General features: G+C 71.1%; 49 protein-coding genes and 1 tRNA gene (1 of these 50 only partly in view). 42 read left to right on the forward strand and 8 right to left on the reverse strand.

Annotation, left to right across the window (positions count from 1 at the left end; all coding sequences use genetic code 11):
* Positions 1-1,359: 1,359 nt before the first annotated feature.
* Complete coding sequence (locus tag LMU33_RS41795; RefSeq protein WP_228626225.1) at positions 1,360-1,956, reverse strand: protein NO VEIN domain-containing protein; 597 nt, start codon at positions 1,954-1,956, stop codon at positions 1,360-1,362.
* Positions 1,957-2,288: 332 nt separating this feature from the next.
* Here LMU33_RS41795 and LMU33_RS38170 point away from each other — a divergent pair, with 332 nt between their 5' ends.
* From LMU33_RS38170 to LMU33_RS38190, 5 genes are all read left to right on the forward strand, one after another.
* Positions 2,289-4,157: a serine/threonine protein kinase gene (locus LMU33_RS38170; RefSeq protein WP_249814862.1), complete on the forward strand. Its 1,869-nt coding sequence runs from the start codon at positions 2,289-2,291 to the stop codon at positions 4,155-4,157.
* Between the two features lie 931 nt (positions 4,158-5,088).
* Complete coding sequence (locus tag LMU33_RS38175) at positions 5,089-5,892, forward strand: GbsR/MarR family transcriptional regulator (protein ID WP_228626231.1); 804 nt, start codon at positions 5,089-5,091, stop codon at positions 5,890-5,892.
* 13 nt (positions 5,893-5,905) lie between these two features.
* Entirely contained in the window at positions 5,906-6,145 is a 240-nt protein-coding gene (locus tag LMU33_RS38180; RefSeq protein WP_228626233.1) for a hypothetical protein, read from the forward strand.
* Positions 6,145-6,522, forward strand: a complete 378-nt coding sequence (locus LMU33_RS38185; protein WP_228626236.1) for a toxin Doc — start codon at positions 6,145-6,147, stop codon at positions 6,520-6,522. The genes LMU33_RS38180 and LMU33_RS38185 overlap by 1 nt, the downstream gene beginning before the upstream one ends.
* Before the next feature lie 30 nt (positions 6,523-6,552).
* The gene (locus LMU33_RS38190) at positions 6,553-7,485 is read left to right on the forward strand and encodes a GNAT family N-acetyltransferase (RefSeq protein WP_228626239.1); all 933 of its coding nucleotides are present in this window, start codon (positions 6,553-6,555) and stop codon (positions 7,483-7,485) included.
* Here the strand turns inward: LMU33_RS38190 and LMU33_RS38195 are convergent.
* Positions 7,466-8,035, reverse strand: coding sequence for a dihydrofolate reductase family protein (locus LMU33_RS38195; RefSeq protein ID WP_228626242.1), 570 nt, complete (start codon positions 8,033-8,035; stop codon positions 7,466-7,468). The genes LMU33_RS38190 and LMU33_RS38195 overlap by 20 nt on opposite strands.
* A 107-nt stretch (positions 8,036-8,142) precedes the next feature.
* On the opposite strand from LMU33_RS38195, the gene LMU33_RS38200 reads away from it, so the two are divergent.
* Positions 8,143-8,751 carry a TetR/AcrR family transcriptional regulator gene (locus LMU33_RS38200; protein WP_228626243.1) on the forward strand — a complete coding sequence of 203 codons (609 nt, stop codon included), beginning with the start codon at positions 8,143-8,145 and terminating at the stop codon, positions 8,749-8,751.
* Between the two features lie 49 nt (positions 8,752-8,800).
* On the opposite strand, the gene LMU33_RS38205 is transcribed toward LMU33_RS38200, so the two are convergent.
* A complete protein-coding gene (locus LMU33_RS38205) occupies positions 8,801-9,658 on the reverse strand; it encodes a hypothetical protein (protein ID WP_228626246.1) in 858 nt (285 codons plus the stop codon).
* A gap of 303 nt (positions 9,659-9,961) precedes the next feature.
* Between LMU33_RS38205 and LMU33_RS38210 the strand changes: the two genes are divergently transcribed.
* The 10 genes from LMU33_RS38210 (at position 9,962) to LMU33_RS38255 (ending at position 21,134) form a co-directional block, all read left to right on the forward strand.
* Complete coding sequence (locus LMU33_RS38210) at positions 9,962-11,341, forward strand: His/Gly/Thr/Pro-type tRNA ligase C-terminal domain-containing protein (protein ID WP_228626248.1); 1,380 nt, start codon at positions 9,962-9,964, stop codon at positions 11,339-11,341.
* A gap of 27 nt (positions 11,342-11,368) precedes the next feature.
* The gene (locus tag LMU33_RS38215; RefSeq protein ID WP_228626251.1) at positions 11,369-13,495 is read left to right on the forward strand and encodes an AMP-binding protein; all 2,127 of its coding nucleotides are present in this window, start codon (positions 11,369-11,371) and stop codon (positions 13,493-13,495) included.
* Positions 13,496-13,584: 89 nt separating this feature from the next.
* Complete coding sequence (locus LMU33_RS38220; RefSeq protein WP_228626253.1) at positions 13,585-14,172, forward strand: cupin domain-containing protein; 588 nt, start codon at positions 13,585-13,587, stop codon at positions 14,170-14,172.
* Entirely contained in the window at positions 14,169-15,527 is a 1,359-nt protein-coding gene (locus tag LMU33_RS38225; protein ID WP_228626256.1) for an aldehyde dehydrogenase family protein, read from the forward strand. Before LMU33_RS38220 ends, LMU33_RS38225 begins: the two co-directional genes overlap by 4 nt.
* Positions 15,528-15,567: 40 nt before the next feature.
* Positions 15,568-16,803, forward strand: coding sequence for an ATP-grasp domain-containing protein (locus tag LMU33_RS38230; RefSeq protein WP_228626258.1), 1,236 nt, complete (start codon positions 15,568-15,570; stop codon positions 16,801-16,803).
* Entirely contained in the window at positions 16,800-18,068 is a 1,269-nt protein-coding gene (locus tag LMU33_RS38235) for an MFS transporter (RefSeq protein WP_228626260.1), read from the forward strand. Before LMU33_RS38230 ends, LMU33_RS38235 begins: the two co-directional genes overlap by 4 nt.
* The gene (locus tag LMU33_RS38240; protein WP_228626263.1) at positions 18,065-18,655 is read left to right on the forward strand and encodes a PaaI family thioesterase; all 591 of its coding nucleotides are present in this window, start codon (positions 18,065-18,067) and stop codon (positions 18,653-18,655) included. The genes LMU33_RS38235 and LMU33_RS38240 overlap by 4 nt, the downstream gene beginning before the upstream one ends.
* On the forward strand, positions 18,652-19,986 hold the full coding sequence (locus tag LMU33_RS38245; protein WP_228626266.1) for an MFS transporter: 1,335 nt from the start codon (positions 18,652-18,654) through the stop codon (positions 19,984-19,986). Before LMU33_RS38240 ends, LMU33_RS38245 begins: the two co-directional genes overlap by 4 nt.
* Positions 19,987-20,188: 202 nt before the next feature.
* Positions 20,189-20,881: a DUF4097 family beta strand repeat-containing protein gene (locus LMU33_RS38250; protein WP_228626269.1), complete on the forward strand. Its 693-nt coding sequence runs from the start codon at positions 20,189-20,191 to the stop codon at positions 20,879-20,881.
* Positions 20,882-21,037: 156 nt separating this feature from the next.
* Positions 21,038-21,134 (forward strand) — tRNA-OTHER (locus LMU33_RS38255).
* Positions 21,135-21,293: 159 nt separating this feature from the next.
* On the opposite strand, the gene LMU33_RS38260 is transcribed toward LMU33_RS38255, so the two are convergent.
* Both LMU33_RS38260 and LMU33_RS38265 read right to left on the reverse strand, forming a co-directional pair.
* Entirely contained in the window at positions 21,294-21,605 is a 312-nt protein-coding gene (locus LMU33_RS38260; protein ID WP_228626357.1) for a replication initiation protein, RepL2, read from the reverse strand.
* Positions 21,605-22,057, reverse strand: coding sequence for a MarR family transcriptional regulator (locus tag LMU33_RS38265; protein ID WP_228626272.1), 453 nt, complete (start codon positions 22,055-22,057; stop codon positions 21,605-21,607). The genes LMU33_RS38260 and LMU33_RS38265 overlap by 1 nt, the downstream gene beginning before the upstream one ends.
* Positions 22,058-22,993: 936 nt before the next feature.
* Between LMU33_RS38265 and LMU33_RS38270 the strand changes: the two genes are divergently transcribed.
* Positions 22,994-24,259 carry a ParA family protein gene (locus LMU33_RS38270; protein ID WP_228626274.1) on the forward strand — a complete coding sequence of 422 codons (1,266 nt, stop codon included), beginning with the start codon at positions 22,994-22,996 and terminating at the stop codon, positions 24,257-24,259.
* Complete coding sequence (locus tag LMU33_RS38275) at positions 24,256-25,509, forward strand: ParB/RepB/Spo0J family partition protein (RefSeq protein WP_228626277.1); 1,254 nt, start codon at positions 24,256-24,258, stop codon at positions 25,507-25,509. Before LMU33_RS38270 ends, LMU33_RS38275 begins: the two co-directional genes overlap by 4 nt.
* A gap of 148 nt (positions 25,510-25,657) precedes the next feature.
* On the opposite strand, the gene tpg is transcribed toward LMU33_RS38275, so the two are convergent.
* Both tpg and tap read right to left on the reverse strand, forming a co-directional pair.
* A complete protein-coding gene (gene tpg / locus LMU33_RS38280; RefSeq protein WP_228626280.1) occupies positions 25,658-26,212 on the reverse strand; it encodes a telomere-protecting terminal protein Tpg in 555 nt (184 codons plus the stop codon).
* A 6-nt stretch (positions 26,213-26,218) separates the two neighbouring features.
* On the reverse strand, positions 26,219-28,453 hold the full coding sequence (tap, locus tag LMU33_RS38285; protein WP_228626282.1) for a telomere-associated protein Tap: 2,235 nt from the start codon (positions 28,451-28,453) through the stop codon (positions 26,219-26,221).
* 813 nt (positions 28,454-29,266) lie between these two features.
* Here tap and LMU33_RS38290 point away from each other — a divergent pair.
* The 6 genes from LMU33_RS38290 (at position 29,267) to LMU33_RS38315 (ending at position 36,075) form a co-directional block, all read left to right on the forward strand.
* Entirely contained in the window at positions 29,267-30,286 is a 1,020-nt protein-coding gene (locus tag LMU33_RS38290) for a bifunctional DNA primase/polymerase (protein WP_228626285.1), read from the forward strand.
* The gene (locus tag LMU33_RS38295) at positions 30,283-31,824 is read left to right on the forward strand and encodes a DNA primase family protein (RefSeq protein WP_228626287.1); all 1,542 of its coding nucleotides are present in this window, start codon (positions 30,283-30,285) and stop codon (positions 31,822-31,824) included. Before LMU33_RS38290 ends, LMU33_RS38295 begins: the two co-directional genes overlap by 4 nt.
* Before the next feature lie 214 nt (positions 31,825-32,038).
* Entirely contained in the window at positions 32,039-32,419 is a 381-nt protein-coding gene (locus LMU33_RS38300) for a DUF6009 family protein (protein WP_228626290.1), read from the forward strand.
* Between the two features lie 595 nt (positions 32,420-33,014).
* Complete coding sequence (locus LMU33_RS38305) at positions 33,015-34,127, forward strand: bifunctional DNA primase/polymerase (protein ID WP_228626292.1); 1,113 nt, start codon at positions 33,015-33,017, stop codon at positions 34,125-34,127.
* Positions 34,124-35,686: a DNA primase family protein gene (locus LMU33_RS38310; protein ID WP_443728986.1), complete on the forward strand. Its 1,563-nt coding sequence runs from the start codon at positions 34,124-34,126 to the stop codon at positions 35,684-35,686. Before LMU33_RS38305 ends, LMU33_RS38310 begins: the two co-directional genes overlap by 4 nt.
* Positions 35,683-36,075: a DUF6009 family protein gene (locus LMU33_RS38315; protein ID WP_228626295.1), complete on the forward strand. Its 393-nt coding sequence runs from the start codon at positions 35,683-35,685 to the stop codon at positions 36,073-36,075. The genes LMU33_RS38310 and LMU33_RS38315 overlap by 4 nt, the downstream gene beginning before the upstream one ends.
* 312 nt (positions 36,076-36,387) lie before the next feature.
* Here LMU33_RS38315 and LMU33_RS38320 read toward each other — a convergent pair whose 3' ends face one another.
* Complete coding sequence (locus LMU33_RS38320; protein ID WP_228626296.1) at positions 36,388-37,332, reverse strand: ScbA/BarX family gamma-butyrolactone biosynthesis protein; 945 nt, start codon at positions 37,330-37,332, stop codon at positions 36,388-36,390.
* A gap of 283 nt (positions 37,333-37,615) precedes the next feature.
* Between LMU33_RS38320 and LMU33_RS38325 the strand changes: the two genes are divergently transcribed.
* The 18 genes from LMU33_RS38325 to LMU33_RS38410 all read left to right on the forward strand — a co-directional run.
* Complete coding sequence (locus LMU33_RS38325) at positions 37,616-38,848, forward strand: cytochrome P450 family protein (RefSeq protein ID WP_228626299.1); 1,233 nt, start codon at positions 37,616-37,618, stop codon at positions 38,846-38,848.
* Between the two features lie 29 nt (positions 38,849-38,877).
* A complete protein-coding gene (locus tag LMU33_RS38330) occupies positions 38,878-39,627 on the forward strand; it encodes an HAD family phosphatase (protein WP_228626302.1) in 750 nt (249 codons plus the stop codon).
* Entirely contained in the window at positions 39,624-40,400 is a 777-nt protein-coding gene (locus LMU33_RS38335; protein ID WP_228626305.1) for an SDR family NAD(P)-dependent oxidoreductase, read from the forward strand. Before LMU33_RS38330 ends, LMU33_RS38335 begins: the two co-directional genes overlap by 4 nt.
* Positions 40,401-40,518: 118 nt before the next feature.
* Positions 40,519-41,178: a ScbR family autoregulator-binding transcription factor gene (locus LMU33_RS38340; RefSeq protein WP_228626308.1), complete on the forward strand. Its 660-nt coding sequence runs from the start codon at positions 40,519-40,521 to the stop codon at positions 41,176-41,178.
* Positions 41,179-41,491: 313 nt separating this feature from the next.
* Positions 41,492-42,154 carry a ScbR family autoregulator-binding transcription factor gene (locus LMU33_RS38345; RefSeq protein WP_228626311.1) on the forward strand — a complete coding sequence of 221 codons (663 nt, stop codon included), beginning with the start codon at positions 41,492-41,494 and terminating at the stop codon, positions 42,152-42,154.
* A 210-nt stretch (positions 42,155-42,364) separates the two neighbouring features.
* Entirely contained in the window at positions 42,365-43,198 is an 834-nt protein-coding gene (locus tag LMU33_RS38350; RefSeq protein WP_228626313.1) for an AfsR/SARP family transcriptional regulator, read from the forward strand.
* A 93-nt stretch (positions 43,199-43,291) separates the two neighbouring features.
* Positions 43,292-44,236, forward strand: coding sequence for an SRPBCC family protein (locus LMU33_RS38355; RefSeq protein WP_228626316.1), 945 nt, complete (start codon positions 43,292-43,294; stop codon positions 44,234-44,236).
* A 56-nt stretch (positions 44,237-44,292) separates the two neighbouring features.
* Positions 44,293-45,612, forward strand: coding sequence for a hypothetical protein (locus tag LMU33_RS38360; RefSeq protein ID WP_228626319.1), 1,320 nt, complete (start codon positions 44,293-44,295; stop codon positions 45,610-45,612).
* Entirely contained in the window at positions 45,609-46,499 is an 891-nt protein-coding gene (locus LMU33_RS41800; protein ID WP_228626322.1) for a 4'-phosphopantetheinyl transferase superfamily protein, read from the forward strand. The genes LMU33_RS38360 and LMU33_RS41800 overlap by 4 nt, the downstream gene beginning before the upstream one ends.
* A 124-nt stretch (positions 46,500-46,623) precedes the next feature.
* A complete protein-coding gene (locus LMU33_RS38370) occupies positions 46,624-48,669 on the forward strand; it encodes a condensation domain-containing protein (protein ID WP_228626325.1) in 2,046 nt (681 codons plus the stop codon).
* A gap of 83 nt (positions 48,670-48,752) precedes the next feature.
* Complete coding sequence (locus tag LMU33_RS38375; RefSeq protein WP_228626328.1) at positions 48,753-48,953, forward strand: acyl-CoA carboxylase subunit epsilon; 201 nt, start codon at positions 48,753-48,755, stop codon at positions 48,951-48,953.
* Positions 48,954-49,236: 283 nt separating this feature from the next.
* A complete protein-coding gene (locus LMU33_RS38380) occupies positions 49,237-50,112 on the forward strand; it encodes an AfsR/SARP family transcriptional regulator (RefSeq protein WP_228626331.1) in 876 nt (291 codons plus the stop codon).
* A 39-nt stretch (positions 50,113-50,151) separates the two neighbouring features.
* Positions 50,152-50,886, forward strand: coding sequence for a phosphopantetheine-binding protein (locus LMU33_RS38385; RefSeq protein ID WP_228626333.1), 735 nt, complete (start codon positions 50,152-50,154; stop codon positions 50,884-50,886).
* 115 nt (positions 50,887-51,001) lie between these two features.
* On the forward strand, positions 51,002-51,904 hold the full coding sequence (locus LMU33_RS38390) for a 4'-phosphopantetheinyl transferase family protein (protein WP_228626336.1): 903 nt from the start codon (positions 51,002-51,004) through the stop codon (positions 51,902-51,904).
* Between the two features lie 207 nt (positions 51,905-52,111).
* Positions 52,112-52,933 carry an AfsR/SARP family transcriptional regulator gene (locus LMU33_RS38395; RefSeq protein WP_228626339.1) on the forward strand — a complete coding sequence of 274 codons (822 nt, stop codon included), beginning with the start codon at positions 52,112-52,114 and terminating at the stop codon, positions 52,931-52,933.
* A gap of 186 nt (positions 52,934-53,119) precedes the next feature.
* A complete protein-coding gene (locus tag LMU33_RS38400) occupies positions 53,120-53,479 on the forward strand; it encodes a hypothetical protein (RefSeq protein ID WP_228626342.1) in 360 nt (119 codons plus the stop codon).
* A gap of 902 nt (positions 53,480-54,381) precedes the next feature.
* A complete protein-coding gene (locus LMU33_RS38405) occupies positions 54,382-56,472 on the forward strand; it encodes a condensation domain-containing protein (protein WP_228626345.1) in 2,091 nt (696 codons plus the stop codon).
* Between the two features lie 470 nt (positions 56,473-56,942).
* Positions 56,943-57,543 carry the beginning of a helix-turn-helix domain-containing protein gene (locus LMU33_RS38410; RefSeq protein ID WP_228626347.1) on the forward strand. Its footprint extends 626 nt past the window's final position, so the window shows 601 of its 1,227 coding nt (coding positions 1-601); the start codon lies at positions 56,943-56,945; its stop codon lies beyond the right edge, outside the window.

Raw genomic sequence — 57,543 nt, forward strand, 5'->3', positions numbered from 1 at the left:
CCTTGCTGCGCAAGGGGGTTCGCGCTCCCGCTCCGCGTGAGCGCGAGCGCGATGCTGCGCCTCTCGCTCAACCCTGGTGCTGCGCACCAGGGTTGACAGGCCGTCCGCTGCGCTCCCGGCCTCGGCGGGACTTCGTCCCGCTACCGGGCCTCCGCTTCGCTCCAGCCCGGTCGGCGGGTCCGCTGCGCTCCCCCGCCTGATGGTCCTTCCGGCTGCGCCTCCAGGACCAATTAGGCCCGCTGGCGCGGGCCAAGCTGAATACCGGGGAAAGAGTTGCTCGATCGTGTCGAAATTCGGCCTCATGGCTGCGGTGAACCCTCGTCGGGCTGTGCTGCTGAATCCTGCAACTGCTTCAAAGTTTGTTCTAGATTGATTCTGGAATAGAGTCCGCCTTACTGTCCTTGAAATGAATTGTGTAGTCCTGGACGGCAAAGTACTTCGCTGCTCTGCGATTGGCGCTCCGAATTTCGTTGATGAATTCCCCTGGAGTCGGGATTACGATAATTGAGAGAAAGACGGCCAGGACTGGATTCTGAGTGAACGCTGAGAGGGTTGCGAGAGCATAGAGGAAGGTGAAAATAAACGTGTTACGGTAGTTGTGGTAAAGGAAGGAAAAGTGAGCTGAGTTCATTTCGGATCCTATTCGTTGATGGTTGTGTGTTCATTTCGAAGGAGTCGCCTCCTTGATTCAAGATTTTGGGCAAAAAAATAAACCCTCGTGCCGTGAGGGTTCGTGGGCAGCATTCCATTGCCTAGCTACCGAACATTGCTCCCCCTCCCCCAGCATTGCCAGCGATTCCATTGCCGCCGGCGTTGTGCTGTTTGCTGGCCTCTGCCAGCTGGTCTATGTATTGCTTGCGACTTTGCGTAATCATTTTGCTACTCATTGTATCCTTTCTGGGGTACAGTAAAGCCGAAGGGAGCCTGCCCTTCGGCTTAGTAGTACATAGTGGTGCGTGAAAGCTGCTCTCGCGTACCTCTCGGTGCTTCGTGATGTTGCTCTTACAGATTATCGTCCGCGGACGCGATCGTCAATATCGACTGACCTGCGGCCGCGCGCCAGGCGCGCGGTGATCTTGGTTCTTCGGTGTCTGCTGATAAAGACTCTACAGGTATTTCTCTGTGATGCAAGAGGCGTGCGTTCGAGTGCTGCGTCCGGCGCTTCCCGACTCCCTCAGCGAGGTACGACGTTTATAGCAGCCTTCCCCTTCGCTGACAATCCCCGTCAATTCTCGTCGGCTCAGGGGAGAAGTTTCAGGGCCGGCGGCGAGGGCATTGCCTCTGCGCCTGGGCGTCGCTCAGCGCGAGTGCGAGGTGCTCGGTCATGTGCCAGGCCGTCGCAGGGCAGGTGACCAAGCATCAGCTGACGGTCCGACTTCTGACGGCTGTCTGGTCAGGCAGGCAAGTCGGGAAGGCGGTACTCGTACTTGCGGGGCCTGAGGTCGTCCTCGGCCGGCTCCCAGTCGGGATAGTGCCAGACCGTGCCCCGCTGGGGCCATAGGGATCGGTGGCGGTGTCCATGCTGATGTCGCTCACCACGTAAGGGTCGACGGTGTTCCCCTTGTCCCGGGCGTAGAGCACCTCGTTGATGGTGAGCTCGACGCTGGTGGCGGCGCCTGTCGTGCCCTTGACCTCCACGTGGCGTTCCTCCGTGCCGCGGGTGCAGCGCAGGTCGTAGGGCTTGCCGAGCTTTTCGACCGTCCAGCCCTGCAACTCGTAGTGGGCGGTGGCGAGCTGCTCGGCGTGCTCCTCGACGGCCTTGCGCTTCTTGGGATCGGAGATGTAACCGGCGCCGCGGCGGCGACGCTGGAGCTTCTTCCTGCCCTCGACCTGTTCGGCGGTGAACCCCGGGGACTTGTCCAGAGGGACGTCCTCGGGATCGTCGGGGTCGATGGGGGTGCCGACGAGCTCCAGGAGGTGCTGGGCGGGCAGTGGTTCAGCTCGGCGGAGACCCACGGCACCATGCCGTCGAGTGCGCAGCCTGTGTCGAACTGGCCGTGGGAATCTCAGCCTCGCAGGCGGCCCGCCTCTCCGATGCAGCCGAGGTCAGTCGCGGCGGCCGGCGCTTCGAGACGCTGCTGCAGACTGCCCAAATGAAACGGCCTGTAGCCAAGGGCAGGGCTGTCGCCTGAAATCGCGGCATGGGAAGGTTACAGACCCGACCAGCACGGTCTGTTCCATCTTGTTTCTGGGAGTCCTCGTTGCCCACGCGTGTCCACCCCGCTCGGCCTGGTGACCCGGCCCGGATAGGCTCTTATCGGATCATCGGCCGACTCGGCTCGGGCGGCATGGGCACTGTCCACGCGGCCCTGGACCCCGAAGGGCTCCGGGTCGCTGTCAAGCTCATTCATCCCGCGCAGGCCGACAATGAAGAGTTCCGTGCCCGCTTCAAGCGTGAAGTCGAGGTGTCCCGGCGAGTCTCCGGTCCCTGCCTGGTGCCACTGCTCGCGGCTGACACCGACGCTGCCGCCCCTTGGCTGGCCACCGAATACATCCCCGGTCCCACCCTCAGCCAGCACATCACCGCCAACGGCCCGCTCAGCGGAGCCCGGCTGTATGCCTTCGCGGCCGGAACAGCGGCCGCACTGGCAGCCGTTCACGCAGCCGGGGTAACCCACCGCGACGTCAAACCGGCGAACATCATCCTCGCCCCATCCGGACCCCGGGTCCTGGACTTCGGCATCGCCCACGCCCTGGACGGCACCTCGGTGACCCGCACCGGCGTGGTGACCGGCACCACCGGCTGGATCAGCCCCGAGACCTACCACACCGGCACCGCGGGCCCCGCCGGCGACGTCTTCGCCTGGGGAGCCCTGGTCGCCTACGCAGCAACCGGACGTCTCCCCTTCGGCACCGGAGCCCCCGACGCAGTCGCCTTCCGGGTGATATCCGGCAACCCCGACACCGCCGGCATGGCCGACGACCTTCTCACCCTGGTGACATCCGCACTGTCAAAATCACCCGACGACCGCCCCTCCGCCGCAACGCTTACCAAAGAATGCACGGCGCTGCTCTCCACCCAGACAACCCAGGCTCTGCACCCGAACGCGGAGATCCCCACTACCGTGAACGACCTGGTGACAGCCCAGTGGGACATGCCAGCCCTGGACGACACGGCGTGGCAGACTACCGCTGGACGGCGCAAGGGCCGCACGATCGCTGTGGTCATCGGAGCCGCCGCCCTGGGCGGGGCGCTTGTCGGTGGTCTTCTCTTCCAGGCAGGCAGCAACCCCGGGACGAAGAGTTCCACGGGCAGCCCTACATTCCTGCCCAGCCCGACCGCAGACGCGACGGACAGCGCACACGGCACCGCCAGGAACCACAGCCCGGCTGGTACGGCAAAGGACGATCCGGGCGAGGCGTCCCTCACAGCATGGAAGGAATCACGGCCAGCCAGGACCCCTGCCGAGAACGACGCCTTCGGGGCGATGGGAACAGGGGCCTGGCTGGATCCCGTCGCCTACCCCGACTTCGACCGCGCCATCACCTTCCACAGATCAAGAGGAGAGGTGTACATCGCGACAAGCGGCCAGGAGCTGTCCCCGGTGGCGGTACAAGAAGTCGCCGCGACGGCATGCCTCGGCCTGCGGGACCTCATCAAGTCCTACCCGGACTTCCCATACAACGAGTACATCGTCGTGGACACTGCCCGCCAGGAAGGGCCGCGCATCGTGTGGGAGGACGACTTCCGCACCAACACCGCCTGCAGCACATCGATCCAGAACCGCAGCACTCCCACCGCCGGACCGAACTCAGATTGGCACCCCACCAAGTCCGGCCTAGAGCAAGCGCAGATCCCCAGCACGGACAAGGATGAGATCCGCGTCGCCGGACAAACGGTCGACACCATCATCTCCGAGTGGCAGGGCAACTCCCGCATCATCAACGATCCCAACTGGCTCGACCCCGACAACATGTCCGTCGGCTTCGCCCGCGACGAGGCCGTGATGTACGTATGGGCCGACAAACCCGAATGGGATCAGGCAACACGGGACAGGTGGGCAGCCCTCGCATCCGACACAGCCTGCCAGGCAGTCCTCACCGAAGCCCGGGCCCACAAGGAATGGCGCTACGCGCAGTACGCAATCACCGTCGTCGACGATGCGGGAGCCAGCACGTTCCTGCGCTGGGGCTCAACCGGAAACTGCGCAACTTAACAGAGCCGGACGATACAACCGTGCAGGCAGCGCAGGCGGCTGTCGGGCTACCGGCATCCGGGGCCCGCGTCACATGCTCCCCCTGGGACCGACCGACCTCCACGGCCGTATCCCCAAGCACATGGTGGATCACATGAACGTGCTGCAGCTCAAAGCCATCCGCCGATACGCCTACATTGGCCGCTGCCCGGTTGGCCCTGCTGGGCGACGTGACACGACTGGCGCGCACGACGCTGGACTGGAGCGCACTGTAGCCGGGCCTCGACGGCGGTTCCCCGGCAGAGCGCCGGGGGCCCTTGCCGGGCTGAGGGCCCGGGAAGTGATGAGTACCCGCATCTTCAGTCGCTTCAGTCGCTGCCGGGCACCAGGACCGGAACGCAGTCGACCGACGAACGTGTTGCGGAAAAAGCCCGTCCGGTCGCAGAACCGTCGGCGGGGCCGTGGGCGGACCGGTCGTTGTGGAGCTCTTGTCCGGGTGGCGTGCGCCGGCGGGCTACGCGGCGGCGCTTCCGGGTCGGCGAGTTCGCTGTCGGGCAGGGGCGTGGTGCGGCTGTGACGTTCCCAGGGGGCCCCTTGCGTGGCTGTCGTACGAGCTCCCTTCCGGGATGTATTTGAACCCCCGACGGGCAGGGTTCTACGCCGTCACAAGCTGCGGGCGGTGATGGCGGTGGAGCAGACCGCGGTCGACGACTCGTCGTTTCCGTGTACAGAAACGCTACGTTGCTTTTCGAGTTTCAGGCAGCAATTTCTTTAGCTTAGAAACAGCAACCTCGCAGGTCGATGTGCAATCGCCGTTGCAATGCCCTCGCGTTTAACGCAACGACGAGGACGGTCGATCGTTGCAATTGATTGAACGCGAACGCTATGGTGGAGGCGAAAGGGATCAACGAGCAGCGCCATGGAGCACCCGTGGGGCAGGAAGGGGGCCGTGATGCCGGGAGGCAGGCTCACCCAGCAGGAGCGCCAGCAGATCGCGGTGGGACTGGCCGACGGCCTGGCCTACGCCGAGATCGCCCGCCGTCTCGACCGTCCGACCTCCACGATCACGCGTGAGGTGACGCGGAACGGCGGCCCCACCGGCTACCGCGCCGACCTGGCCCACCGGGCCACCCAGCAGCGCACCCATCGGCGCAAGCCCGCCCAGTCCGGGGGGCCGCAGGCGCTCCCGCAGCCCTACGGACGCGACGCCGAAGCCGTACGCGACTACCAGGAGACCCTCACCAGCGTCTTCATCACCTCGGGCGTGCCCAAGATGATGGCCCGGGTGCTGGGCTGCCTCTACACCACCGACACCGGCAGACTCACCGCCTCGGAACTCGCCGAGCGCCTCCAGGTCAGCCCGGCGTCCATCTCCAAGGCGATCACGTTCCTCGAGGGCCTGGACCTCGTCCGCCGGGAACGCGACGACCGCCGCCGCGAACGCTACGTCGTCGACGACGACCTCTGGTACCAGTCCATGATCCGCAGCGCCCGGGCCAACGACGAATTCATCCAGACCGCACGCCAGGGCGTCCGCGTCCTCGGCCTCGGCACCCCCGCCGCCACCCGCCTCGAAAACGCCGCCCGTTTCCTCGACTTCGTCAGTGAAGGGCTCATCCGCGCCGCGGAACAGGGCCGCGAAGTCCTGTACACCAGATCCCGGACGACACCGGACCCCACGACCGAGCCCGGGTCGGCCACCACCGAGCCCGGGTCGGACGACCGGCACGGGGCTGGCGGGTCAGGTACCAACTAGGTACCATCCGAGCATGCCATCACTGAACGTGTCCTTCTCCGACGAGGAAATGGAAGGCGTCCGCGCCGCCGCCGCCGCGGAGGGCAAGAGCCTGAAGCAGTACCTGCACGATCTCGGCGTGCGCGAGATGCATCGCAAGCGGTTCGTCGCCGGCGCCACCGCCTGGGCCGACAGGCTGCGCGGTGAGTTCGACGAAGCGTTCCCCGAGGAGGTGCCTCCCTCCCGGCGTGGCGACGGCGCTGCGGCTGCCTGATGGTTCTGCACATCGACGTCTCCTGGTTGCTCGACGTCCAGGAGGCGGCCCTCGGGCACGAGGACGTGACGGTGACCGACTACTCGGCGCTGGTGGCGTCCGTCGCGCGGCACAAGACCAAGATGCCGACACTGGAGACGGCCGATCCGGATGCCGCCTGGCGCGCGGCCGCGCTGTTGCACACGATCGTGCGCCTCGAACCGCTTCCGCACCGCAACAGCCTGTTCGCCGCCTTCGTGGCCGCTCAGTACATGGACCAGTGCGGTGAGGGCATCGACCCACCGTACGGCGCACTGTCCGATCTCGTCCGCAAGGTCCGAGACACTCGCCTGAGTGTCTACGCCGTCGCCGGGGCGCTGCGTTCCTGGAAGATCTGAGGGAACACCCCGCATCAGGGACCATGAAGCATGCGCCCGGATGACTGGCAACTCACCGAAGACATCGACGATTTCCTCGCCCGAGCCGGGGAGTTCCTGCGCTCACGCCCCGTGATGCACAACACCCCGCTGACGACGCTCGAGAAACTGCGAACACGCGGTGCGGACGCGTACGGCACCGGGGCCACCCTCTTCGGCCGGCTGGAGTCGGAGGGCGAGGTCCGCGCCATCTTCTACCGCACTCCGCGCGGCCGCCTGACCCTCACCACCCTCTCCCCCGAGCAGGCCGACACCCTCGCCGCCCAGCTGGCCGACCTGGGCCGTCCCTTCTCCGGCGTCACCGCGGACCACGGCACCGCCACCGCTTTCGCCGAGGCCTGGCAGCGGCACACGGGCGCGGCGCCGGTTCGCGACTGGCGGGGCCGTCTGCACCGGCTCGGCACCCTCACCCCTCCCGAGCCGCGCCCGGAGGGCCGGGGCCGGCTCGTGGGCGAGCGGGACCATGAGCACCTCATGCGCTGGTGCCGTGAGTTCGCCGCGGACGTCGGGGAGGTCGTCTCCATCGACGCCGGCTCCTGGGCCGGCACCCGCTTCGCCGAGAAGCGCTACACCTTCTGGGAGACCCCGGACGGCACGCCCGTCTCCATGGCGGGCGTGAACCCGATGGTCGCCGGCCAGGTCCGGGTGGACCCCGTCTACACCCCGGCCCACCTCCGGGGCCGCGGCTACGCGGGCGCCGTGACGGTCGAGGTGAGCAGGGCCGCGCTGGCCGCGGGCGCGACGGACGTCGTCCTGTTCACCGACCCGGCCAACCCCACCAGCAACGCCCTCTACCAGCGCATCGGATACGTCCCGGTCACCGACTTCACCGGGTACAGGCTCTCCTCCGCGCGCCGGAAGCCGGCCAGGAACACCGAGGGAGGGGACGGCGAGTGCTCTGACGTCATTTCCTCGTATAGGTGACGATGCTGAGGCCGGAGCCGAAGTCGCGGCGTGCGGCCGGCAGGAAGCCGGTCGGGGTGAACGGGCCGTCGAACAGCGGGATTCCGGTGCCGATGACGACCGGGTTGTGCTTGATGATCAGCTGGTCGATCTCGTCGCGGAGCGCGGCGGCCAGCTTGCCGCCGCCGGCCAGCCAGATGTCCATGCCCTCCTGCTTCTTCAGGTCGCGCACCAGTTCGGCCGGGGCGTCGGCGACGATCTCCACCTCCGGGTCGGTGGAGGCGAGGGTGCGGGAGACGACGTACTGCTTCAGGTGGGCGTAGGGGCTGGTGATGCCTGCCTTCAGGGCCGGCTCGTAGGTGCCGCGGCCCATGATCACGGTGTCGAAGTGCCGGTGCGGGGTGTCGGTCAGGCCGAACGGCCCGCGGAGGTGCACCGGCATGGTCTCGGGATACTCGGCGAGGATCGCCTCCCGGACTTCCCCTTCGAAGGGGAAGAAGTCGTAACTGCCGTCCGGGCCGGCGATGTAGCCGTCGAGGCTGGCGGCGACGTAGTAGGTGAGCTTGCGCATCCGGTCTCTCTTCTCTGCGACGACGCAGGTTGATGTACTGTAATTGAAGTGGTTTGAATGTAGTACTGCAGTCGCAGTGGTGTCAATGGGATTCCCAGGAGTTGTCGATGCGTCAGAACCCGGCCCGCCGCACCGCCTTGCTCGATGCCGCCATCGAGGTCCTCGCCCGTGAGGGCTCCCGGGGACTGACGCTGCGCGCCGTCGACAAGGAGGCGTCCGTGCCCACCGGGACGGCGTCCAACTACTTCGCCAGCCGCGCCGACATGCTGGCCCAGGTCATGGGACGCACCCGCGAGCGCCTGACGCCCGATCCGGCCGAGCTGGCCGGCACGTTGACAGCGGAGCCGTCACACGAGTTGGTCAGGACCTTGCTGCTGCAGCTCCTCGACCGCATGCGCCGCGAGCGCAGCAGCCACCTGGCCATGCTCGAACTGCGCCTGGAGGCCACCCGGCGGCCTGAACTGCACGCGGAACTGGCGCGGTTCCTCACCGCCGAGCTCGACGCCAACATCGACTTCCACCTGGGTCGCGGACTGCCGGGCGACCGCACGGGGGTGGTCCTGCTCTACCTGGCCATGCTCGGGCTGATCGTCGACGACCTGACCGTCCCCGAACTCCTCACGCCGCACCGGCTCGACACACTGATCGACGCCATGGTGACGCGCCTGCTCCCGGCGGAAGCCGCCCGCCCGGCGCAGCCTCCGCACTCCGCCTGACCGCCGCGCTCGCCGTGCGCCTCGGTGAGCACGGGAGAGGCCGGTTCCGTCAGTCGTCGTGCGCGGTCTGCGTCGTACGGAGCAGCTCGGCCAGTTCGCTCGGCGGGAGGTAGCCGGTCAGCTCCGCGCGGAGCCAGGCCAGGCGTGCGTGGCGAGCCGTGGCCGGGGAGGTTCCCGGGGCGGCGTGGGCGGCCGTGGCGCCGAGGAAGCCGGTGACCGCGCGGGCCGCCACCGCCCGGGTGCTGTGCCGTTCGGCGGTGAGCAGCAGGTGCAGCGAGCCGCCCCCGCGGACCGTGGCCGTGTACGGCCGGCCCGGGGGGAGGTAGAGGGCGTCGCCGGCCTTGAGGGTGACCGTCGCCCAGGGGTCCTGGCCGACGGTGTCGGTCTCGGGGTCGGTGGTGTTCCAGCTGGTCTGTCCGTCGAGCTGGAGGACGAACAAGTGCTCCGGCACGTGGCGGGCCTGGGTGCGATCCGTCTCGGTGTCCGGCGCGAAGGCGGCGCGGCGGACCGGGTCGGGTGCGCCGAGCACCAGGGTCGCCTGGACGGTGGTGCCGAGGTCGGCGCCCAGACCGGCGAGCAGGTCCGCGATCCAGGTCTCGTGCTGCTCGGCACGGTCCAGGCGGAAAGTGCTGTTCTGGCCGGTCCGGATGCGGGTGGCCGGGTACGCCGGGGCGGCGCCGGTGTCCTCGGGGACGGCGCCCGTGCACGGCAGGACGGGCAGGCCGGTGCCGATGCGGGACCTGATCCCCTCGCGGGTCAGGAGGCCGGCCGGGAAACACGACGGCAGGAACGCGGTGGTGACGCCCCAGACCTCGCCGTGGAAGGCGTCCGTGTCGTCGACGAGTGCGGCCAGACGGACCGGTGGCCGCAGGGTCTCTTCGGGTGCGCGCGAAGACGTGACGGCCATGGTTTCCCGCTTCCTGTGTCGAAAACCCCACCGGCGCTCGGTTCTCCCAGGAAGTTAGGAGAGCCGGCCTGGGAGATCAACGGTGACCCATGACGACTCCAGCGGGATTCCAGCCGCATTCCGGCCTGATCCCAGCGGGAGTGCGGAGGAACCGGGGGAAGCGGACAGCCGGATGAGAACTCCTTGAGCTCTCGTCCAGTCGGAGTTCAGCCCGTTGGCCGCCGTACGGAATCCCTCCTAGCCTCTCGATCACCGTGCCGGTCTCAGTGATCCGGTGTCTCGAAATTCCAGCGGAGGGGATCAATGGGGCAGGCCGTTGACGTCCGGATTCTGGGGGATACCGGCGAGCTTCTGTGGCAGGGAGCGGAGGCCGGGTACAAGGAAGCGCTGGCCTCCGTCGACCCGGGGAACTCGGCGCTGCGCATGCTGGCCGACGGGGATCCCGAGCACCGCTGCGCGCGGGACGAGGTGATGCGGACCGCCGAGGCGCTGCAACTGGTCAGCCGGCGCGGGGTGCCCCGGGGGTTCCTGACGACGCTGCCCCGCGGTGCCCTCTTCGAGGCGGGCGTGGACGCCTTCAACGCCCCGCACCTGGCCGCGCTCGACGTCCACCCCGTGCACTTCCCGCTCGTCTTCGACGGGTCCGGTCCGGCGATGACCGAGCTGACCGCCGACTACGCGGCCCAGCAGCGGATGTTCGAGCTGACGGAGAAGGGCGGCGGACTCCGGCTGAGCTACGCGGCGGACCCCAACCTGTTCTCCTGGCTGCAGGACACCACACTCGACCGGGCCCGGCTGCCGTACGCGATGTACAGCCCGCAGCCGGTGTTCCGCCGGTTCAGGTCGGGCGAGACGAACATTCAGCGCAGGCGGCAGTTCACGGTGCCCGACGTGCATGTCCTGGCCGCGCCCGAAAACGCCGGCGAACAGTATCTGCACGCGCTGGGCCTGGCGGCGGAATCCACTGCATTCTGGTTCGGCCGGGATTATGTGCACGTTCTCGATTCGGTGGTCGGCACCACTCAGGACACGGACGATTTCTACCGTCAGGCGGCGAAGCACGCCGGTGGGATCACGGTGGTTCGGCGGTTGCCCGCGCATCCCAAATACTATGCGCAGAAGACCGCGATCCTGGTTTCCTCCGGCTATGACGCGGTCATGCTGCAGAACATCCAGCTGGACGAGATCAACGCGCCGCGGTTCGGGATCCGGCTGGACGACGGCACATTCCCCGTGATCATCCACGCCTGTGTCGCCATGGGGGGCTCGCGGATGCTGCCGCTGGTCCTCGGGCGGGGCCTGGCGGGCCTGGGGCCGAAGGAGATACCGGCGGAACTGGCGGCCGTACAGGTCGCGTTCGTACCACTGGCCGAGAAGCACGTCGGCCGGGCGTACGAGCTGGCCGGCTCCCTGTGGACGCGCGATGTGCGCACGGCCGTGGACCTGGAGTTCCGGCGGCCGGTGCGGGCCAGGATCGCCCGGCTGCGCCGCGACTGGCAGCCGCTGTACTGCGTGATCGGTGACCGGGAGCTGACCGAGGCGCCCGGGCTGCAGACCTCGGGCGGGCAGCGGATCGACGAGCCGTACGAGCAGTACCTGGGCGAGCGGCTGCCGCGGTGGCTGCGGTGTCTTGCGCACACTCCGGCCGGGACGGCGGCGCAGTCGCCGGTCCTCGCGTCCTGACGGTCACTCAGAAGGGTTGATGTGCCGATGACTGCATGGCGGCCGGTGCTCGCCGAGCTCGAGGCGGGCGCCCGCGTGATGCTGCGATGTCCCAGCGGACAGGAGCTGGCCGAGGCGCTGACCGCCTGCTTCGAGCGGGAGCTCGTCAGCGTCCCGCTCTCGCCGAAGTGCACCGACCGGGAGCTGGCCGGGATGGGTGAGCGGGTGGGCGCGTCCCTCGTGCTCGACGGTCCCGCCCTCACACCCCGGAAGCTGGACGGCGAGCCCGCCCATCCCGAGGCCGAGGGGCTCGCCTACATCATGTTCACCTCGGGCTCCACCGGGCGGCCCAAAGGGGTCAAGCTCGACCGGGACGCCATCCTCGGCAACGCGCTCAAGACCGCCCGCCTGCACGGTTTCTCGCCCGCCCGGCCGCACGGCACCTGTCTGCCGCTGTACCACTGCAACGCCATCGTCATGTCGCTGACCGGAACCCTGGCCACCGGCACACCGCTCGTCGTCTCCCAGCCCTTCGAACCCGGCCGGTACTTCAAGGAACTCCAGGCCTCCGGCGCGCGCACCGCGTCCATCGCACCGGCCCTGCTGCACGAACTGGTGCAGGCCCGGCCCCCCTGGCCGGACGGGCTGGAGTACCTCATCACCGCCGCCGCGCCCCTCACCAGCGGCCTCGCCCGCCGGTTCCACGACGCCTACGGGCCCCGGCTGCGCCAGGGCTACGGGCTGACGGAGGCGGTGAACTTCAGCTTCGTCATGCCGCTGCTGGACACCGCGGAGTTCTACGAGCAGTACATCGCGCACCAGCCGCCGGTGGGCCTGCCCCTGGAGGGCACCGAACTGCGCCTGGAGGACGGGGAGGTGTGGATCCGCACGCCGGACCGGATGCGCGGCTACTGGGAGGATCCGCAGGCCACCGCCCGCGTTCTGGCCGACGACGGCTGGCTGCGCACCGGAGACATGGGGGAGGAACGGGACGGCTTCCTCGTCCTGAAGGGCCGGCGCGACGACCGGGTCAACCGCGGCGGTGAGAAGTACCACCCGCTGGAGATCGAGCAGCGCTGGCGGCAGCGCGGGCTGGACGGGCGGGTCGTGGCGGTCGCGGTGGACGAACCCGGCTACGGGCAGGAGTTCGGCCTGATCGCACCGGACGCGTCGCCCGCCGGCCTGCGGGCGGTGTACGAGGCCGGTTTCCCGCGGCCCGTGGCGGCCGCAACCGGAGGGTATCTGGCCACCGACACCGGCAAGCCGCGGCGTGCGGCGATGGGCCGCCGGCTGGCCGCGCTGCGGGACGGAGCGCGCCGCTACGAGGAGTTGCTGCACTACGCCGCCGCGGCCGCGCGTGCCGTCGTCGACAGCCCCGTACGCCCCACCACGGCCCAGTCCGCCCAGCTGCGCAGCCAGGCGCTCGCGCTGGCGGCCGCGGTGGGCGGGGCCGGGCCGCAGGAGACCCGGGCCACGCTGGGCCGCAGTGCCGCGCACGACGCGCTGGACGCGCTGGTCGAGGGCTGGCCCGAGTTCGCGCGGGGCGCCTGCTCGGGCGAGGACCTGATGCGGCGTCACCCGGGTTTGTGGAAGCGGCTGATGACCGAGTGGCCCATGGACCGCTACCCGGAACTGATCACACGCGTCCTGGCCGCCGGCGGCCTGCTCACCGGGCGGGTCCTGGAGGCAGGTTCCGGGGTGGGCAACACCACCTCCCGTGTCGCCGGTCTGGTCGACGGCGACTTCGTCTGGTCGGACCGGCTGCCCGAGCTGGTGGCCCGCGGCACCTGGCAGGGCCGGGGCATCGTCCTCGACCTCGACTGCGAGCCCTCGGCGGGGCTCGGCGGGTTCGACACGATCCTGGCCACCAACGTCGTGCACTGCGTGGCGGACAAGGCGGCGACCCTGCGCCGGCTGCGCGCCATGCTCGCGGACGGCGGCCGTCTCGTCCTGGCGGAGGGGGCGAGCCCCACCACCGCCGACGGCACTCCGTGGGCGCTGGACTTCCTGTTCTGCCTCTTCGACGGCTGGTGGGACCGGGGCGGTTTCCGCACGCGGTGGGAGTGGCTCGACCTGCTGCGCGGCGCCGGGTTCGGCGACCTGGGCTTCTCCGCCCTGCGCGCCGGGCCGTACGACCTGGGCGGTGTCGTCTGGGGCGGGACACCGCCCGGCTGACCGCACGCCGCCCCTGCCTTCCAGCGGCCCGACCCCACCGGGCCGCGTCCCTTCTCGATGCCCGACACCCGATGCCTCAAGGAGTCCCCATGCTCACCTCGCAGGCCACCCACTCCGCAACCGCCACGGTCGACGCGCCGCAGCGGCTGACGATCGTCGACTGGGCCAAGAGCCTCGTCGGGGACGACTCCACCCAGCTGCACATCGACCACGGCCCGCGGCCGGTCGACGTGCACGGCTCCCCGGCGACCGGTCAGGCGCTGGTGACCAACGGCTCGGTGGGCGCCGACGTGATACGGCTGCCCGCAGGGACCGGCTTCGTGCCGCACACCCACCCCGGCCACCACATCCTGATCGTGGTCGGCGGCGAGGGCACCATCACCTACGACGGCCGCGTGTACCCGACGCGGGCGGGCCAGGTCTACCTGGTCGAGGGCGAGGTGCCGCACGCGGTCGGCGCCATCACCGACCACGTGATCGTGGCGGTGGGCTCGCCGCACAAGGAGATCGACGCCGAGGACCGCATGGCACCGGTGCCCTACGAGGAGGTCATCGCCCCGGACGGCGACCTGACCTGCCTGATCTGCGACGTCAGCGCGGTCGTGCCGGAGCGGCTGCACGGACTGGACTGTCCGCACTGCCCGTGCCGCGACTGCGCCACCCGGACCACCCGGTGAGCGCCGCGGCTCCGCTGCCGCTCGTCGATCCGCGCACCGGCCGGGTCCGCGGTCAGCTGTCCCCCGGCCGCGAGGAGGCGGTCACCGGCGCGGTGGCCGCCGCCCGGCGGGCGTCCGCGGCCTGGGGGCGGCTCGTCCCCAAGGAGCGCGCGCGCCGGCTGGAGAGGCTGGCGGGACTGATCGAGGAGCACGCCGAGGCGTACGTCGAGCGGGAGCGGGCCGGTACCGGAAAACCGGCCCGGGAGTCGTCGGGGGAGGTCGCCGAGGCGGCCGACCTGTTCCGGTTCTACGCGTGGGCGGCCAGGACCGGCAGCTCGCCGGCGGCCGGGTCGCTGATCGGCGGCCACGAGAGCTGGGTGCGGTGGGAGCCGGTCGGTGTGGTGGCCGCGATCGTGCCGTGGAACTACCCGCTGATGATGGCGGCCTGGCGGTGCGCGCCGGCGCTCGCCGCGGGCAACTGTGTGGTCGCCAAGCCGGCCGAGAGCACACCGGACGCGCTGGACCTGCTCGCCGAGCACGCCGGGGACGCCCTCGGGGCGGGGGTGCTGCGGGCGGTGCCCGGCGACCGGGAGACCGGGCGGCTGCTGGTCGGCGCCGACGTCGACATGATCGCGTTCACCGGCAGTGCGGCGGCCGGCGCGGACGTCGCCGCCCGGGCCGGGATCCGGCCGGTCAGTCTCGAACTCGGCGGGAACAGCCCGGTGATCGTGCTGCCCGACGCGCCCGAGCAGACGTGGGCGGACCTCGCGGACGCCTGCGTGTACAACGCGGGGCAGAGCTGTGCGGCTCCGGCCCGTGTGATCGCGCTGCAGGACGGTTACGAGCAGGCGGTGCAGTCGCTGACCGAGGCGATGGCGGCCCGGCTGGCCGGACGTGACTTCGGCCCGCTCAACAACCCGGCGCAGGCGGACCGTTACGACCGAATCGCCGACGCCTCCGGCGCCAAGCACGACGTGACCGCTGCCTTGGCCACGGCTTCGGGCGAGGAGGGCGGCTTCTGGCGTGGCGCGCGGGTGCTGGCCGACCTGCCCGAGGACAGCCCGGCGCTCCAGGAGGAGGTCTTCGGACCGCTGCTGACCGTGCAGCCGGCCCGGGACGTGGAGCACGCGCTCGAACTCGCCCACGGCGTGCCGCAGGCGCTCGCGGCCAGTGTGTGGACCCGTGACCTGACCCGCGGCCTGGACCTCGCGGGCCGGCTCGACGCCGGCGAGGCCTGGGTGAACTGTCACCTGGTGCAGACGGCCGAACTCCCGCACGGCGGACGCCGGGGCTCCGGCCAGGGAACCGACCTGAGCGTCCTCGCCCTGCACGAGTACCAGCGGCCCAAGACGGTCACCGTCCGTCTGCTGCCCTAGCCCCCGCGGTCGCCCCTCCCCCACGACGAAGGACACCAGCATGAGAATCGGCATCGTGGACGGTTACTCGACCGCCCGTTTCCTGGTCGAGGACCTCAACCGGGCCGGCGCCTCCTGCGTCCATGTGCGCAGCCAGGAACATCCGCCCGCGGTGTACGTCCGGGCCTTCGACGCGTCCGCCTACCATCGTGACCTGGGCTGGTTCCCCCGGCCTGAGGCGGCGGCCGCGGAGCTGGCGGAGCTGGGCGTGAGCCGGGTCGTGGCCGGGACCGAGTCGGGGGTGCTGCTGGCCGACCGGCTGAACGAGCTGCTCCAACTGCCCGGCAACCGGCCGGAACTTGCCGAGGCGCGCCGCGACAAACCGGCGATGGCCCGGGCGTTGCGCGCGGCCGGCCTGGCCGCCGCCGAGGACGTCTCGGTGTCCGACCCGGACGAGGGCGTGGCCTGGTTCGCCGGCCGGCCCGGCGGCCGGGTGGTGGTCAAGCCGCCGTCCAGCGCGGGCAGCGACAACGTGTGGGTGTGCGGCACCGAGGCCGAGGTGGCCGCGGCCTGCCGTACGGTGCTGGACGCGCCGAACTTCTTCGGCGAGCCGAACGGCACGGCACTGGTGCAGGACTACCTCGACGGCGAGGAGTACCTGGTCAACTCCGTCTCCCGGGACGGCGACCACAAAATCGTCGAGATCTGGCGTTCGGTACGGCTGCCGGGCCCGAACGGGGCCTGCCTGTACGACTTCCAGGAGCCGGTGCCCTGTGACGACCCGGCCGCCGCCGCGGCGGTGCGCTATGTCCGGCAGGTGCTGTCCGCGCTCGGCATCCGCAACGGCGCCGGGCACAGTGAGCTGCGGATGACCACCGCCGGTCCAGTGCTGTTGGAGACCGGGGCACGGCTGTGCGGCGGGGTGCTGCCGGAGGTGTCGCTGAAGTACTCGGGCATGTCCCAGGTACGGCTGCTGACGCTGTCCCTGCTCGACCCGGCCGGTTTCGACGCGTTCGACGACAGCGCGGTGCGCTGGTCCAAGGCGGTGCGCTGGGTCTCGCTGATCAGTGACCGGGAGGGCCGGGCCGCCTCGGACACGTGGCGGGAGAAGCTGCGGCGGCTGGACACCTTCGACGGGCTGGTCAGCAGGGTGTCCGCGGGTGGCCCGGTGCCGCGGACGGTGGATCTCGCCTCCTCCCCCGGCTTCGTCTACCTGGCGGCGGACTCCGCGCGGGCGGTGCTGGAGGACTACGAGCGGCTGCGCTCGCTGGAACCGAACGGGTTCTACCTCTCATGAGGCCGCGCGGCGAGAACGGCGCGAGCCGCGGCGGGCGCCCCGGGCGGGTGTTCGCCGTGGTCTCCCTGCTGGACTCGCTGGGGACCGGGCTGTATCTGGCGGGCGGCACGGTGTACTTCGTGCAGGGCGTGGGTCTGTCCCCGGCGCAACTGGGGCTGGGGCTGGCTCTCGCCGGTGGTGCCGGGTTCCTCGCCACCGTGCCCGTCGGGCTGCTGGCCGACCGGTGCGGGGCGCGGCCGGTGCTGATCGGGCTTCAGCTGTGGCTGGCGGCCGCGTTCACGGCGCTGGCGTTCGTCCGCGGGCCGCTGTCCTTCGCCGCGGTGTGCTGCCTGATGACGATGGCCGAGCGGTCCGCGCCGCCCATGATCCAGGCGGTGGTGGCGGACCTGATGCGCGGTGACGAGCAGGTCGGCGCCATGGCCCGGATCCGCACCGTGCGCAATGTCGGCTACGCGCTGGGCGCGCTGCTGGCCACGCCGCTGATGGCGGTGCACGAGCTGTGGGCGTTCCGGGCGATGCTGCTGGGCAACGCCGCCTCCTATGTCGTCGCCGCGCTGCTGCTGCGCACGGTGGCGGTGCCCCGCCGGGCGGCCGGCCCCGCCGCGGCGGCGCGCCGCACCTGGCTGCCGCGCGGACTGGGCGATCGCCGGTTCCTCGCGGTGACCGCGCTCAACGGGGTGCTGGTGCTGCACCAGACGATGCTGAACGTCGGTCTGCCGCTGTGGGTGGTGCGGCACACCTCCGCGCCGGTGGCCGCGATCCCTCTGTTGTTCGCACTGAACACCGCGCTGGTGATCGGGCTGCAGATCCGCTTCAGCCGGGGCGCCCGGGAGGAGGGCCAGAGCCGCCGGTCCCTGCGGTGGGCAGCCTGGCTGCTGGCCGCGACCGGGCTGCTGCTGGCCCTCAGCGCCGGCCCGGGCCGCGCCGGGGCGCTGGTGCTGCTGGTGCTGGCGGTCGGCACGCTGACGGCGGGTGAGCTGTGGCAGTCGATCGCGGGCTGGGCGCTGCCGGTGGACCACGCGCCCGAGGGGCGGCGCGCGGAGTACCTGTCGGTCTTCAACCTCGGTGTCACCGTGCAGGCGGTGCTGGGTCCGGTCGCCGTCACCGCGGTGGTGGGGCTGGGTCCGGCGGGCTGGCTGCTGCTGACGGCGGTGTTCACCGGCGCCGCGCTGCTGACGGCCCCGGTCCTGCGGGCCCTGGAGCGCCCCCGTCCGCTCCCCGCCGTCGTCGCGCCGCGCCTGCAACGGCGAGGGGAGAGCACATGACGGACTCAGCGGTGCACCGGCACGACGCGGTGGGCGCGGCGTCCGAGCGGGCCGTGCCGCCCGGCGGTGCCCGGCCGCCGTGTTCGCCGTTGCTCCTGGGCGAGCCGCGGGTGCGGGTGCCGCACGTGCCGGACCATCCCTCCTGCTTCGGGTGCGGGCCCTCCCCCGGGCTGGGCCTGCGGGTCGTCGAGGAGGACGAGCGTGGTGTCGTCGCGGAGCTGACCCTCGGTCAGGTGCATCAGGGCGCTCCCGGGATCGCGCACGGCGGCATCGTGGCCGCGGTGCTCGACGAGGCCACCAGCCTGGCGGTGTGGCGCGCGCTCAACCGGCCCAACGTCACCGGCCGGCTGGAGGTCCAGTTCCTGGCCCCGGTGCCGCTCGGCGAGCCGCTGCGGGTGCGGGCGCGCTGTACGGCCGTAGCCGGCCGGAAGGCCTTCGCCACCGCGGACCTGCACGTCGGCGGCGCGGACGGGCCGGTCGCGGCGAGTGCGGCGGCCGTCTACATCGCCGTATCCGCACAGCACTTCGACCGGCACGCGACCGCCGCCGGACCTCGTGATCCACGGACCTCTCAGGACGGACGATGACCCAGAACATCCTCACCGGATCCCCGTCGGCGCCCGGCGTGACGCCGGCCGCGCCGGCCGCGCCCCGGCCGGCCGGCATCGGGCGCATCGCGGTCGCCAGCATGATCGGCTCCGCCGTGGAGTGGTACGACTTCTATCTCTACGGCACCGCCAGCGCCCTGGTCTTCAACAAGCTGTTCTTCTCCTCCCTCGATCCGGTCGCCGGGATCCTGGCCGCCTTCGCCACCTACGCCGTCGGGTTCGCCGCGCGTCCTCTCGGTGCCGCGGCCGCCGGGCACTTCGGCGACCGGTGGGGGCGCAAACCGGTGCTGGTGATGTCCCTGTTCACGATGGGCCTGGCCAGTGCCCTGGTCGGCGCGCTGCCGACCTACCGGCAGGCCGGGCTGCTGGCACCGGTGCTGATGGTGGTCCTGCGCGTCGTGCAGGGGTTCGCGGTCGGTGCCGAGCAGGGCGGGGCCGCCGTACTCACCGTGGAGAGCGCCCGGTCGGCGCGGCGCGGGCTGTGGGGCGGCTTCGCGATGTCGGGCTCCTCGCTGGGGCTGCTGTTGTCCTCCGGCGCGTTCGCGCTGACCCAAGGGCTGCTGGACGACCACCAGTTCGCCGTGTGGGGCTGGCGGGTGCTGTTCCTGTCCAGTCTGGTGCTGATCGTCGTCGGGCTGGTGCTGCGGTCCACGATCGACGACTCGGAGGCGTTCACGGCCGCGCCCCGTGTGCAGCGTCCGGTGTACGACACCCTGCGCCACCACCGCGGCCCGCTGACCCTGGCCGTCGGCCTGCGGGTGTCCCAGACGGCCGTCTCGTACTTCTACACCGTCTTCGTGCTCTTCTATCTCACCGACCACGGCCACCACGGCAAGGGCCTCGGCGTCACCGTCATCACGGTCAGCGCCGCACTCAGCATGCTCACCGCGCCGGCGTGGGGGGCGCTGTCGGACCGGTTCGGACGCAGGCCCGTGTTCCTGTTCGGCGCGGTGGGCAGCGCGCTGTACGTCGTGCCGTTCTTCCTCCTCGTCGACACGGGGTCACCCGTGCTGGCCGGGATCGCCGTGCTGATCGGTGTGAACGTCTTCCACGACGCCATGTTCGGCCCTCAGGCGGCCTGGTTGAGCGAACTGTTCCGCACCGGTGTCCGGATGAGCGGCGCCTCCCTCGGCTATCAGACCGGGGCGGTGCTGGGCGGCGGGCTGCTGCCGCTGCTGGCCACCTCGCTGTACCTGGTGGCGTCCAGGGAGCCCTGGCTGGTGTGCGCGTATCTGCTGCTGCTGTCGGCGCTCACGGTGACGGCGGCGCTGCGTGCCCCGGAGACCCGGGAGGACGCTCTGACGGTGTGAAAGCCGCCGCTCCCGCATAGCGTTCACCTCCAAACCATTGCAACGAACGAGGCGGGATTGTTGCATTAACATCAGGCTTGTTGCAACGATTTATCGGTCTCTACCTGCAGAGTTGACGATTATTCGCAACGATCCTGTTGCTGGATCCGTAAATGCAACGTAGCGTTTCCATCAACGGAAACAGCGAGCCGAGGAGCACACAATGCAGAAGAACCAGAGCGCCCCGCAGCAGTTCAAGACCCCCGCCGCCATCACGGCCGTCCTCGACATCCCCGCCGGGCAGGTCCGGTTCATCGCCGCCGACCGCAGCGACACCACCGTCGAGATCCTGCCCGCCAACCCCTCCAAGAGCCGCGACGTCAAGGCCGCGGAGCAGACCCAGGTCACCTACAACGACGGCGTCCTGCGCATCGAGACCGCGGAGGCGACCAACCGGGTCCTCGGCCCCTCCGGAGACCTCCACGTCACCGTCGAGCTGCCCGCCGGCTCCCGCGTCCAGGCCAGGGCGGCCGCCGTCGAACTCCGCGGCGTCGGCCGCCTCGGCGACGTCACCGTCGACGGCGCGCAGGGCACCATCACGCTCGACGAGACCGGCAGCGCCCACCTCACCCTGCAGTCCGGCGACATCACCGTCGGCCGCCTGGGCGGCCCTGCGGAGCTCAGCACCCAGAAGGGCGAGCTGAACATCACCGAGGCCGTGAAGGGCACCGTCACCCTGAACACCCAGCACGGCGACATCTCGGTCGGCGCCGCCCGCGGAGTCTCCGCCTCCCTCGACGGCGGCACCACCTACGGCCGCATCCACAACGCCCTCAACAACACCGACGGCGCCGCCGCCGGCCTCACCATCCACGCGACCACCTCCTACGGCAACATCACCGCCCGCAGCCTGTGAGAACACACAGGTGAAGTCGCGTGTGTGTCCAGGACCGACAGCCGCGTGCGCGTCCGCGAGGCGGGGCCGCTATTACGCCGTAATAGCTGCCCCGCCTATTACGGCGTAATAGCGGAGGTGAACGGCACCGCGGGGAAACCGCGAGGCCGGGAACGAGGAGAGGTGCCCCGAAGTGGCTGATCGGGGACCAGGGCAGTAGCCCGGAGTCGGATCCTCTTGAGGGTCCACGCAGGTTCGAATCCTGCCCTCTCCGCAACGCAGAGCGCTGCGACTTGGCCTCGGCCGCCGTGATGGCGGCCGAGGCCGTATGCGTGCGTGCCCGCGACTGTTGTCCTTGCGTCGGGGTGAAGCAGGACGGACTGGGGAGCTTGGCTCATGTACGTCACGTCAATGAGGTGCGCTCCCCAGGACGTCAGGTCGCGCGGCGCAGCGGAACGACGACGTTCTCCCCCATGCGCTTGGGGTCGAGACGGTAGTACTTGATGTGCCCGATCCGCTCGGTCTCCTCCAGCCAGCCGGCCTCGATGACCTGCTTGCGGGTGCGGGAGAAGGCGGGCGGGGCCATGCCCACGAGCTTGGCCAGGTTGGCCGCGGTCTCGAGGACGGCGCCGGACCGGTCGGTCGGGTGCAGGGCGTACAGCATGACGACGAGACGCTGGTTGGCGCTCATGCCGGCGGTCTTCTCGAGCAGTTCGAGGTTCTTCTGCTTGTCGTCGCTGCTGATCACTGGACCTCCCACCGTGCGGGAACATTGTCGTCGAATCCGGGGATGTCCGGCGGGTTGCAGGTCTTCACCGCTTCGCGCTGCTCGATCCCTGTGCCGTGGAAGGCGATGTAAGGGCTGATCCGGTAGAAGTTGTAGTTGCCGATGCGTCCACGGATGACCAGGATGCGGTGTTTGGCCAGCTTCCTGTTGATCTTTCCGACCGCGTCGGTGGACATTCCCACTCGTTTGGCGATGTCCGCTCCGGTGGCCCGCAGTGGTTCCATGCCCTCGGGAGAGACCCCGATCCACCACAGAACGAGGAACTTCTGACTGGGCGTGAACGCCTTGGACTCGGTGATCGCCTCGACTCGCGCCTTGTCGACCTGTGTGTGCCGGCCGGAGAAGGCGTACGGCGCATAGGGGACCGGCTCGCCGGTGTCGGCGTCGACCAGTCTGCGTACTGCTCCCAACGGGCCCTCCGTGGAAGGGGGGTGATTGGTGGTTCATGAGGGACGGCTGTGAGGCCGACCAGATGAACTTAACGTACATGAGCATGAAGTCAATCAGCTCCGCCTGTCGGCCGTGTCGCCTGCCGTCCCGTCAGGGGCCCAGCCGTGCGGTCGCGGCCGTCCCGGGTGCCGACTCATGTACGTCACGTCAATCTGGTGCGGCTGGAGGATCGTGATACCCGGTTCCTGCAGTCGTGGTGGCGGTTCCCTCGGTCGCTGTCGCGGTCCTGTCGGTCGTGGTGTGAGGTTGCTGGGACCGGGTGGTACGTCCGAGGGATCCGGGCACCCGGATCCGCGGATCGCTCTGCACGATCCGCCGAACTGCCTGCCAGTTCCCACGGACTTGGTGGTCCGATGCGTTTCTGCAGGTCAGCGCCGTATTGGCGGCTGCGCTCTCTTCCCTTGGCAAACGGTGGTCAGCCCGCCCCGGAATCGTCCGAGCACTCAACGGCACAACCGACTGACCCCGGCCCGCGACAGGTCGGTCCCGACCACCCCTCGGCTCGACACCGGACCGAGCCCCGCTCGAGGCGCGCCCGACGACGAGTCCCGGCACGCACGAGCCCGTCGCTTCCCGGCGCGCACGGCTTGAGCCACGACGAAACGGGTTCGCGCCGGGAAGTGGCGGGGCAGCGGGGTCCAGGGGCCGGCGAAGGCCCCTGGTACCACGCGGCCCAGCCCGCCTGCGGAAACGACCGGGACTGTCAGGACGGCGGGTGCCGGTGCGAGGGTGGTGACCCGCGCCCGTCAGCGGGCGGACCGGCAGGAGAGTTCTGCGCGTGAGCTATTACGGCGTAATAGCCCGGGTGCCGCGAGTGTCGGCTGGCGTTCCGTCAGAGCGCTCCAACTAACGTGTCGATGCTTCCAAAGATCTTGGACGTTAGTAAGGTGTCGTCTATGAGTTCGCCAGCCACTTCCAGCGACCGCGAGAAGGTCGTCTCCAAACTGCCGGGATGGCTCCGGCAGAACCTCAAAGTCAGAGCCGCCCAGCACGGCATCGAGATCCAGGCGGCCGTAGAGCAGGGCATCCGGGACTGGTGCACGCTCGCCTCCACTCCCCCGGCCATCGACACCTCACGTGCCGACTCGTTCTCCACGTTCCTGCCGCCCGGCCAGTGGGACGAGTTCCGCCAGGCCGCCACGGAACGCCGTGTCTCGCTCATCCAGGGCCTGGCACAGTCCGTCCAGCTGTGGCTCGACTCCAATCCCGCGCCGCATGTGGAACGGCCCGAGATCACCCGTCGCATCATCGTGTGCAACCAGAAGGGCGGCGTCGGCAAGACCGCGATCACGGCGGGCCTCGGCGAAGCGCTTGCCGAGGACGCCGACAGCCTGCACGCCGTCAGGGTGGCCAAGGCCCTCACCGAGGCCCTGCGTGCGAGCGACACCCAGTCCGACGAAGTGCCCGGCGGCGACGACCCGCTGAGCGTGGAGAGCCTGCCGGGGCTCGGGCTGCGGGTCCTGCTCGTCGACTTCGACCCGCAGTGCCACCTCACCAACCAGCTCGGGGCGGCGCCCCTGCCCATGAACGGCGACAGCCTGACCAACCACATGGCGGGCGACCCCAAGGGCGACCTTCGTGACCTCATCGTCTCCGTCGACGACGAGACCTTCGGCGGCCGGCTCCACCTGCTGCCCGCCTGCAACGACGCCTTCCTGCTCGACGTCCGCCTCTCGGCCGTACGCGCCAGGGAAGCGGCACTGGAGCGTGCCCTTGCCCCGCTCGAGGCCGATTACGACGTCATCCTCGTCGACTGCCCACCGAGCCTCGGTCTGAGCATGGACGCCGCCGCGTACTACGGCCGCCGGCGCGACGGCGAGAAGCTCGGTCAGTCCGGCGCGCTGATCGTCGTGCAGGCCGAGGACAGCTCCGCGGACGCCTACGAGCTGCTCACCACTCAGATCGACGACCTGCGCGGCGACCTGCAGGTCGACATCGACTACCTCGGCATCGTCGTCAACCTCTACGACTCGCGCCGCGGCTTCATCGCCACCTCCTCGCTCCAGGGGTGGGTCGACATAAAGGATCCCCGGGTCGTCGGGCTCATCGGCGATCTCAAAGAGCAGAAGGAAGCGGTGCGCATGAAGCGGCCCCTGCTGTCCTACGCCCCCAAGTCGCAGCAGGCGATCGGGATGCGCGCGCTGGCCCGGGAGATCGTATGAGCAAGGCCGACCAGCTGGGAGCCGGCCGCTTCGGCGGGGGAGTGCGCCCGGTGAGCGCGCGCCGCCAGGCCGTGGCCGCCGCCACCGGGGTACCCACCGAGGGCGTCGCCCCGCCCACCGAGCTTCCTCCCCACCGCATCAGCCTCAACCCCGACAACCCCCGTTCCAGTCTCGGTGACCTCACCGATCTGGCGGGCAGCCTGAAGACGCACGGCCAGAAGCAGGCGATCACGGTGATGAACCGTGACGCCTACATCAAGGCCAACCCCGAGCGTGAGGCCGACCTCGAAGCCGACACCAGCTACGTGGTCATCGACGGCAGCAGCCGCCTCGCTGCTGCCCGCGAGGCGCAACTGCCCACCGTCAAGGTGATGGTCAGCGACGACCAGGGCACCAACTCCGAGGAACTCCTCGAGTCCGCCCTCGTCGCCAACATCCACCGGAGCGATCTCGGGGAACTCGACGAGGCCCGGGCCCTGCGGCGCCTGCTGGCCATCCACGGCAGCCAGACCGCGCTGTCCAAGCGGCTGCACCGTTCCCAGGGCTGGGTGTCGCAGCGCCTGGCGCTGCTCAATCTGACCCCCGAACTGCAGAGCCGTATCGGTGAAGAGCCCATCGATCTGCTGCGTGCCGTGGCCAACAAGCCGGCCCCGGAGCAGGAGGCGGCGCTCCGGGAACTCAAGGACGAGCGGGCCCGGAAGGAGGAGGAGAGGCGCGACCGGAAGAAGGCGGGCGAGAGCGAGGCGCCGGTGTTCACCGCCCGGCCGCAGCCGGGGGAGCCGGAGGGCTATTACGGCGTAATAGGGGGTGGCGAGCCGAGCGCGCCTGCGGTGAGCGGTCAGGTGGAACGGACCGGCGGTGCCGGTCCGGGCCGGCAGGCCGGGACGGCCGACGGCTATTACGGCGTAATAGGGGATGCCGAGCCGGATGCGGCGTCGTCGGGGGGCACGGGTGTCTCGTCGGCACCGAGCGCCGGTGAAGCAGATGTGCAGCAGCCCGTGCCGGAGCCGCGGACGGAGACGGCCGTCCTCAGCCCGCAGGCGGATGCCTCGACCGGCGCCCATCCGCGCCGGGTGCCGTACAACGAGCCCGGCATCCTCGCCATGCTCCTGGACCGGAACATCGACAGCGACGACACCTTCTTCGACTTGCTCCGGTTCCTGGGCAAGAAGGGACTGGAGCGGAACCCCGCCCGGCTGGCCGAGCTGGCACAGTCCTTCGTCGAGCAGGCCGCCGTACCGGGCGACTGAGCTCCACGGAACCAGTGAAGGGCCGGCACCCCTGGGGGCCGGCCCTTCACTGACATCATCCGCCGATCTATTACGCCGTAATAGGGGGAGGGAGCGGGGCCGGCCTATTACGGCGTAATAGATCGGCCCGCTTCGAGCCGCAGTGGCGCTACAGGGAGATGTCGATCTGATCGACGTCGGTGAACTCCACGTCCAGGCCCTGGGCTCGGGTGTTGTCGGCCCGGAAGTACATCTCTCCCAGGCCCTCCGCCGCGATCTGCAGCAGCTGGTCCTCGGTGGCTCCGGCGTCCCGCGCCGCAAAGAGCCGCTCGGCCCAGCGGGGCGGCAGGGCCTGGGTGATGTCGCGGATGCGGGCGTCGTCGGTGGTGCCCGGGGCGGCGGTGAAGCCGAACCTGGCCCGGGTGGCGAAGACCAGGCCGTCGGTGCTGACGGCCCGCTGCTTGGCCCGCGCCCGGACCTGCGGCTGCCAGCGGCTGCGCACCTCGCGCTCGAGGCGGGCGGCGAGCTCCGGGCGAGGGTGTTTCAACTGGCCGGTCACGTACCGTTCCACGGTGCGCTGGGAGATGCCGAGCAGCTCGGCGACTCGCCTGGTGCCCTTGAGCTGCTTGACCAGATATCTCATCCGGGCCGGGGCGCTCTTGGGGATGGGACGGGTGAACGCCTGCTCCAGCGCGCGGTCCAGGCTGTCCCCTACCGAGTCCATGACCGGTTACTCCCCTTCGGCGGCGGTGCCGTCGTCCTTGATGTGGTTGGCGATGTTGAACACACCGCCGTGCTGCTCGAACTGTTCCTCCGCCCACAGCACGGTCCGTGTGCCCTGATGCTTGACCATGCCGGGGCTCACGCCCAGCCGGAACGTGCCCGGCACCGGCTTGCCTTCGGGCGTGCAGGGCAGGAAGTCCAGCGGGCTGGGGCCGGGGGAGGGGTAGACGAGGGCGTCGGTGCCGATGGCCACAGGGTAGAGATCGGTGGCGGCCGCCGTCTTCATGATCTTGCGGTGCATGCTGACCCGGACCGTCGCCAGGACGGCCGCCCGGATGTCGGGGCGCCACGTCGGGCGGGCGAGCGCCGGCCAGGGCTCGTAGTAGGGCACCTGGCCCCGGTTGCGCTGGCGCAGCTTGCCGATGCCGCCCTTGGCCGTCGCCTTGATGGCCTTGAGCACCAGGGCCAGCGTCGGATCGGCGTGCCGGGAGCGGGCCATGGCGTGCAGGAACTCCTCGCCCTGCACCGCGGTGCTCACCCCCAGGTCGGCCATGGTGGCGATGTAGGCGTCGCGCAGCCGTTTGTACCAGGGGTCGAGATAGCGGCCGGTCCGGGTGCGGACGTAGGCCTCGGCCGGCGCGACCTCGAAGCCGAGTTCCAGCGCGTACGCCACGGTCGGCGTGGCGTACCAGGCCGGGCCCTCGGGCCGGTCGCCCCTCGGTGTGAACGGCGACGGGAGCCGGTCGGCGTCCAGGGTGCGGCCGCCGACCTCCACCCGGGAGAGGTCGACGTGGGAGAGGTCCACCAGCCACGAGCCGGGCAGCGAGGGGTCGAAGCGCGGGTTGCCGGTGAGGTGGGTGGGTCCGTTCAGCCCGACGGTCAGGCCGTTGGCGGCCGCCGCGAACGCCATGTTGACGTCGATGGCGACGAGGTACGGCTGCATGCACTCGTCGTCGGTGAGCTCCCGGCACCAGTCGTACGGTTCCTCCAGCAGCATCTCGGCCGGGGTCCGCTGGTGGTGGCGGGCGAACCTGCCCTTGAGCAGCGGATGCTCGTCCGGGACCTCGCACTCGACGACGTCGTACACCTCGGTGAGGGCGTCGGCGTTCAGGGCCTGCCTGAACTCACCGGTGTCCGGGTCCTTCTCCGCGCGGGTCGGCGGGCGCAGCGCCGTCATCAGCTCCAGACCGGTGACCGCCGTGGTGCCGCGCGGGGTCATCACGCGCTCCGCGTAGGTGCCGAGGAACAGTGCGAGGTCGGCGGCCGGCATGGTCGGCAGGCGGGGGTCGTTCTTGTCGTCCCACTCCTCCACGGGCAGTGCGCCCCAGGACGGGATGCACAGCTGTACGCAGCGGCGGCGGGCGCCCTCGGGGTCGCGGTAGAGCCGCGCCCAGGGTCCGAAGCCGAGCTGGGTCAGCTGCAGTTCTGCCTTCTTGACCTGCTTGACCACCTTGTGGGTGTCCTTCAGCCGTCCGGCGCGCCGTTCCTCCGGGGACAGGGTGACGGGCAGGCCGTACCGCTCCAGGGCGGCGGGGGTGAGGACCAGCACGGGGTCGGCGTCACGGCCGTGCCGGTGCAGCCGGGACTGGCCGAGCCTGCCCTCGGTCAGCGTCCAGTCCACCAGGGCCGGGATGCTCCTGGCGGGGACGTCGAGGATCAGGCCGCCCACGCAGTAGGCCACCACCTGGTCGCCGTCGAGGCCGATGACGGCGAGGGGGCCGTTCTCGAAGCGGGGAGCGGTGGTCTCGGCCGTGGCCTCGGAGGGGGCAGGTGTCCTGGGGGGCTTCCTCGGCGCGGTCCTCGGGAGGGGCCTGGTCGCGGGCCTCGGCCCGGTCTGGGGGGTGTTCTCGGGCGGGGCCTCGGCCTCCGTCCGCGTGTCCGGCTGCGGCAGGGGGGCTGCGGGCTCCGGGAGGGAGGCGGCGGGGAGCGGGGGAGTGGGTGCCGGAGGCGGGGGAGGGGTGGACGACTCCTGAGGGGGCAGGGCCGGAGCGGGGAAACGTTCGGCCAGCTTTTCCAGGAAGCGGGCGTAAGCGGCCCGTTGGGGCGGGCGGGGCTCGTTCCTGCCCGACTCCCAGCTCGCGACCGTCTCGCGGCGGGTCGCCAGTGCGGCCGCGACCTGAGTCTGGCTCAGCCCCGCGGCCTCCCGCAGGCGCCTGCGTTCGGCGGGCGAGGGCAGGTCGTTCTGGGCGACTTCCTCCAGGAGCGCGTCGACCGCGCTGAACAGCTCGTCCTGAGTGGGCACGGAGCTCACCTCCAGCTCACACCCTATCCCGATCGCTCTCCGGATCCCCCGTCGAATCGCTCGCGGATCGCACACGACTTCAGCGGGCAGAGGGGCTGAGCGGGCAGGGACCGAGGGATCAGGGACTGAAGGTGCAGGACCCGGAGGGACTTTGGTCCCTGGAGCGTTTTACCTGGTCAGAGCGGTTTCGTAGCGCCGAGCAGGGACTGTAGGGACTCAACTCCGCCATTATGACGTGAACTCAGAGGGGGGATTCGTACGCGGGCGCGCGTGTGAAGAAGAACAAGATCAATAATGCTAGTTCAGCTCATAACTGGGCACTTTCAGTCCCTTCAGTCCCTGTCGGAGCCACGAGAGCCATGCTGACCTGGTCTTTTCCCGCAAGGGACCCAAGGGGCCGAAGGGACCCTGGCAAGGGGCGGACTTCGGTCCCTGGTCCGTGGGGGTGTCCCCGCGCTGGCGCTTCGCTCGAACTTGACTCGAAAGTCCCTTCGGTCACTCAGAAAATGCGATAAACCGGCTTCTTCTGAGGAGTCCGTGGGCCGTCGAGCCCTCCGCAGGGACTCAAGGGACCGAACACTCCGATACGACGGCACACGGGAGGGAGCTACGCCGTCCCGGGGCGGGGCGGCCCTAGACTCTGTGCGAAAGACAGTCCCTTCGGTCCCTCAAAATGCCTCACGCCCCTGCCTCGCCTGGTGTTTTGCCCCCGTGCAGGGACCGAGAACAACAGCGACGAGGACGATCCACGTGCCGTGCCCCGGTCAGACCCCCGCGCCTGCCTCGCAGGCCAGGCAGGCGACACCGCATGCCGTGGCCCGCTGGTGTGCCCTGCAGGGCTGGCCGGTCCATCCGCTGGCACCGGGGCGCAAGACGCCTGCCGCGAACTGCCCGGCCTGCAGGGACCGAAGCCATGACCCGCGCTCGTGCCCGTGTCCGGCCGAGGGCCGGGCCTGCCATGGCTTTCATGCCGCGACGACCGATCGGGAGCGCATCGACGCCTGGTGGGGGCAGAGTCCCTCGGCCGGTGTCGGCGTCGCCTGCGGCCCCGCGGGACTCGTCGTCATCGATGTCGACGCCCATCCCGCCCCGGTGCCGGACCGCAGTCGGCTGCTGCCCGGCATCCCCATCCACGAGACCGTGGATCTGGCCGGTCTCGCCTCGGGGTTCGACACGCTGGCGCTGCTGGCGGCCTTCCGCGGGCAGCCCGACCCAACCCGCGACGAGGGCACGCTGCGGGTGCGGACCCCGTCGGGCGGCCTGCACATCTGGTACCGGGTCGGCGCGCCGGACACGCGGTTCCGCTGCTCGACGGGGTCCAGTCCGAAGGTGGCGCTGGCCTGGCAGGTCGACGTACGGGCACACGGCGGGTACATCGTCGCGCCCGGCACACGTACCGCTCGGGGCACGTACGAGGCGGAGGGTCCCGCCCGGACACCGGCGCCGCTGCCCGCGTGGCTGCACGCCGAGTTGGTGCGTACCGGGCATCTGATCGCTCCTCCGGCGCCGCGGCCGCCCTCCGGCGTTCTGGCAGCGCGGCGCAGGGGGCGTGGAACTGCCGCACGGCGGGTGCTCACGCCGCTGGTGGAGGAGGTTGTGCGCTGCGGGACCGCACCGGAGGGCACCGGGTTCACCGAGAAACTCAACCGGGCCGCGTACACGGCCGGTGGGCTGGTGGCCGCCGGGCACCTGGAGCACGGGGAGATACGCGAGGAGTTGCTGGCCGCGGCACACCGGGCGCGTCCCTGGCAGGAACGCCGTAACGAGAAGATCATCGATGACGGGCTCGCCGCAGGGGGCGCGCGCCCATTCCACCTCGAAGGACGTACATGAGCAGCGCCGAGAGCACGCCGCGGTTCGATCCCAAGGCTGCCGCTCAGCAGATGCTCGAGCTGCAGGAGAACGAGCCGGTCGCCGCAGTCCTGCCCGCGCAGGGCTCCCCGCCCCAGGTCTTCTCGGCGCCGGACAGCGCACGGCAGGAACCGGTGCTGCTGCCGCCGCACTTGAGCGACCGAGGCAACGCCCGGCTGTTCGTGCAGCTGTACCGTGACCGGTTCCGGCACGTCGAGGGGCTGGGGTGGTTCGCCTGGGACGGCTACCGCTGGAAGCGCACCGGCGGCGAGAAGGCAGCCCTGTGGGCGGCGGGGGAGATGGCCGAGGACCTGCCGCAGACCGACCCGCTCGGGCGGTACGGCGACCGCGAACTGGCCACGCACAAACGGCGGACGCTGTCCACGACGGGCATAAAGGCGCTGCTCACCCAGGCCAAGGCCGCCCCGGATCTGTCGGTCGATCCCGACACGCTGGACGGAGACCCGTACACGCTGTGCACTCCGGGCGGTGTGGTCGATCTGCGCACCGGTCAGCTGAACAAGCCCGATCCGAGGCGGGACTTCCACTCCCGGGCCACCAGTGTCGCGCCGCAGCGGATGCCCACCCCCCGGTGGGAACGCTTCCTGGCCGACACCTTCGGCGACGACGCCGAGGGCCGGGAGACGATCGGCTTCCTGCACCTGCTGCTGGGCTACTCCATCACCGGTGACGTCGGTGCCCAGGTCCTGCCCTTCCTGCACGGCGAGGGCAAGAACGGCAAGTCCGTGCTGCTCGACACCATGATCCAGATCCTGGGCGACTACGCGGACGCCGCGCCCCCGGGCTTTCTGATGGACCGTGGTGCCTTCTCCGAGCACTCCACCGAACTGACGGAGCTGCACGGCCGGCGCCTGGTGGTGTGCAGCGAGCTGAAGCCCAACGACAAGTTCGACGAGGCCCGGGTCCGCCTCCTGACCGGCGGCGACAAGATCAAGGCCAGGCGGATGCGGCAGGACTACTTCTCGTTCACGCCCACCCACCATCTGTGGCTGCTGGGCAACCACCGGCCCGAGGTGTCCACGGGCGGTTTCGCGTTCTGGCGGCGCATCCGGCTGATCCCCTTCACCCGGATCGTGCCCGCCGAGCGGCGCATCGACAACCTCGCCTTCGAGCTGGTCCGCGACGAGGGCCCCGGCATCCTCAACTGGCTGGTCGAGGGCGCGCGCCACTACCTGGCCACCCGGGACCCGCTCGACGGGCCCGACCGGGTGCGGGTGGCGACGACGGAGTACGCGCAGACCGAGGACCACATCGGCCGTTTCCTGAGCGAGTGCTGCATCCGGGAGACCGCCAGCCCGGCCGAGCTGCGTGTGGAGCAGGCCCTGCTCTACAGCGCGTATCAGGGGTGGTGCACCGCGGGCGAGGGCATCCGGCCGGCCAGTCCGCGGGCCTTCGCCACGCGCGTCCGGCAGGAGCTCGGCCTCACCTCTCCCGCCGCCATGATCAAGTCCAACGGCCGCAAGTACTACCCGGGGATCGCCCTCACGGGGGCCGAATGACCACCCTGCCCCGCCCGCAGGCCGTACAGCCCCTTCCGCAGGCCGTACGGCGGCTCCTGGGCCCCGCGCGGGGGCCCTCCTACGATGGAGGGCGAACGGCCGTTCCCGCGGCTCTGTTCCGCCCCGCCCGCCGGGACGCGGACCACCACACGACGCACACACGCCAGGCCGGGCCCGCTGCCGGGGACCGGTCGATGAAGGAGGGGCTGGAGCCATGAGCTCGCTTCTGAACGAGAGCGACCTCATCCACGAAGCCGAGGTGGTGTGGCTGGAGCCCCTGGACGGCCTCGACTACGTACGCCAGGCGCTCGACAAGACCAAACGCCGCAACACCAAGCCGCCGTACGCCCGGGACGGACGCATGGTCGGCTACGCGGTCCTCGACGACGGGGCCGAGGCCGATCCCGACAGCGGGTTGTACCGGCGGCGGGTGTTCTTCCTGCTTCCCCACGACCGGGACAGCCTTCCCGAGGGGCTGTACCGGGAAGGGGCGCCCGGTGAGGCCGTGGATCCGCGCACGATCGAGCCCAGGAGGCCCGGGAGCAAGACGCCCCGGTCGCAGCGCGGGCCGTCTGCCATAGCCGCCGCGTCCTGAACCGCGGTGCGGCCGTTGAGTCGCTGCGGTTCGGTCGCTTCGGTCGCTGGTTCCGGGTGGACGGCCTGGTGAAGAAACGGTCATCCAGGTTCGGTCCAGAGTCGCTTGAGTAGCTCGGGTCGCTCCGGGTGCAGCGACCCAAGAACGGCGATCGGGGGGCAGCGACTGAAGGACAGCGACTGAACGAGGGTTGGGTAGCTGTTGGGTCGCTGCTCAGTCGCTGGGTGAAAGGCCAGGTCAGGGGCCTGTTGGGGGCGGAACAGCGACTGAAGCGACTCAAGTTCCGGGTATATGGAGACATTCGCGTGTGTGCGTGTATGCGCGTGCGCGTGTGTATGGCGTTATATGCAGGGATTTTGAGTCGCTTCAGTCGCTAATTGGGGGGTAGTTGGGGCTTGACCTGCGGTTTTGGCAGCGACTCAAGCAGCGACTCAAGCAGCGACCGAAGAAGTTCGGTCGCTGTGGGCTCGTTGTGGGTCGCTGCAGCACTCCGGATGCGGAATGGCTTCTTCGTTCACTTGGCCCCGCCTTTATCAGTGCTTCGCTAGTGTGTTCCTATCCTTGAGTCGCTTCGGTCGCTGACGGGGGAAACACAATGACCGATGAGCTGCGGGCTTTGCGCAGCGACTCACTGCGGCCCGCTGCTGTCGGAGCGGGCGTCTCGCAGTCCTTGGCCATCGCCCGGTGGTGCGCCGGCCGCGGCTGGCCGGTCCATCCGCTGGCCCCAGGACGCAAGACGCCCGCAGGCAACTGCGCGGCCTGCCGTGAGCCCGGGCACACCTACCGGGGATGCCGCTGTCCCGCCGCCGGGCGCTGGTGCCACGGATTCCGGGCCGCCACGCTGGACTTCGCCCGGATCGAGCAGTGGTGGGGCGCCCATCCGGAGTTCGGGGTCGGCATCGCCTGCGGGCCCGCCGGGCTGGTCGTCGTCGACATCGACGCCCACGCCCGGCAGCTGCCCGGACGTGACCGTCTGCTGCCCGGCATCGACATCGCCGACACCGTGGACCTGACCGGGCTCGCCAACGGGTTCCACACGATCGGAGTGCTGGCCGCACTGCGCGGTGCGACCTCTCCCGCGGACGACGGGACGACCCTGCGGGTGCGCACGCCCTCCGGCGGGCTGCACGTGTGGTACCGGGCCTTAGGAGGGCGCCGCTGGCAGTGCTCCTCCGGCTCGGGCGGCGGCCGGGCACTGGCCTGGCAGGTCGACGTACGGGCGCACGGCGGGTACATCGTCGCCCCGGGCACCGTGACCGAGGCCGGTGCGTACGAGGCCCTGGGCACGGCACGTGAGCCCGTACCGTTGCCCGCCTGGCTCGGGCGGGAACTGGAGCGCACCGGCCATCTGCCGCCCGCGCACCTGCCCGCGCCCCGGCCGGTGCCGCCACGGGCCCGCCAGGCCGTCCTGGCTGCCGGAGGCGGCCGCGGAGCCGCCGGCCGGGTGCTGGCCCCTCTGGTGGCCGAGGTGGCCGCTTGCGGCGCCGTCCCGGAGGGAGCGGGATTCACCGAGAAGCTCAACCGGGCGGCGTACACCGCCGGCGGGCTCGTCGCCGCGGGCCTGCTGGACGCCGGCGACGCCGAGCGGGTCCTGCGGGAGGCGGCCGGGCAGGCCCGGCCCGGGCAGGAGCGGCGCTACGGCGCCGTCATCCGCAGCGGGCTGAGCGCCGGCCGTACCCGTCCACTGGCCCCGGGAGGCCGCTCGTGACGGGCCACGACAACGCCCTCTTCGACGCCGGCTCGGTCGCCGCGCAGATCCTGGCCCAGAGCGTCCCCCAGGCGCGCAAGGAGGCCCAGAGCGTCCCCGAGGCATACATGGAGACCCAGACCGTCCCCCGGGCCCGTACGAAGCCCCAGGGCGCCTCCAGGCCCGCCGGTGAGGCCACCGCCGACGGGCTGCTGCCCGACACCCTCAGCGACCGGGGCAACGCCAAGCTGTTCGTGGGTCTCTACGCCAACGACTACCGGCACGTGCCGGGGCTCGGCTGGTTCCGGTGGGACAGCACCCGCTGGCAGATCGACGAGGACGACACCGTGCTGTGGGCCGCCGGCGACCTGGCGGAGTCCCTCGCCACCACCGATCCGCGGGGGGTGCACAGCACGACCGCCCTGCAGCAGCACCGCCGGCGCGCGCTGAGCACCAGCGGGATGAACGCGATGCTCACCCAGGCCAAGTCCGCCCCCGGCATGGTGCTCAACGCGGCGCTGCTGGACGCCGATCCGTACGCGCTGTGCACGCCCGGCGGCATCGTCGACCTGCGCAGCGGGCTCAAGCGCCTGCCGGACCCGAACAAGGACTTCCACTCCCGCTCCACCACCGTCACGCCCGAGGCGATGCCGACGCCGCGCTGGGACCGGTTTCTCACCGACACCTTCGGGGAGGGACCCGAGGGCGCGGAGATGATCGACTTCCTGCACCTGCTGCTGGGCTACTCCATCACCGGTGACGTCGGTGCCCAGGTCATGCCCTTCCTGTTCGGCTCCGGCAAGAACGGCAAGTCGGTGCTGCTGGATGTGGTGATGAAGCTCGTCGGCGACTACGCGGACGCCGCGCCGCCCGGGTTCCTCATGGCCCGGCCCTACGAGGGACACCCCACCGACCTCGCCGAGCTGCACGGGCGCCGGGTCATCGTGTGCAGCGAGGTCAAGCCGGGGGACCGGTTCGACGAGGCCCGGGTGAAGCTGCTGACCGGCGGCGACCGCATCAAGGCACGGCGGATGCGGCAGGACTTCTTCAGCTTCCAGCCGACCCACAAGCTGTGGCTGCTGGGCAACCACCGGCCCGAGGTGGGGACGGGCGGGTTCGCGTTCTGGCGGCGGATGCGGCTGATCCCCTTCGAGCGGGTCGTACCGGACCACCGGAAGGTCGACAACCTGGCGGACATCCTCGTGACCGAGGAAGGGGCGGGCATCCTCAACTGGCTCGTCGCCGGGGCGCGGCGCTACCTCGGCGGAGAGAAGGACCTGCTGGGCCCGGAGGCCGTGCGCATCGCCACCACGGCGTACGCGGAGACCGAGGACCACATCGGGCGCTTCCTGGGCGACACCTGCAGGCGTGAGCCGGGTCTGAGGGCGGAACAGGCCGGTCTCTACGCGGCCTACAGGACATGGTGTCAGAATGAGGGAGCCCCGGCCGTCTCGTCCCGGTCCTTCGCCGCGCGGGTCCGGGAGGTGGTGGGACTGGCGTCTCCGAAGCAGATGATCCTGTCCAACCAGCGCAAGTACTACCCGGGCATCGGGTTGGCCGCCGACGAGGAGACAGCATGAGCGCCCTCATAGCCGATGACGAGATCGTCCACGAAGTCGGCCTCGTCTGGCTCGAGGACACCAGCGGACTGGACTACGTCCGGCAGAGCCTGGACCGGCTGCCGACCCGTCAGGGCAGGCCCGCCTACCACCGCGACGGCCGCATGGTCGGCTATGCGCTGCTCGGGCCGAAGGCCAAGCCGTCCCGTTCGTCCGGGACCTTCCGCCGGCGGGTGTTCTGGCTGCTGCCGCACGACCGGGACACCGTTCCCGACGGGCTGTACGCCACGGGGGCGCCCGCCGAGGCCGTCGATCCGCGCACCCTGGCGCCGGGGAGCAAGGGGCGCAAGACGGAGCGGTCGGAGGGCGGGGAGGCCTCGTCCCGGCCGGGGGCATCGCTGTCGACGTAGCCGGCCCGGCGTGGTCGTTTCCAGCGGGCGAACGCCCGGACGGGCCTTGTGTCGAAAAGGTGCTGAGGGACAGCCGGTCCGGGCAGCAGTGAGGGCTGTTCGAACCGACTGTCACGGTGAGTGGAACGGGGGAGGGCCGCTCATGGGTGTCACGTCCATGGAGCCCGGGGAGGGTGCCGTACGGCTGTCACGCGCACGGGCGCGCGAGCGGCCGGTGTGGCCTGGTGCCACCGTCTGCGTGTTGCGGCGCCCGCGTCGCGCAGACGGTGGCAAGTGACGGGCAGGGCGGGCCGGAGGGGTTCTCGGCCGCCTTCAGAAGGTCTGCCCGGTGAGAGTGGAGACGAAGACCGTCTCTCCGTCCTGGCGGCCGGTGACTCCGACGGTCATGAAATCCCCGCCCTCGGGCGAGACCCGCGTGATCTCCAGCCAGCACGGCCGGTCGAATTCGGCGTAGCGGAAGAACTCGGTGGAGGCGTTCGTGGGCTTCAGCCGCTTCGGTGCGAGCGAGGCGGAGGCCGCCTGCCGCGCGCCTTCCAGCAGGACCATGCCGGGAATGTGGTCGTCGGCGTGGTCGAAGAAGATCGGGTGTGTCAGGTCGGGAGTGAGCAGCCAGCGGCCGGGTGTGTCCGTGGGGGAGAGCACCACGTCCGTTGCGGAGGTGCGCCCGACGGTCACCGGCGCGAGCGGAGCGCGGCTCTCGGATATCGCGAAGGCCTCGCCCGACCACGGCGTGCGGTTCGAGCGCAGCCTGCCGTACACCGCCTGCGGGATGGTGGAGATGGAGCCTCCCCCGTGTGCGACGAGGGCTCCGTCGCGGTGGATGGACATCTCGAACCGCAGCCAACTGGCCGCTCCCCGCCGCCAGGTGATCTCCGAGCACCTGGCGGACAGGACGAAGTCCGTCGGCGTCAGGGTGATGCCCATGTTCTTGGAGTGTGTCGTGTAGCTGAGGTTCCACATCACGAGCCGGTGGCTGAGCGGAACACCCAGTTCCGCGTGGGCGATGAACATCCCTGCCTGGCGAAACGTCTCTGCAACCTGGAGCGGATCGTGGGCGCTCCCGTCGGTGCTGTTGAACAGAGTGTGGGCGCGCGGCCACTGCCCCGTGAGGGAGAAGTTGTGCTGCTGCTGGGCGGTGCAGCCGGTGAGGAACACCTCGGCCAGGCTGGCGCGGTGCACGTATTCCTTCGGGACCGTCGTGGTCAGCCGAGGAAGTGCGGACAGTCCGACTCTGTGTGGTGCCGAACCAAGTCCCATCAAAGACCCCCGGTTTGAAGCACTGTTCGACGACGTCTCATAAGATACGGACCTACCGGTTTTCTAGGCGAGCCAGTAAGGTAAAGGATTGACCAAGTGTCGTGACGGAGGGTGAAGGGATGGTTCCGGTTGTGGTGATTAACTTAGGCAGGTCACCGTAGGGTTAGCGGGTTAAACACGGCAAATTGGACAAGGCTTGTGTTCGATCTGTTGATGTTGTGGACTTCGCTCTTGCATTAAAAAACCCGTTTCGCGGTTTCTTTTGGTCTCACAGGAGGCAGCTGTGCACAAGCTCCCCGTTCCCCTGGTCCTGGACCCGTCCGGCCAGGACCTGCACGGCGAGGCCGCTGTTCTGCGGCAGCTCGGTCCGGTTGCCCAAGTCGTGCTGCCGGGCGGGGTGAAGGCCTGGTCGGTGAACCGACTGGACCTGATCAAGCAGGTGATGACGGACCCGGCCGTGTCCAAGGACGCCTACCAGCACTGGCCCGCGTGGATAAGCCGTGAGGTGGACGACTCGTGGCCGCTCGCCATGTGGGTGTCGGTGCGCAGCATGCTCACCGCGTACGGCCCGGACCACACCCGGCTCCGCAAGCTGATCGCCGGAGCGTTCACCACCCGGCGCGTGACGGATCTGCAGCCCCGTATCAGGGCGATCACCGACGAGCTGCTCAGCCGCCTGGAACGCCGTCCGGCGGATCAACCCGTCGACCTGCGCAGGGAGTTCGCCTACGAGCTGCCCCTGCAGGTGATCTCGGAGATGCTCGGCCTGGACGACGAGGAGCGGCACGACTTCCACCGGGTGGTCAACACCCTGTTCACCACCTCGACCACGCCCGAGAAGGCGCAGCAGAACCAGATCGAGCTGTACGGACTCCTGAACAACCTGGTGCGGCGCAAACGCACCGAGCCGGCCGCCGATCTCACCAGCGCCCTGATCGCCATGCGGGACGAGGACGGGGGAGGGCTGACCGAGAAGGAACTCGTGGACACGCTCCACCTGATCCTGGGCGCAGGACACGAGACGACCATCAACCTCCTCGACCACGCCATCTGCGCACTGCTCACTCATCCCGAGCAGCTCCGGCTCGTCCGCGAGGGTGCTGTCACCTGGGAGGCCGTGGTGGACGAGACGCTGCGCTGCCAGGCCCCGGTGGCCAACATCCCGCTGCGCTTCGCCATCGAGGACATCGAACTGGACGGGACCGTGGTCCCCGCCGGGGAGCCGATTCTCCTGTCGCTCGTCGCCGCCGGCCGCGACCCGGGCACCCACGGTCCCGACGCCGACACCTTCGACGTGACCCGCGCGCGCCGCGAACACGTCTCCTTCGGCCACGGTGTGCACCACTGCCTGGGCCGTCCGCTGGCCATGAGCGAGGCGACCATCGCCCTGCCGGCTCTCTTCGAGCGCTTCCCGCACCTCCGGCTGGCCGTGCCGGCCCACGAGTTGCGCCGTTCGGAGTCCTTCATCTCCAGTGGGCACGCCGAACTCCCCGTCCTGCTGACGCCTGAGAGCTGACCTTCCTCATCACCCCAGGGAGAACTCCTGTGTCACACCCTCCGCTGCGCACCCTGCGGCTCGCGGCCGTCAACATCGACGGCGTCCTGCTGAACGACACCTTCAGCCCGGTCATCCACCGACTGGTCCTCCAGCACGGCCTCACCTACACCGCCGACCTTGAGCGGGCCTTCCTCTCCCAGCACCAACTGACCGCCGCCCAGGCCTTCGCGGAAGCGACCGGGAGCACGGCCGGTCCCCAGGAGATACTCGCGGCCTACTTCACGGAACGTGAGCGGTACCTGCGCACAGACCCGTTGCGGCTGCTCGACGGGGCGGTCGCGCTCCTTCAACGGCTGCGGGCACTGGGGCTCGAGATCGTGTGCTACGGCGGTCTGGACAAGGACCACTTCGAGAGTCACCTCGGGTCGTGGGCCTCCCTCTTCACCGAGCCGCGCTACATCTGCACCAATGACTTCCGCCCGGGCGTCCGTGAGATAACCCAGGACTTCTTCGGCCTGGCCCCCGCCCAGGTGGTCTTCATCGACGATGTGGCGGCCGTGGCCGAACGGGCCCGGGAACTGGATGTCCCCTTCATCGGGCACCCCAGTTCCTTCGCGCACGGATTCCAGCGGAGCCTCATGCGGCAGGCGGGTGTCCGGCACATCGTGTCGAGCCTGTCCGGCATCGACGAGCAACTGCTCCGTGCCGTGGACCGCGAGGCCGGCGAGGGCAGCGTGTGGCAGCAGGACGAGGGCATCGGGGCCGCTGGTGCGCTCGGGCGGGAGGAGCTTTCGTGACCGCCGACAGAGATACGGCTCCGCTGGCCGGCAAGGTCGCGTTCATCACCGGGGCGAGCAGCGGCATCGGCGCCGCCGCGGCGCGCGTGTTCGCCGGCCAGGGGGCCGCGGTCGTTCTCTGCGCCCGCCGCGAGGAGCGGTTGCTGGACCTTGTCGCCCAACTGCGTCAGGCCGGGGCGGAAGCGAGCCACTGGGTCGCGGACGTGCGCAGCGGCGAGGAGGTCCGACGCGCGGTCGAACACGCCGTGGAGCGCCACGGACGCCTGGACATTGCCTTCAACAATGCCGGTGCGGGGGTCCCGAAGGAGCCCCTGCACCGGCTCGGGGACGACGCCTACGACTTGGTCATGGACACCAACGTGCGCGGTGTGTGGAACTGCATGCGTCACGAGATCACGGCGATGCTGGCGGGCGGTGGCGGGGCGATCGTCAACACCAGCAGTGTCGGCGGGCTGGTCGCCTCCTCGACGGCCGCGCCCTACATCGCCGCCAAGCACGCAGTGATCGGACTGACGAAGGCGGCGGCTGTGGAGTACGCCCCGCACGGCATACGGGTCAATGCGATCGCTCCGGGACTCACGCGCTCCGAAATGATCGACGAGTGGTTCAGGCACAGCCCGGAAGCAGAGGAACGTGCCTACCGCTCCGCGCCCCAGGGCCGGGCCGCCGATCCCGTGGAGGTCGCCGAGACGGCCGCCTGGCTGGGCAGTGACAAGGCGAGCTTCGTCACCGGCGCGACGCTGCCCGTGGACGGCGGCCGAACCGCATGGTGAACCCGGGCCGCGCACCGGACCGGACGCCATGTTTGTCGCCGCGTGGCTGAGGTAACGAGGTGTAGAGAGGGTAAGGTACGTAGCGTTCGGTTTTAATTTCTCTGCTAGGGAGGGTCCCATGGCACGGCAAGAGCGTGCGGTACGGACCCGACGTGCTGTTATTCAGGCCGCGGCAGAGGTCTTCGCCGAGCGGGGCTACGCGGCGGCGACCATCGCGGAGATCCTGGACCGGGCCGGTGTCACCAAGGGCGCTCTGTACTTCCACTTCGACTCGAAAGAGGCCCTGGCCCGCGGTGTGATCGAGGCGCAGATCTCCAGCAGCGCCTGGACACCGCGCGAGCTGAAGCTCCAGGAGTGGGTGGACGTGGGCATGGTGCTGGCCCACCAGATTCCGAGGGACGTGATTCTCCTGGCGGGCATCCGCCTGTCGGCGGACCTGCAGGGCCGCCGCATGTTCGGCAGTGCCTGGCCCGCCTGGATCGAGCTGTCCACCAAGCTTCTGGCCGAGGCCAAGGAGCGTGGCGAGGTCATGCCGCACGTCGTCCCCGCCGAGTCGGCCGAGTGCTTCCTCGGAGCATGGATCGGCACGCAGATGTTCTCCGAGGCCTCCAGCGACTGGTCGGACCTGAGCGAGAGGATCTCCGTCCTCTTCAACCACATGCTGCCGGCCATCGCCACGCCCGCGGCGTTGATCAGACTGGACACGGCGCCCGACCGGGGCGCCCGGGTCATCGATGAAGCGAGGCGCGCCGAGGCGCTCGTGGCAACCGAGTCCTGACAAGCGGCCCTCTGCGGCGAGCTTGAAAAGGGCAGCGTTCTGAAACCGGACAGAAGGTTTCATGCGCTGCCCTTTCTTCGTCGCCGTTTCTCGTGGGACAGGAGTATGGAACAGACTACGTGTGCTGTTTAGTTGATGATCAATTGTCGGTCTTGATGTGGTCCCAAGGCGGCTCCAGGAGCCTGAACAGGGGGCTTTACTCTTCCCGGCAGAAGCTCGCGGAAGCTGCTCTCGGCGACGACTCGCTTCTAAACCAACCAGTCATGCGGTTTAATATGATCCTGCGTGAGAGAACGGGACGGAGGAGGACGCGGTGGTCAAGCAGGTGCGGGCGGCTCGTACGCGTCAGACTCTCATCGTCGCGGCGGCCGAGATCTTCGCCGACGAGGGCTATGTACTGGCCACTCTGCCCGCCATCAGCAAGCGGGCCGGAGTCAGTTCCGGAGCTTTGCACTTCCACTTCGCGAGCAAGGACTCCCTGGCCGCGGAGGTGGAGGCCGAGGCCGCGGAGTCGGTGCGCAAGCTGGCCGAGCGCTGCCGCTCCGAGGCCCACACCTCCTTGCAGGCGCTCGTGGACACCACCTGCCGCCTGCTGCTCGTCCTCGCCGCCGATCCCGTCGTCAGGGCCGGCTTCAGGCTGAGCTGCGATCCCTCCCGCAAGGGTGGGGCGGAGATGCTGCACTGGTGGCACACGCTGGTGCACGAGTTGATCACGCAGGCCGAGCGAGCGGGCGAACTGGCGCACGACGTCTCGCCGGAGGCTGCGACGGTCGCCGTCGTGGCCGCCACCCTCGGTTTCCAGGCCGCCGGTGCGGCGGACCGCGCCTGGCTCGCGGCGGAGCGCGTGGCGCAGTTCTGGACCTTCATCCTGCCGCGGCTCGCGTCGTCCCCAGAGCACGGCCTGGTGCCGACCGGTCCGGGGGTGGCCCGGACCAACAGCCCGGGTGGGTCCGCTCACACGGTTGCAAACAGTTGACACCACGGTGGGGCCGGCTCGCCGCTGCGGCTCTCGGCGATGCCGGAGCCCGTGCCGGCAGCGGGCGTCCGGCCGCCTCGACGGGTTCTCGGGTCTGCCTGGAATTCAAGTTGGGCAACCGGTATGGGATTGACATACCGCACGCGCTGTTTTTTACTGGGGGGTGCTAGGGGAACGCTTCAGTTGGCACCTACCAGCGGGGGAGACGTCGTGGACATCGAGGTACTCGGCACACTCGCCGTACGGCTCGACGGGGTGTCCATCACGCCGACGGCACCCAAGCCGCGCCAGGTGCTCGCCCTGCTGGCGCTGCGCGCCGGTCAGGTCGTCCCGGTGGGGGTCCTGGCCGAGGAGCTGTGGGGGGCCAAGCCCCCGCGCAGCGCCCGCGCCACCCTGCAGACCTACATCCTGCAGCTGCGCGAACTCATCTCCGCCGCCCTGGAGGGTGGCGCCGGGGACGGCACCGGACAGCGCTGCCAGGCCAAGGACGTGCTGCTGACCGTACCCGGCGGCTATCTGCTCAAGGGCGGCGACGGCAGCAGTGACGTACGGGAGTTCGAACGTCTCGCCGGCTCGGGGTACCGGGCCATGGACGCCGAGGACTACCCCCAGGCCGCCCGTCTGCTGCGCGAGGCGCTCGATCTGTGGTCCGGCCCCGCGCTGGCCGATGTCCACACCGGCCCCCATCTGCGGACCGAGGCCAAGCGGCTGGAGGAGAGCCGGCTGTGCGCGCTGGACCAGCGCGTCGAGGCGGACCTGCGGCTCGGCCGACACCGTGAACTGCTCGCCGAACTGACCGTGCTGGTCAACCAGTACCCCACACACGAGAGCCTGTGCGGTCAGTACATGCTCGCGCTGTACCGCTCCGGCCGCCGCGGCGAGGCGCTCGACGCCTACCAGCGGCTGCGCGCCACCCTGGTGCGCGCCATGGGCCTCGAACCGTCCCCCGCGCTCGGCAAGCTGCAGCGCTCCATCCTGATGTCCGGCCCCGACACCCTGCCGGCCCGCCCCGCGACGAACGCGTCCGTGGTCCCCGTGGGCTGACACCACGCCACTTCGCACCCTCTCCAACAGGAATCGAGCACCGCTCAGGCCCGGCCGTGCAGCGTTGACCCCATCTGGAGGAGGGGGTCGCGCATGTCGTCGCAGCGAGTGCACTCCGCCCAGCACACCGTCTCGGTCGTGGCGCCCGCCGGTGTCGTCTACGGCCTGCTCGCCGACACCCCGCGCTGGCCGGTCCTGCTGCCCCCCTTCGTCCATGTCGAACGCATCGACTTCGACGGTGCCGAGGAGAGCCTGCGGCTGTGGTACCTGCGGCACGGCCAGGTGTGTTCCGCGCTCGCCCGCCGCGTGCTGCGGCCCGGGGAGCGCCGTATCGAGTTCGAACTGCAGGATGCCCTGCTGCCGGGTGCGCCGACGTCCGGCATCTGGAGCGTGGCACCCGACGGCGCCGACCGGTGCCTGCTGACGCTGCGCCATGAACGCCCGGCCGGGCCCTGGGAGTTGCCCGAGGCGCTCGAGACGGACGTACGGGCCGAACTCGTCGCGGTGCGTGAGGCGGCCGAGCGCTGGGACCGGCTGGACGAACTGCTGCTGTCCTTCGAGGACGACGTGTACGTCAACGGCTCCCCGGAACTCGTCTACGACTTCCTCTACCGCGTCGAGGACTGGGTCGACCTGGTTCCCCACGTCGAGTCGGCCGAGGTCACCGAGGACCAGCCGGGTGTGCAGGCGACGGTCCTGCGCGCCTGTGCCCCGGAGACGGGACAGACGCTGGTCTCGGAGGCCGTACGGCTGTGCTTCCCGGCCGCCGGACGGATCGTCCACAAGGAGACCGCGACGCCCGACCCCGTCGCCGCACAGTACGGAGAGTGGTACCTGGAACCCGATGCGACCGGGGTGCGGGTCGTCTCCGTCCACCACGTGATGCTCCGCGAGAGCGCGGTGGAGACCGTCCTGGGCGAAGGCGCTCTTCTCGTGGATGCCCGCCGGTACGTGCGCGAGTGGCTGGGCCGGTCGAGCACGGAGGTCCTGAGCCTGGCGCGGTGGCACGCCGAAAGCGCCGTACGCCGACTGCGATGAGCCCGACGGGGAACGACCGTACGGCGACCGCTACCACGACGACGAGGAGATCGGCGATGGCCCTGACCCGGCCCGCCCCGCATGCCGGGCGGCCCCTGACGACCCCGACCTCCTCACCCCCCGCGGACGAACAGGCCGGCGCGGCGCGGTGTGCGGCGCGCCTCGAGGCGCTGCTCGGCGACCCCCGGGACCCCGGCAACCCCTACGGCCGGTCCGCCCTGTGGGCCGCCGGGCACGACGGTCTGCCCGCTCCGCCCGCCGGTCTGCCCGGTGCCGGGGAGGTGCCGGCCGCCGATCAACTCGCCCGCGCCCTGCGCCCGCTCTTCCGCCGGGATCTCGCCCTGGCCCATGCCTGGAGCATCCGACCGCTGCTGGGCACACCGGTGCCGCACCCGGCAGCCGCGCTGCTCGGGCCGGCGGCTCTCCTCGCGTCGGCAGGTGGCGTCCTGCGCGGCGTGGCCCGCATCGTGGACGGCCTGAGCAGGTACGAAGCCGCTGCCCGGCAGTGGCGGCCGATCCTGGCCTCGGGCTTCGCGGACCTGCTGGCCTGCGAGAGCCTGACGGCCGTGGCCCTGCGGTCCTGCTCCTGGCCGGGCCCGGACGCGGACGGCCCGGGGACGTCGGAGCAGGGGGCCGGGGAGTCGCTCGCCGCCGTCGTGGGGTACCTCGTGCCCGAACTGGTCGGTGAGCTGCTGGGCGATCTCGAACTGGTGCTGAACGAGTGCGGTTTCGACGCCGGCACCGTCGAACGGCGCACGCTGGCCAGGGTTGTGCGGGACCGGGCGTTCGCCCGGGCCGACTGGCCGGCCGCCAGTGCCGCTCAGACCCGCATCGTGCAGGGGCTGAGCGCGGCGGGCGGCTCGCGGCCGGACGACGGCAGACAGCTCGCGGTGCTGTTCCGGATCACCGAGGCGGCCTCCGCCGTGGCGCCGGGCGCCGACTGCCCGTGGGCCGTCGCGGCCACGCTGGCCGGTGCCACCGCCCGGCTGGCCGGTGCCGACGATGCCGACACCGCGGCGCTCGCCCGGATCGGCCGCAGGCTGGTCACCGAGCAGCGGGCGCTGCGGGTCGCCTGCGCGGCCACCACCGTGCACGACCCCGCCGACCCGGCGGCGCGCGCCCTGGCGAACCGTCAGGCCCTGCTGGTGCTGGCCGCCGCCACACTGGGCGTGCGGGAAGCGGCGGCCGGGGCGCGGTTGCCCTTCCTCGGCGGAGCCGGCTGGGCGCTGCTGGCCCTCGGGCGGATCACCGAGCGGCTCGGACAGCCCCTGCCCGACCGCACCCCCGACCCGCAGCCGGGCGTGTGGGACGAGCTGGCCCGGCGCGCGTCGGACGGCGTGGACTGCGACCTCCATGCGACGAGGCTGCTGTGGTGAGCGGAAGGAGCGCGGCGCACGGCCGCACACCGGTGCCGCCGTTCCCGCCGCCCTGCCATGTTCCCGGGCCGGACGGGCCGTGGGAGGAGGTCCAGGAGCGGATCGAGCGGACGGGCAGGGCGGTGGTGCACACCACGTGGGGCCAGTGGCTGACACCTGCCCTGCTCGATCCCGGGCTGCGCACGCTGCTCGGCCGTGACTGGCCCCGCTACCGGCAGCATCCCGCCCCGGCCGGCCGGCTGAGCCTCGCCGTCTCCCGGGTGGTTCTCAAGCACACGGCCGCCGCGGCTCTCCAGGTCCCCGCCGAACGGCTCGACCTCGCCTATCTGCCGGGCGGGCGGCCCGTGCTGCGCGGGCTCGGCGCGGATCTGCAGGTGAGCCTCAGCCACACCGACGAGCTGATCGTGGTCGGCGTCAGCCGTGCCGGGCCGGTCGGCGTGGACGCCGAGCCCGCCGGGCGCCGGATCTCCTTCGAGGCGCTGCGCGACCACGTGTGCACCGCCGAGGAGGCCGAACTGCTCGCGGCCCTGCCCGAGGAGGAGCGCACCGAGGGGTTCCTGCGCCTGTGGACGCTGAAGGAGGCGTACACCAAGGCGCTCGGGCACGGCATGCGGCGCCGGTTCTCGGCGTTCGGCTTCGGGCGGGACGCGGCGGGAACCGTCCGGCTCACCGGGGACACGGCCGGGGAGTGGGCCTTTGCCACCCATCTCGTCGAGGAGCGCTTCCTGGTGAGCGAGGCCCACCGGCAGGACGCCGCGCCGGCGGCGCCGGGCGGGGCCCGGGCCCCGTCATCCGCGGACGAACCGGGGCGGCCGCCCTCGGCGGAGCCGCCGCACGGCGCCCGGGTCATCGGCTTTCCGGGGCGGCAAAGCCCCGGGCAGCGATGAGCGGACGCGTCGGGCGGGGCTGGCCGGCCCTGCCCGAACGCGCTGTGCAGAAACGATTCGAAAAGGAGGTCGGGGTGTCGGACACGGCTGCTGCGGCAGAGGTGTCCGGCACGCCGGGGAGCGGATGAGGAGTCATCACTCGCACGGGGGCGCCGTCCTCGCCGTGGTGCACGAGCCGCTCGGCACCCAGGCCTGGTCGCCGCTCGTCTTCGAGCTGTGCGGACTGGGCCGCGCGGATGCCGAGGCGGTCGCCGCGCGCGTCGCCGAGCGCCATCGGGCGTACGACGTCGAACTGGACGACGTACCGGACGCCGCGCGCTCCGGTCGGTATCTCCTGCGGCTCGCCCCCCGCGGCCCGGGCGAACCCGGCGGGCCGCTCACCGACGACCTGCTGGCCGACCTGCTGGCGCCGCTCGCGGCGGGCACCATCCCCGTGACCGGGCATCAGCGGGCACTGCTCGCGGCGGCGGTCGGCGATCAGGGCGGCCCCGGCCGGCACGTGGAGCAGATCTTCTGGGACTGGACGGGGCCGCTGGACCTCAGCCGGTTCATCACCGCCTGGCAGTCCGTCGCCGAGCGGGAGGCGGTGCTGCGGGCTTCCTTCGACTGGACCGGCGCCGCCCGCCTGGTGCTCCACGACCGCGCGGTCGTGGAGGTCGTACGCCATGTGCAGGCCGACGTCGGCTGGAGCGAACTGCTCCGGCAGGACCGCGCCCGCGGCTTCGAGCTGTACCGGCCGGGTCTGCTGCGCGTCTCCCTGCTCGACGGGCCGTCGGACACGTCCGGCCCCGGGCGGTCGCCCACCCGGCTGCTGGTGACGTATCACCGGGCTCTGCTCGACGAGCGCGGCGCGCGTCTGCTGGTGCGGCAGTTCTACCGTTCCTACCTCGCCGGCGGCGTGCTGCCCGGCGGTGACCGGCGGCCCGACATCCGGGACCACGCCCAGTGGCTGACCCGCCAGGAGCCGGCCGGGGCCCGGGAGTTCTGGGCGGCGGCCGCACCGCCTGCCGGCGCAGCCGTCAGCCCGGGCCGCCCCGGCGGGCCACCGCGGCACACCGAGGGGCCGGGCCGGATCCAGCGCAGGCTCAGGCCGCCCCAGACCTCCCGGCTGCGCTCCTGGGCCGCGGGCCGGGGGGCGGGGGAGAGCAGCGCCCTGCACGTGGTGTGGGCCCTGTTGCTGTACCGGGCGGCCGGGGCCGACGGCCCGCTGCCGGTGGCCTTCGGCGTGCACCTGTCCGGGCGGGACATGTCACTGCGGGCCGCGGCCGACGTACCCGGACTGCTGGGCAACCCGCTGCCGATGACGGTCACCGTGGACCCCGCCGCGCCGCTGGTGGACCTGCTGCTGCAGGTACGGGACGCCGCGCTCGACCTCAGCCCCTACGCCTGGGTCTGCGCCGACCAGATCCGGGAGTGGAGCGGGCGCGCCCCCGGAGCCGACCTCACCGAGACCACCGTCCGCTTCGACAGCCACCCCGAACTGCCCGAGAACCTGCGGGCCGAACTGGCGGCGCAGGGCATCCGGGTGGGCGTGCCGCAGAGCGCCGGTGGTGACACGACCCTGCCGGTCACGCTCGTCGCCCACTACGACGCCGAGGGCGCCCTCGTGCTGACCGCCCTGTACGACCGGGCCAGGTTCACCGACACCGACGCCTCCGGCACCCTCTCGCAGTGCCTGCGACTGCTGCGCAGTCTGCCCGAGCACCCGGACGAGGGGTTCACCGTCGGCGACGCCCTGCGGTTGCTGAGCATCTCCGAGGTGCCCCGAGTGACACCGTCCGAACCCGGCGGCACCGGGCTCGCGCTCACGGTGCTGCGGGCCGGGGACCCCGAGGCGGACGTCGTGTGCCTGGTCACCGTCCCCGGCGTCACACCGGGTGTGTACGACGCGCTCATGCGCGAGCACGAGGGGCCGGAGCGCATCGTGTCGCTCAGTGTGACGGGCCGGCCGGTACCACCCGATCCCCTGCGGGAACTGCTCGGTGACGGGCGGCGGCTGACCCTGTGCGGTGCCGGTCCGGCCGGTCGGGTCGCCCATGAGATCGCCCGGCGTACGGCGGAGCGGACGGGCGAGGCTCCGGCCGTGGTGATGACCGGGGTCGGCGGTGCGGCCGAGAGCGCGGAGGCGTTGTCCCGGGCCCTGCGGGCGGTGCGGGCGCGCAGCGCCTGACCGGTGGCGTCGCCGCATGTTCGAGCGGGCCGAGAGCACCCCTTGAGTGCCATGACCGACGGTGGCCGAAAAGGGGAGGCGGCATGGGCGACACGGACCGCGGGGAACCCGCTCTGCGCGTCGAGCGCGGCACGGCGACCGAGGAGGAACTGGCCGCCCTGACCGTCGTACTGCTGGCCCTGCGCGGCCGTCGACCGGCCGAGGACGCACAGCCGCGGCCGGTCGACGGCCCGCGCTGGTGGTGGCGGCCGGGGGGCTACCGGGGATCGCGCAGCTGGCATTGAACCTCTTGGTCTGTTTACTGGTAGCTCCTAAAGGGTTAGTGGTCTGTTCTCTCCCGACGATTTCTCCCCTTTTGGGGGGCACGTATCAGCCTGAGGTCGGGCATGCGGGTCGCCAAGCTGGCCTGTAGCTTGATGAGTTGGCTGGTGGGCGACCGTCTTCGAGGCTTGCTGCACTTCCGCTTGAAGATCAAAAAAACAGGGTGAGCGGTCTCGTATTGACATACCGTACGTGCTGTTTTTAAATCGTGGAGTGCCAGCGGCACACATGACTAGGGGAGACGGCGTGGACATCGACGTACTGGGTGCACTGGACGTGAGGGAGAACGGGGTGTCCGTCGCCCCGACGGCGCCGAAGCCACGCCAGGTGCTGGCGCTGCTGGCGCTGCACGCCGACCGGGTGGTGCCGGTCGCCTCGCTCGTCGAGGAACTGTGGTCGGGCCGGCCGCCGCGCAGCGCGCGCACCACCTTGCAGACCTATGTGCTGCAACTGCGCGAACTCATCTCGGCGGCGCTGGCCCACGGCACCGGACAGCAGCCCGCTGCCGAGCGGGAACGCCGTACCGCCAAGGACGTGCTGCTCACCCTGCCGGGCGGATACCTGCTCTCCTCCGGCGGCGGTGCCAGTGACGTCCGGGAGTTCGAGCGGCTGGCGGGACTGGGCTACCGGGCCATGGACGCCGGTGACTTCGCGGGTGCCTCACGCACCCTCGCCTCCGCCCTGGACCTGTGGTCGGGATCCGCCTTCGCGGACGTGCAGACCGGGGTCCAGCTCGCCATGGAGGCCAAGCGCCTCGAGGAGAGCCGGCTGTGCGCACTCGACCAGCGCATCGAGGCCGACCTGCGACTCGGCCGGCATCGCGAAGTACTCGCCGAGCTCACCGTACTGACGAGCCGGTACCGCACCCATGAGAACCTGCACGCCCAGTTCATGATCGCGCTGCACCGCTCGGGGCGGCGGGGCGAGGCGCTCGACGTCTACCGGCAACTGCGCACCACCCTCGGGCGCGACCTGGGCCTGGAACCGTCACCGCGGCTGCGCCGGCTCCAGCACTCGATCCTGATGGCCGCGCCCGAGACCGCAATGGGCCCCGCGGCACCGGCCCGCGCTGCCCGAGCCGCGCAGGTCCCGCACGCCGGACCCCTGACACCGACCCACTGACCCTCCGGAGCGAGGGGCCGATCCTTGGAGGCATCCACCATGACCAGTGAGCCGACGGCACTTTCCGATGGCCACGGAGACATCCTTGCCGAGCTCACGGCCGTGCTGGCCGGTGTCGTAGACGTCGACCCCGACCGGATCGACCCCGAACAGCCCTTCCCCGTCCTCGGCCTGGACTCCCTGCTTACCGTCGAGTTCGTCGCGGCCGTCGCCCGGAGCTTCGGCGTCCGGATCACCGGCGCGGCACTCTACGAACACCCCACGCCGGCGCTGCTCGCCCGTCACCTGACAGCCCTCCGCCGTGGTGCCGGCGACGCACCCGCTGTCCAGGGCTCCGGTGCCTCGGCCGAGGTGCTGCAGGTGTTGCGCCAGCAGCTCGCGCGGATCCTGCACTGCGACCCGTGGGAGATCGACGGCGGTGCCGCCTTCGCGGAGCTGGGCATCGACTCCATCCTGGCGGCCGACTTCGTCGCCGGCGTCAACCGGGCCTACGGCCTGAACGAACGCCCCGTCACCGTCCACGAGCACCCCAGCCTCGCCGCCATGGCCGCCTACGTCGCCTCCCGCACCGGCGGCACGGTGACCCCCGCGGCGCCGGACGCCGGCAGCGGCGCGCCGGCCGGAGCGGGGGCGAGGCAGGAGCCGCCGGCCACCGCGCCCGCGAAGCGGCCCCCGCTGTCCCAGGAGGAGTTGGTGGCGCTCCTGGACGCGGTACGCGGCGACCGGATCGGCGTCGGCGAGGCCGCCGCACTCCTGGCGGACCGTTCCGCCTGAACCAGGGGCACCACCCAACCGGCAGCTCCCGGCCTGCTTCGGCCCCGGCGGCCCCGAGCCGCGACGTGGTGCCGTCCGCAGCGGGACGGCGAACCGAGACGGACGAAACGACACCATGACCATCACCGCACCGGAGTCCCTCAGCGCCGGGGCCGCACCGCACCACGAGACGGTGCCCCCGGTGAAGCTGTGGCTGTGCCCCAACGACGCCCTGCCGCCCGCCGTCGCCCAGATCCTGGCCTCGCACTGGCTCGACGAGCGTGAACACACGACCGCGGCCCGCTTTCTGTTCGAACGCGACCGCCGGCAGTACCTCGTCGCCCACACCCTGGTCCGCCGGGCGCTGGCGCTGGAGGCCGGCCTCGCCGAGGCGGAGCTGGTCATCTGGCGTTCCTCGCGCGGGCGTCCCTTCCTGCAGCCGCTGCCCGGCGGCCTGCCGAGAGGCGGCGACCACCTGGACTTCAACCTCTCCCACGCGGGCGGCTACAGCCTGCTCGGGATCGTCCGCAGGCAACGCATCGGCGTCGACGTCGAGGGCCTGGGCCGGGAGGCGGGGGCCCTGGAGACCATCCTGACCACCTTCGCCCCCGAGGAACAGCGGTGGGTGGCCGGTGCGCCCCCGGGACGGCAGCGGGACCGCCGGGTGCTCAGGCTGTGGACCCTGAAGGAGGCCTACTCCAAGGCCCGTGGACTGGGGCTCGGGCTGCCCTTCGACGAGTTCTCCTTCTCCCTGGCCGACGACCGGGGGGTGCTCGCCTTCCGGCCGCCCGCGGACGACGTGGCCGGGCGCTGGCGGTTCCTGGAACTGGAGCCGGTGCCCGAGGTGCTGGCGGCGGTGGCCGTACCCGCGGACGAACCCTCCGTCACGCACCTGGAGTTGCACATCGGATTCCCCTGGGACCGGGCCGCCCCGCAAACCGTCACCCTGCCCGAGCCCGTGGACGCGCCGCACGACCAGGAGTTGCCCCGAAAAGACCGGGAATCCGCCGTGCTATTGACGTCGGGCGGAAATCCCTAACCGGAACCCAGAGTTCAATTCCAGCATTGGTACATGTGTTCTTTGGTGCGGCAACGGCCCTGTGCAACACCCCACTTGGAGTGCCGCTAGAGGGCCGCTACAGAAAAACGCTTGGGGGGCACGGACACGGCTAGCGTGCGTAGCGGCGGAGATTTCTGGCCACCAAAAGGAACTGGACAAGGAACTCGACGAAGTGGGGAGGACACCATGAAGATTCAGGTTCTGGGTCCGTTGAGTGCCGAGGTCAACGGGGGATCAATCGTTCCGACGGCCGGTAAGCCGCGGCAGGTTCTGTCGCTGCTGGCACTCTATCCGGGGCGGGTCATGCCCGTTCCCACGCTCATGGAAGAACTCTGGGGAACCGAACCTCCGGCGAGCGCGCTGACGACCCTGCAGACATACATACTTCAACTGCGCAGGCGGCTCGGTACGGCCATGGGCCCGGGCGTGCCGACCGGGGCCAAGGACATTCTCGCCACGCGGCACGGCGGATATCTGCTGCAGATCGACAGAAGCTGTGTCGACGTGCACCAGTACGAGGAACTGGTCCGGCAGGGGCAGGCGGCGTTCGAGGAGGGGGACGACGAGGTGTCCGCGGCGCGGTTCCGCGCGGCACTCGACCTGTGGACCGGCGCACCCCTGGTCGATGTGAAACTCGGGCCGGTCCTCGACATCGAGGTGATGCGGCTGCAGGAGAGCAGGCTGGTCACCGTGGAGCGGCGCATCGACGCCGATCTGCGGCTCGGCCGCCACTCGGAGCTGATCGCGGAGCTGACCGAACTGACCGCCCGCCATCCGCACCACGAGGGACTGCACTCGCAGGTCATGGTGGCGCTGTACCGGTCGGGCCGGCAGGCCACCGCGCTGGAGGTCTACCGCCGGCTGCGCATGCGGCTCATCGACGAACTGGGCGTGGAGCCCTCGCCGCAGTTGCAGCGCATGCACCAGGCCATGCTGTCCGTCGATCCGCAGCTGGACGTGCTGGCGGGGCCCCGCCACTCCTCGACGTTCGACCTGTTCGCGGCGTGACGGACGGCCCGTGCAGGGCCACGGATCCGGGAGCCTGCGGTACACCTCGCGGAACGCGGCACCCGCGAGGCCAGGGTTCGGCTCGCAGCACGTTGCACCCGCTCTCCACCCCCTCTCCAGCAGCGGTGGGCATGGTGTCCGCGACAGCTGTGCGGGATGACGAACCATGAGGAAGGACCCCTCGTCATGGTGTCTGCGCTGACCGAGCCCCTCAGCGGGGTACTGCACGAACTCCTCACCGCTCGCAGCCTGCGCGAGCGCAACAAGGAACTCGTCCTCGCGCTGGTCGCGGCGGGCAACCGGGGCGAGGTCAACCAGCTCACCCGGCACTGGGCCGGTCTCGCCGGCACGGGCGGGCGGGCGCTGCCCAAGGAACTGGGGCTGACGGCCGAGAGCGTCCTCGCCGACGGCGACGCCGTCGTGCTGAGGGCGACAGCGCGCGCCGGACGGGCGGTCTGGTCGCTGGTCGCGGAACTCGGCTTCGACTCGGCCGGACGGGTCGCTCACTACCACGACATGCTGGTGCCCCGGGCGGCGGCGAGCTGACCGGCACGCGCTCGGCGGCAACTCTTCGTTGATTCTTCGGCGATTCTTCGCAACGCTTCGCTTCGGCACAGCAGTTGAGCGTGCCCAGCCCCGCCCTCGGACGGCGTAGGCCACGGCCGGCCCCGACCCGGGGCCGGGCTGTTACGGCGTAACGGCGGAGTGGTCCGGCGGCCGGGGCAGGGCTATTACGGCGTAATAGCGGGTGCGCTCCGGTCGGCCCTGGAGGGCCGGTCCCCCGTGGCCGACGCGGACGGGGGCACGGCCGTGCCTTTCCCCTCCGGACCGGCGGTCGGGCCGGTCGTGGTGCGGCTGCCAGGTGGCGGACCGGAAGCTGCCGCGCGCCGAGTTCCGGCGGACCGTGCTGTTCGCCCACCCTCCCCGGCGACCACCGCGACCCGCGCCCCGTCGTGCTGTCGCCGCAGCCGGAACGGCGCCGCCTGTGCGCCGAACGAGCCCTGCGCACAGCCGGCTTCGACCGGCTCCCGGCCCCTCGCCGCTCGGCGGGAAAGCGTGCCTGCGGCTGGAGCCGCCGGGTGCAGGAGCGGCACGCGGGCGCCGCTGACGCACGGGCGGGCGCCCTGCACGGCGCGCGAGGGCCGGCCAGGCGAACGAGGGCCGGCCACGGCGGACGAGCGCAGGTCGGGCATGGTTCGCGGGTCGCTGGAGAAAACGGACGGACGGGACACCACAGGGCTAGCGTGAGGAGGCTGAGCGGGAGGGGACGGCCATGGGAGAGCGCCACATCGGCCGGCCCGTGCCGCCGCCGGGACCGAAGCCGTATGCCCGCGGGACGTCCAGGCCGGCGGTGTGCGCGGCGCGGTTCCGCGGGGCGTCTTGGGCACGCGCGGTGCGGCCTTCCGTTCCGCAGCGGTCGTCCCGTTGTCCTGGGGAAGGGGGAGGCGATGAACGACGTCCGGCCTGTCGGCGTGTGTGCGGTGATCGACCCCGAGCGGGGTGCCCACGGCACCCTGGAACTGCACGGGCCACTGGAGACCGCCTGCTTCCACCGGGCCCTGCACCGCATCGCGGAGATCCGTCCGGGCGTCCGGCACCCGGAGCCCCGGCTGCTGCGACACGGCCCGGACCTGCACACGGTCGAACTCCCCGGCGGCACCGCAGCGCCGGCGCCCTATCCCGTCGGTCTGCTCGCCGACCTGCTCACCGCTGCCCCCGAACCGGGTCACGACGGCCGGCCGGGCGCCGGGCCCCTCGCGGGACCGGCCGGCCTGCCCTGTGGGACGCTGCCGCGCACCGAACCGGTCACCCCCCTGCAGCAGCAGCGCCTCGCCGAGGCCCTGGCCTGGCCCGACCACCAGGTCGAACAGGTCGTCTGGCGCTGGTACGGCCCCCTCGACACCGCCCGCTTCGAGGCGGCCTGGCGTGCCGTCGGCGCGCATGAGAGCGTGCTGCGCACCGGCTTCATCTGGGACCCGCGGCCGCGTGCCGTCGTCTTCGACCGCGGCCCCCTGGACGTCGTACGCCACCGTCACGGCACGGTGATCCGGCGCGCCGTGCTGCTCGCCCGCGAGCGGGCCCGCCTCTTCGACCTGCGCCGCCCCGGACCGCTGCGGGTGGCGCTGCTGGAGAGCGGCCCCGCGGACGCGGCGGCGCCCTTCACCGACGTACTGCTCACCTACCACCGTGCCCTGCTCGACGGCTGGAGCGTCCGGCTGCTGATGCGCGAGTGCTGCCGTGCCTACCTCGCCGACGGGGTGCTGCCCGGCGGCGAACGCCGTCCCGACCTGGGCGACTGCGCCCGCTGGTACGGCGCCCGGGACCTCGCCCCGGCCGACGACTTCTGGCGCCGGCCCGCCCACCGGCCGGCCGCTTCGACGCCGACCCTGCCCGTCCCGGCCCCGCCCGCCGGCAGCGGCGGCACCGGTGTGCACCGCACCGCCCTGTCCCCGGCCGAGAGCGCACACCTGGCCCGCTGGGCGGCCCACTGGGGCGTCGCGGAGAGCAGCGTGCTGCAGGCGGTGTGGGCGATGCTGCTGTACCGCGCGTCCGGCGCCGCGCCCCGGCCCGCCGTCGTCGGCTTCGGCCTGGACTTTCCGGGCCGCGGACTGCTCCTGGAGGGCATCGAGGGCATCCCCGGCCCGTTCGAGAACGCCCTGCCCGTCACGGTCGCCGTCGACGCCGGGCTGGGTCTGCCCGGACTGCTGCGCGAACTGCGCGACCGGGTCCTGGACATGGCCGCGTACGAAGGGATCGCCGCCGGGGCGCCGGACCCCGGCCACGGCGGCGGGCCACGGGCCGGCGGCCTGCTCGCCTTCGACTGCGGTCCGCGTCCCGAGGAGGGTTACGGCGACACGCTCGCCGCGCACGGAATCCACCTGGAGGAACAGGAGGCCGCCGGATCGCCCGCCGGGTACGCCCTGCGGCTGCGCGCCGGCCACGACGCCCGCCGCGCTCTCACGCTCACCTGTGTGTACGACCGTGGCCTCGTCGACGACGGGGCCGCCCGGACGCTGCTGGCGCACACCGTGCGACTGCTGCGCCTGCTGCCGGACGCCGCGACCGAGGCAACCACCGTCGGTGACGTGCTGGCCCGGCTGCCGGACGCCGTGACGCCCCGGGTACCGGACGGTCCCGCCGCCCCGGACACGGCGCCGCTGGCGTCGCTGCGCGGTGCTACGGCACCCACGGCGGCAACCGTGTGTCTGGTCGACGTGCCGGGCGCGCCGCGCACCGGGCACTGGGAGCTGGTACGGCACTACCACGGGCCGGAGGCGCTCACCTCGCTCCGGCTCACCGCCGGCGAGGACACCGACCCGGCCGTCGCCCTGGGCCGGCTGGCGCGCTCGCCCGGCCGGCTCGTGCTCGGCGGGTACTCCGGCTCCGGCGCCCTCGCCTGTGAACTGGCCCGGCACGTCACGGGGCCCGGGACACGCACCCCCCTGGTCGTGGTCGGCGGCGCCGGCGACGATCCGGACGGCCCCCGGGGCCTGGCGAGGGCCCTGCAACGAGCCAGCGCGCCACCTGCCCGGTCCTGAGGCGCCGGACTCGCGCCGGCCGGGACCGCGGTGAGGGTGCCCGGGCGTCGGTGTGTGCATCTCGCCCGGCCCCGGCCGGGAGAGCACGTCAAGGCCAGTCGATGTCGTCGTCGGAGGGTGTACCGCGCACCGGTCCCGGTCGTCCCGCGCGGCCCTCCCGGGCAGCGTGGCGGGCAGGAACCGGCTGCTTCATGTACGACTCCCTGGACACGGACGGGACCAGCTCCCGTGACATGGGGGCGGGCTGGTGCGCAGGCACCGCCACCGACGCTTGAGATGCTGCTCGTAAATGCTGGAGAACCGCTTGAGGAACGCATGAGAGCCTCGTGAGGTTCGCACGAGGTCCAGGGCACGGCCCCTGGCAAAACATTGCCCGGCTCTTGCCCGGCCCCTACGCTCGTGGCGGCTTCCGGTGGTCGCCCGTCCCGCCGCGGCCACCCCCCACTCGTCCGTCCCCAGGGAATGGTCACATGCTGCAGCAGCCCGCTTTCGGCAGTCGTCTGAGGAGACTGCGCCAGTCCCGTGGACTGTCCCAGACCGCGCTGGCGGGTGACGGCATGTCCACCGGATACCTCTCCCGGCTGGAGTCCGGCGCCCGCCAGCCCACCGAGCGGGCCGTCGCCTACCTCGCCGAACGGCTCGGCCTGGACGTGGCGGACTTCGAGGAGCCCGCGGGCGGTTCGCTCGCCAACGCCCTGTCGCTGGTCGCCTCCACCGGCTCCGACGCGGCCATGGAGACGCTCCGCGAGGCCCTGGCGGCCGAGGGACACGAGGCGCCGGTGCTGCGCTGGCAGGCACTGTGGCAACTGGCCGGGCAGCGGCGGCTCCAGGGCGACCACCTCGGCGAACGGGAGTACCTGGAGGAGCTGGTGCAGCTCGGCGACGGGGTCGGGCTGACCGCGCTGCGGGTGCGCGGACTGACCCGGCTGGCCCGCTGCATGCGCTCGCTCGGTGACATCAACGACGCTCTCGACGCCGCGATGACCGCCCACCACCTCGCCCGGGAGGACGACCTGGACGTGGAGGACCGCGCCGCGGTGCTGCTGGCCCTGGTCTCGGTGGAGGGCGAGG

The sequence above is a fragment of the Streptomyces barringtoniae genome, assembly GCF_020819595.1.
Classification (GTDB): Bacteria; Actinomycetota; Actinomycetes; order Streptomycetales; family Streptomycetaceae; genus Streptomyces; species Streptomyces barringtoniae.

Bases quoted from the DNA above. Each gene is read 5' to 3' on its own strand.
- LMU33_RS38405 (WP_228626345.1), top strand. From the start codon at position 54,382: ATGAACGACGTCCGGCCTGTCGGCGTGTGTGCGGTGATCGACCCCGAG.
- LMU33_RS38235 (WP_228626260.1), top strand. From the start codon at position 16,800: ATGAGGCCGCGCGGCGAGAACGGCGCGAGCCGCGGCGGGCGCCCCGGG.
- LMU33_RS38385 (WP_228626333.1), top strand. From the start codon at position 50,152: ATGACCAGTGAGCCGACGGCACTTTCCGATGGCCACGGAGACATCCTT.
- LMU33_RS38275 (WP_228626277.1), top strand. From the start codon at position 24,256: ATGAGCAAGGCCGACCAGCTGGGAGCCGGCCGCTTCGGCGGGGGAGTG.
- LMU33_RS38230 (WP_228626258.1), top strand. From the start codon at position 15,568: ATGAGAATCGGCATCGTGGACGGTTACTCGACCGCCCGTTTCCTGGTC.
- LMU33_RS38270 (WP_228626274.1), top strand. From the start codon at position 22,994: ATGAGTTCGCCAGCCACTTCCAGCGACCGCGAGAAGGTCGTCTCCAAA.
- LMU33_RS38220 (WP_228626253.1), top strand. From the start codon at position 13,585: ATGCTCACCTCGCAGGCCACCCACTCCGCAACCGCCACGGTCGACGCG.
- LMU33_RS38195 (WP_228626242.1), bottom strand. From the start codon at position 8,035: ATGCGCAAGCTCACCTACTACGTCGCCGCCAGCCTCGACGGCTACATC.
- LMU33_RS38300 (WP_228626290.1), top strand. From the start codon at position 32,039: ATGAGCTCGCTTCTGAACGAGAGCGACCTCATCCACGAAGCCGAGGTG.
- LMU33_RS38175 (WP_228626231.1), top strand. From the start codon at position 5,089: ATGCCGGGAGGCAGGCTCACCCAGCAGGAGCGCCAGCAGATCGCGGTG.
- LMU33_RS38340 (WP_228626308.1), top strand. From the start codon at position 40,519: ATGGCACGGCAAGAGCGTGCGGTACGGACCCGACGTGCTGTTATTCAG.
- LMU33_RS38395 (WP_228626339.1), top strand. From the start codon at position 52,112: ATGAAGATTCAGGTTCTGGGTCCGTTGAGTGCCGAGGTCAACGGGGGA.
- LMU33_RS38190 (WP_228626239.1), top strand. From the start codon at position 6,553: ATGCGCCCGGATGACTGGCAACTCACCGAAGACATCGACGATTTCCTC.
- LMU33_RS38295 (WP_228626287.1), top strand. From the start codon at position 30,283: ATGAGCAGCGCCGAGAGCACGCCGCGGTTCGATCCCAAGGCTGCCGCT.
- LMU33_RS38400 (WP_228626342.1), top strand. From the start codon at position 53,120: ATGGTGTCTGCGCTGACCGAGCCCCTCAGCGGGGTACTGCACGAACTC.
- LMU33_RS38355 (WP_228626316.1), top strand. From the start codon at position 43,292: ATGTCGTCGCAGCGAGTGCACTCCGCCCAGCACACCGTCTCGGTCGTG.
- LMU33_RS38375 (WP_228626328.1), top strand. From the start codon at position 48,753: ATGGGCGACACGGACCGCGGGGAACCCGCTCTGCGCGTCGAGCGCGGC.
- LMU33_RS38200 (WP_228626243.1), top strand. From the start codon at position 8,143: ATGCGTCAGAACCCGGCCCGCCGCACCGCCTTGCTCGATGCCGCCATC.
- LMU33_RS38390 (WP_228626336.1), top strand. From the start codon at position 51,002: ATGACCATCACCGCACCGGAGTCCCTCAGCGCCGGGGCCGCACCGCAC.
- LMU33_RS38215 (WP_228626251.1), top strand. From the start codon at position 11,369: ATGACTGCATGGCGGCCGGTGCTCGCCGAGCTCGAGGCGGGCGCCCGC.
- LMU33_RS38210 (WP_228626248.1), top strand. From the start codon at position 9,962: ATGGGGCAGGCCGTTGACGTCCGGATTCTGGGGGATACCGGCGAGCTT.
- LMU33_RS38315 (WP_228626295.1), top strand. From the start codon at position 35,683: ATGAGCGCCCTCATAGCCGATGACGAGATCGTCCACGAAGTCGGCCTC.
- LMU33_RS38245 (WP_228626266.1), top strand. From the start codon at position 18,652: ATGACCCAGAACATCCTCACCGGATCCCCGTCGGCGCCCGGCGTGACG.
- LMU33_RS38320 (WP_228626296.1), bottom strand. From the start codon at position 37,332: ATGGGACTTGGTTCGGCACCACACAGAGTCGGACTGTCCGCACTTCCT.
- LMU33_RS38250 (WP_228626269.1), top strand. From the start codon at position 20,189: ATGCAGAAGAACCAGAGCGCCCCGCAGCAGTTCAAGACCCCCGCCGCC.
- LMU33_RS38185 (WP_228626236.1), top strand. From the start codon at position 6,145: ATGGTTCTGCACATCGACGTCTCCTGGTTGCTCGACGTCCAGGAGGCG.
- LMU33_RS38240 (WP_228626263.1), top strand. From the start codon at position 18,065: ATGACGGACTCAGCGGTGCACCGGCACGACGCGGTGGGCGCGGCGTCC.
- tpg (WP_228626280.1), bottom strand. From the start codon at position 26,212: ATGGACTCGGTAGGGGACAGCCTGGACCGCGCGCTGGAGCAGGCGTTC.
- LMU33_RS38205 (WP_228626246.1), bottom strand. From the start codon at position 9,658: ATGGCCGTCACGTCTTCGCGCGCACCCGAAGAGACCCTGCGGCCACCG.
- LMU33_RS38170 (WP_249814862.1), top strand. From the start codon at position 2,289: ATGGGCACTGTCCACGCGGCCCTGGACCCCGAAGGGCTCCGGGTCGCT.
- LMU33_RS38370 (WP_228626325.1), top strand. From the start codon at position 46,624: ATGAGGAGTCATCACTCGCACGGGGGCGCCGTCCTCGCCGTGGTGCAC.
- LMU33_RS38180 (WP_228626233.1), top strand. From the start codon at position 5,906: ATGCCATCACTGAACGTGTCCTTCTCCGACGAGGAAATGGAAGGCGTC.
- LMU33_RS38305 (WP_228626292.1), top strand. From the start codon at position 33,015: ATGACCGATGAGCTGCGGGCTTTGCGCAGCGACTCACTGCGGCCCGCT.
- LMU33_RS38360 (WP_228626319.1), top strand. From the start codon at position 44,293: ATGGCCCTGACCCGGCCCGCCCCGCATGCCGGGCGGCCCCTGACGACC.